General features: G+C 43.9%; 62 protein-coding genes, 3 tRNA genes and 1 pseudogene (1 of these 66 cut by a window edge). 9 read left to right on the top strand and 57 right to left on the bottom strand.

Going from position 1 to position 57671, the window contains the following annotated elements:
* Both ACG95_RS03790 and ACG95_RS03785 read left to right on the top strand, forming a co-directional pair.
* On the top strand, positions 1-491 hold the 3' portion of the coding sequence (locus ACG95_RS03790) for a LysR family transcriptional regulator (RefSeq protein ID WP_047999224.1). The gene continues 400 nt to the left of window position 1, outside the view; the window shows 491 of its 891 coding nt (coding positions 401-891); the start codon falls outside the window, past its left edge; its stop codon occupies positions 489-491.
* Between the two features lie 434 nt (positions 492-925).
* A complete protein-coding gene (locus ACG95_RS03785; protein WP_047999223.1) occupies positions 926-2467 on the top strand; it encodes a glycosyltransferase family protein in 1542 nt (513 codons plus the stop codon).
* Between the two features lie 83 nt (positions 2468-2550).
* Here the strand turns inward: ACG95_RS03785 and ACG95_RS03780 are convergent, their stop codons facing one another.
* The 6 genes from ACG95_RS03780 to citC all read right to left on the bottom strand — a co-directional run bounded on the left by ACG95_RS03780 (position 2551) and on the right by citC (position 9708).
* On the bottom strand, positions 2551-3942 hold the full coding sequence (locus tag ACG95_RS03780) for a flavocytochrome c (RefSeq protein ID WP_047999222.1): 1392 nt from the start codon (positions 3940-3942) through the stop codon (positions 2551-2553).
* Between the two features lie 56 nt (positions 3943-3998).
* Entirely contained in the window at positions 3999-5381 is a 1383-nt protein-coding gene (locus ACG95_RS03775; RefSeq protein ID WP_047999221.1) for a class II fumarate hydratase, read from the bottom strand.
* Between the two features lie 549 nt (positions 5382-5930).
* A complete protein-coding gene (gene citF / locus ACG95_RS03770; protein WP_047999220.1) occupies positions 5931-7469 on the bottom strand; it encodes a citrate lyase subunit alpha in 1539 nt (512 codons plus the stop codon).
* Complete coding sequence (gene citE / locus ACG95_RS03765) at positions 7459-8373, bottom strand: citrate (pro-3S)-lyase subunit beta (protein WP_047999219.1); 915 nt, start codon at positions 8371-8373, stop codon at positions 7459-7461. Before citE ends, citF begins: the two co-directional genes overlap by 11 nt.
* Complete coding sequence (gene citD, locus ACG95_RS03760) at positions 8373-8663, bottom strand: citrate lyase acyl carrier protein (RefSeq protein ID WP_047999218.1); 291 nt, start codon at positions 8661-8663, stop codon at positions 8373-8375. The genes citE and citD overlap by 1 nt, the downstream gene beginning before the upstream one ends.
* On the bottom strand, positions 8653-9708 hold the full coding sequence (citC, locus tag ACG95_RS03755) for a [citrate (pro-3S)-lyase] ligase (RefSeq protein WP_047999217.1): 1056 nt from the start codon (positions 9706-9708) through the stop codon (positions 8653-8655). The genes citD and citC overlap by 11 nt, the downstream gene beginning before the upstream one ends.
* 241 nt (positions 9709-9949) lie before the next feature.
* Here citC and ACG95_RS03750 point away from each other — a divergent pair, with 241 nt between their 5' ends.
* Together ACG95_RS03750 and ACG95_RS03745 are read left to right on the top strand one after the other, a co-directional pair.
* The gene (locus ACG95_RS03750; RefSeq protein ID WP_047999216.1) at positions 9950-10897 is read left to right on the top strand and encodes a sugar-binding transcriptional regulator; all 948 of its coding nucleotides are present in this window, start codon (positions 9950-9952) and stop codon (positions 10895-10897) included.
* A gap of 153 nt (positions 10898-11050) precedes the next feature.
* Positions 11051-11362 (top strand): hypothetical protein, encoded by a 312-nt coding sequence (locus ACG95_RS03745; RefSeq protein WP_047999215.1) that lies wholly within the window; start codon positions 11051-11053, stop codon positions 11360-11362.
* Positions 11363-11599: 237 nt separating this feature from the next.
* Here the strand turns inward: ACG95_RS03745 and ACG95_RS03740 are convergent, their stop codons facing one another.
* The 11 genes from ACG95_RS03740 to pplA form a co-directional block, all read right to left on the bottom strand.
* Positions 11600-12541 (bottom strand): metal ABC transporter substrate-binding protein, encoded by a 942-nt coding sequence (locus ACG95_RS03740; RefSeq protein ID WP_047999214.1) that lies wholly within the window; start codon positions 12539-12541, stop codon positions 11600-11602.
* Positions 12538-13410: a metal ABC transporter permease gene (locus ACG95_RS03735; protein WP_047999312.1), complete on the bottom strand. Its 873-nt coding sequence runs from the start codon at positions 13408-13410 to the stop codon at positions 12538-12540. Before ACG95_RS03735 ends, ACG95_RS03740 begins: the two co-directional genes overlap by 4 nt.
* Positions 13411-13413: 3 nt before the next feature.
* The gene (locus tag ACG95_RS03730; RefSeq protein WP_047999213.1) at positions 13414-14148 is read right to left on the bottom strand and encodes a metal ABC transporter ATP-binding protein; all 735 of its coding nucleotides are present in this window, start codon (positions 14146-14148) and stop codon (positions 13414-13416) included.
* Positions 14149-14739: 591 nt separating this feature from the next.
* On the bottom strand, positions 14740-15132 hold the full coding sequence (gene rpsI / locus ACG95_RS03725; protein WP_047999212.1) for a 30S ribosomal protein S9: 393 nt from the start codon (positions 15130-15132) through the stop codon (positions 14740-14742).
* A 13-nt stretch (positions 15133-15145) separates the two neighbouring features.
* Positions 15146-15589 (bottom strand): 50S ribosomal protein L13, encoded by a 444-nt coding sequence (rplM, locus tag ACG95_RS03720; protein ID WP_047999211.1) that lies wholly within the window; start codon positions 15587-15589, stop codon positions 15146-15148.
* Between the two features lie 115 nt (positions 15590-15704).
* The gene (gene truA / locus ACG95_RS03715; protein ID WP_047999210.1) at positions 15705-16493 is read right to left on the bottom strand and encodes a tRNA pseudouridine(38-40) synthase TruA; all 789 of its coding nucleotides are present in this window, start codon (positions 16491-16493) and stop codon (positions 15705-15707) included.
* A 65-nt stretch (positions 16494-16558) separates the two neighbouring features.
* Positions 16559-17359, bottom strand: coding sequence for an energy-coupling factor transporter transmembrane component T family protein (locus ACG95_RS03710; protein WP_047999209.1), 801 nt, complete (start codon positions 17357-17359; stop codon positions 16559-16561).
* Entirely contained in the window at positions 17349-18248 is a 900-nt protein-coding gene (locus ACG95_RS03705; RefSeq protein ID WP_047999208.1) for an energy-coupling factor ABC transporter ATP-binding protein, read from the bottom strand. The genes ACG95_RS03710 and ACG95_RS03705 overlap by 11 nt, the downstream gene beginning before the upstream one ends.
* Complete coding sequence (locus ACG95_RS03700; RefSeq protein ID WP_047999207.1) at positions 18224-19066, bottom strand: energy-coupling factor ABC transporter ATP-binding protein; 843 nt, start codon at positions 19064-19066, stop codon at positions 18224-18226. The genes ACG95_RS03705 and ACG95_RS03700 overlap by 25 nt, the downstream gene beginning before the upstream one ends.
* An 86-nt stretch (positions 19067-19152) precedes the next feature.
* Entirely contained in the window at positions 19153-20262 is a 1110-nt protein-coding gene (locus tag ACG95_RS03695; RefSeq protein ID WP_047999206.1) for an FAD:protein FMN transferase, read from the bottom strand.
* 551 nt (positions 20263-20813) lie between these two features.
* On the bottom strand, positions 20814-21740 hold the full coding sequence (pplA, locus tag ACG95_RS03690; protein WP_047999205.1) for an extracellular electron transfer flavoprotein PplA: 927 nt from the start codon (positions 21738-21740) through the stop codon (positions 20814-20816).
* Between the two features lie 279 nt (positions 21741-22019).
* Between pplA and ACG95_RS03685 the strand changes: the two genes are divergently transcribed.
* The 4 genes from ACG95_RS03685 (at position 22020) to ACG95_RS03670 (ending at position 26088) form a co-directional block, all read left to right on the top strand.
* The gene (locus ACG95_RS03685) at positions 22020-23930 is read left to right on the top strand and encodes an FAD-dependent oxidoreductase (RefSeq protein ID WP_047999204.1); all 1911 of its coding nucleotides are present in this window, start codon (positions 22020-22022) and stop codon (positions 23928-23930) included.
* 93 nt (positions 23931-24023) lie between these two features.
* Complete coding sequence (locus ACG95_RS03680) at positions 24024-24515, top strand: NusG domain II-containing protein (RefSeq protein ID WP_047999203.1); 492 nt, start codon at positions 24024-24026, stop codon at positions 24513-24515.
* 5 nt (positions 24516-24520) lie between these two features.
* Entirely contained in the window at positions 24521-25090 is a 570-nt protein-coding gene (locus ACG95_RS03675) for a Gx transporter family protein (RefSeq protein WP_047999202.1), read from the top strand.
* 5 nt (positions 25091-25095) lie between these two features.
* Positions 25096-26088: a polyprenyl synthetase family protein gene (locus ACG95_RS03670; protein ID WP_047999201.1), complete on the top strand. Its 993-nt coding sequence runs from the start codon at positions 25096-25098 to the stop codon at positions 26086-26088.
* A gap of 356 nt (positions 26089-26444) precedes the next feature.
* Here ACG95_RS03670 and rplQ read toward each other — a convergent pair whose 3' ends face one another.
* From rplQ to rpsL, 32 genes are all read right to left on the bottom strand, one after another.
* Positions 26445-26828: a 50S ribosomal protein L17 gene (rplQ, locus tag ACG95_RS03665; RefSeq protein ID WP_047999200.1), complete on the bottom strand. Its 384-nt coding sequence runs from the start codon at positions 26826-26828 to the stop codon at positions 26445-26447.
* Between the two features lie 21 nt (positions 26829-26849).
* On the bottom strand, positions 26850-27794 hold the full coding sequence (locus ACG95_RS03660) for a DNA-directed RNA polymerase subunit alpha (protein ID WP_047999199.1): 945 nt from the start codon (positions 27792-27794) through the stop codon (positions 26850-26852).
* Positions 27795-27880: 86 nt separating this feature from the next.
* Positions 27881-28270: a 30S ribosomal protein S11 gene (gene rpsK, locus ACG95_RS03655; protein WP_047999198.1), complete on the bottom strand. Its 390-nt coding sequence runs from the start codon at positions 28268-28270 to the stop codon at positions 27881-27883.
* Between the two features lie 24 nt (positions 28271-28294).
* Positions 28295-28660, bottom strand: coding sequence for a 30S ribosomal protein S13 (rpsM, locus tag ACG95_RS03650; protein WP_047999197.1), 366 nt, complete (start codon positions 28658-28660; stop codon positions 28295-28297).
* Positions 28661-28687: 27 nt separating this feature from the next.
* On the bottom strand, positions 28688-28807 hold the full coding sequence (rpmJ, locus tag ACG95_RS03645; RefSeq protein ID WP_003638083.1) for a 50S ribosomal protein L36: 120 nt from the start codon (positions 28805-28807) through the stop codon (positions 28688-28690).
* A 36-nt stretch (positions 28808-28843) separates the two neighbouring features.
* Positions 28844-29062: a translation initiation factor IF-1 gene (gene infA / locus ACG95_RS03640; RefSeq protein WP_047999196.1), complete on the bottom strand. Its 219-nt coding sequence runs from the start codon at positions 29060-29062 to the stop codon at positions 28844-28846.
* A gap of 174 nt (positions 29063-29236) precedes the next feature.
* Positions 29237-29887, bottom strand: coding sequence for an adenylate kinase (locus ACG95_RS03635; RefSeq protein WP_337588703.1), 651 nt, complete (start codon positions 29885-29887; stop codon positions 29237-29239).
* 63 nt (positions 29888-29950) lie between these two features.
* A complete protein-coding gene (gene secY / locus ACG95_RS03630; protein ID WP_047999194.1) occupies positions 29951-31246 on the bottom strand; it encodes a preprotein translocase subunit SecY in 1296 nt (431 codons plus the stop codon).
* A 1-nt stretch (position 31247) separates the two neighbouring features.
* Positions 31248-31679 carry a 50S ribosomal protein L15 gene (gene rplO, locus ACG95_RS03625; protein WP_047999193.1) on the bottom strand — a complete coding sequence of 144 codons (432 nt, stop codon included), beginning with the start codon at positions 31677-31679 and terminating at the stop codon, positions 31248-31250.
* A 31-nt stretch (positions 31680-31710) separates the two neighbouring features.
* The gene (gene rpmD, locus ACG95_RS03620; RefSeq protein ID WP_047999192.1) at positions 31711-31893 is read right to left on the bottom strand and encodes a 50S ribosomal protein L30; all 183 of its coding nucleotides are present in this window, start codon (positions 31891-31893) and stop codon (positions 31711-31713) included.
* Positions 31894-31907: 14 nt separating this feature from the next.
* Positions 31908-32408, bottom strand: a complete 501-nt coding sequence (gene rpsE / locus ACG95_RS03615) for a 30S ribosomal protein S5 (RefSeq protein WP_047999191.1) — start codon at positions 32406-32408, stop codon at positions 31908-31910.
* 20 nt (positions 32409-32428) lie between these two features.
* Positions 32429-32785, bottom strand: coding sequence for a 50S ribosomal protein L18 (gene rplR, locus ACG95_RS03610; protein WP_152668277.1), 357 nt, complete (start codon positions 32783-32785; stop codon positions 32429-32431).
* Positions 32786-32828: 43 nt separating this feature from the next.
* Positions 32829-33365: a 50S ribosomal protein L6 gene (gene rplF, locus ACG95_RS03605; RefSeq protein ID WP_047999189.1), complete on the bottom strand. Its 537-nt coding sequence runs from the start codon at positions 33363-33365 to the stop codon at positions 32829-32831.
* Positions 33366-33395: 30 nt separating this feature from the next.
* A complete protein-coding gene (rpsH, locus tag ACG95_RS03600; protein WP_047999188.1) occupies positions 33396-33791 on the bottom strand; it encodes a 30S ribosomal protein S8 in 396 nt (131 codons plus the stop codon).
* A 34-nt stretch (positions 33792-33825) separates the two neighbouring features.
* Complete coding sequence (locus ACG95_RS14145) at positions 33826-34011, bottom strand: type Z 30S ribosomal protein S14 (protein WP_082137291.1); 186 nt, start codon at positions 34009-34011, stop codon at positions 33826-33828.
* A 20-nt stretch (positions 34012-34031) separates the two neighbouring features.
* Positions 34032-34574 carry a 50S ribosomal protein L5 gene (gene rplE, locus ACG95_RS03595; RefSeq protein ID WP_047999187.1) on the bottom strand — a complete coding sequence of 181 codons (543 nt, stop codon included), beginning with the start codon at positions 34572-34574 and terminating at the stop codon, positions 34032-34034.
* A gap of 28 nt (positions 34575-34602) precedes the next feature.
* Complete coding sequence (rplX, locus tag ACG95_RS03590; RefSeq protein WP_047999186.1) at positions 34603-34914, bottom strand: 50S ribosomal protein L24; 312 nt, start codon at positions 34912-34914, stop codon at positions 34603-34605.
* A gap of 33 nt (positions 34915-34947) precedes the next feature.
* A complete protein-coding gene (gene rplN / locus ACG95_RS03585; RefSeq protein WP_003638070.1) occupies positions 34948-35316 on the bottom strand; it encodes a 50S ribosomal protein L14 in 369 nt (122 codons plus the stop codon).
* A 42-nt stretch (positions 35317-35358) separates the two neighbouring features.
* A complete protein-coding gene (gene rpsQ / locus ACG95_RS03580) occupies positions 35359-35628 on the bottom strand; it encodes a 30S ribosomal protein S17 (RefSeq protein ID WP_047999185.1) in 270 nt (89 codons plus the stop codon).
* Between the two features lie 22 nt (positions 35629-35650).
* Positions 35651-35845 (bottom strand): 50S ribosomal protein L29, encoded by a 195-nt coding sequence (gene rpmC, locus ACG95_RS03575; RefSeq protein ID WP_003638068.1) that lies wholly within the window; start codon positions 35843-35845, stop codon positions 35651-35653.
* Complete coding sequence (rplP, locus tag ACG95_RS03570) at positions 35835-36269, bottom strand: 50S ribosomal protein L16 (protein WP_047999184.1); 435 nt, start codon at positions 36267-36269, stop codon at positions 35835-35837. The genes rpmC and rplP overlap by 11 nt, the downstream gene beginning before the upstream one ends.
* Before the next feature lie 2 nt (positions 36270-36271).
* Positions 36272-36925: a 30S ribosomal protein S3 gene (gene rpsC, locus ACG95_RS03565; protein WP_047999183.1), complete on the bottom strand. Its 654-nt coding sequence runs from the start codon at positions 36923-36925 to the stop codon at positions 36272-36274.
* Positions 36926-36937: 12 nt separating this feature from the next.
* Positions 36938-37285 carry a 50S ribosomal protein L22 gene (gene rplV, locus ACG95_RS03560; RefSeq protein WP_047999182.1) on the bottom strand — a complete coding sequence of 116 codons (348 nt, stop codon included), beginning with the start codon at positions 37283-37285 and terminating at the stop codon, positions 36938-36940.
* A gap of 20 nt (positions 37286-37305) precedes the next feature.
* Positions 37306-37581, bottom strand: coding sequence for a 30S ribosomal protein S19 (rpsS, locus tag ACG95_RS03555; RefSeq protein ID WP_047999181.1), 276 nt, complete (start codon positions 37579-37581; stop codon positions 37306-37308).
* A 43-nt stretch (positions 37582-37624) separates the two neighbouring features.
* Positions 37625-38464 (bottom strand): 50S ribosomal protein L2, encoded by an 840-nt coding sequence (rplB, locus tag ACG95_RS03550; protein WP_047999180.1) that lies wholly within the window; start codon positions 38462-38464, stop codon positions 37625-37627.
* Positions 38465-38488: 24 nt separating this feature from the next.
* Complete coding sequence (rplW, locus tag ACG95_RS03545) at positions 38489-38782, bottom strand: 50S ribosomal protein L23 (RefSeq protein WP_047999179.1); 294 nt, start codon at positions 38780-38782, stop codon at positions 38489-38491.
* Entirely contained in the window at positions 38782-39405 is a 624-nt protein-coding gene (gene rplD / locus ACG95_RS03540; RefSeq protein WP_047999178.1) for a 50S ribosomal protein L4, read from the bottom strand. The genes rplW and rplD overlap by 1 nt, the downstream gene beginning before the upstream one ends.
* Positions 39406-39423: 18 nt before the next feature.
* Positions 39424-40053, bottom strand: a complete 630-nt coding sequence (gene rplC / locus ACG95_RS03535) for a 50S ribosomal protein L3 (RefSeq protein ID WP_047999177.1) — start codon at positions 40051-40053, stop codon at positions 39424-39426.
* 37 nt (positions 40054-40090) lie between these two features.
* Positions 40091-40399, bottom strand: coding sequence for a 30S ribosomal protein S10 (rpsJ, locus tag ACG95_RS03530; RefSeq protein WP_047999176.1), 309 nt, complete (start codon positions 40397-40399; stop codon positions 40091-40093).
* Between the two features lie 773 nt (positions 40400-41172).
* Positions 41173-43266: an elongation factor G gene (gene fusA / locus ACG95_RS03525; RefSeq protein ID WP_047999175.1), complete on the bottom strand. Its 2094-nt coding sequence runs from the start codon at positions 43264-43266 to the stop codon at positions 41173-41175.
* A gap of 145 nt (positions 43267-43411) precedes the next feature.
* Positions 43412-43882: a 30S ribosomal protein S7 gene (rpsG, locus tag ACG95_RS03520; protein WP_047999174.1), complete on the bottom strand. Its 471-nt coding sequence runs from the start codon at positions 43880-43882 to the stop codon at positions 43412-43414.
* A 16-nt stretch (positions 43883-43898) separates the two neighbouring features.
* On the bottom strand, positions 43899-44312 hold the full coding sequence (gene rpsL / locus ACG95_RS03515; protein ID WP_047999173.1) for a 30S ribosomal protein S12: 414 nt from the start codon (positions 44310-44312) through the stop codon (positions 43899-43901).
* A 263-nt stretch (positions 44313-44575) separates the two neighbouring features.
* Between rpsL and ACG95_RS03510 the strand changes: the two genes are divergently transcribed.
* Positions 44576-45256: a prepilin peptidase gene (locus ACG95_RS03510; RefSeq protein WP_047999172.1), complete on the top strand. Its 681-nt coding sequence runs from the start codon at positions 44576-44578 to the stop codon at positions 45254-45256.
* A gap of 59 nt (positions 45257-45315) precedes the next feature.
* Here ACG95_RS03510 and rpoC read toward each other — a convergent pair.
* The 8 genes and pseudogenes from rpoC to ACG95_RS03470 all read right to left on the bottom strand — a co-directional run bounded on the left by rpoC (position 45316) and on the right by ACG95_RS03470 (position 57627).
* Positions 45316-48958: pseudogene (gene rpoC / locus ACG95_RS03505) on the bottom strand (DNA-directed RNA polymerase subunit beta').
* A 17-nt stretch (positions 48959-48975) separates the two neighbouring features.
* A complete protein-coding gene (gene rpoB / locus ACG95_RS03500) occupies positions 48976-52578 on the bottom strand; it encodes a DNA-directed RNA polymerase subunit beta (protein ID WP_047999171.1) in 3603 nt (1200 codons plus the stop codon).
* 258 nt (positions 52579-52836) lie between these two features.
* The gene (locus ACG95_RS03495; RefSeq protein WP_047999170.1) at positions 52837-53439 is read right to left on the bottom strand and encodes a TetR/AcrR family transcriptional regulator; all 603 of its coding nucleotides are present in this window, start codon (positions 53437-53439) and stop codon (positions 52837-52839) included.
* Between the two features lie 212 nt (positions 53440-53651).
* Positions 53652-56168: an ATP-dependent Clp protease ATP-binding subunit gene (locus tag ACG95_RS03490; protein WP_047999169.1), complete on the bottom strand. Its 2517-nt coding sequence runs from the start codon at positions 56166-56168 to the stop codon at positions 53652-53654.
* An 18-nt stretch (positions 56169-56186) separates the two neighbouring features.
* On the bottom strand, positions 56187-56654 hold the full coding sequence (locus ACG95_RS03485; RefSeq protein WP_047999168.1) for a CtsR family transcriptional regulator: 468 nt from the start codon (positions 56652-56654) through the stop codon (positions 56187-56189).
* Positions 56655-57345: 691 nt separating this feature from the next.
* Positions 57346-57419 (bottom strand) — tRNA-Pro (locus ACG95_RS03480).
* A 53-nt stretch (positions 57420-57472) separates the two neighbouring features.
* Positions 57473-57546 (bottom strand) — tRNA-Pro (locus ACG95_RS03475).
* A 7-nt stretch (positions 57547-57553) separates the two neighbouring features.
* A tRNA-Arg gene (locus ACG95_RS03470) sits at positions 57554-57627 on the bottom strand.
* Between the last annotated feature and the right edge of the window lie 44 nt (positions 57628-57671).

The following is a 57671-nucleotide window of genomic DNA, read 5'->3' as shown; positions in this document are numbered from 1 at the left end:
CCGTCCGCGACGGTCGTGTCGACATGGCTTTGTTGGGATCAATCGAGCCCCTCGCCTACCAGACACTGGTTGCTGAAGAGTTTGATCGCCAACCATTCTGCATTTACGTCTCGAAGAACCATCCCCTAGCAGATCGCAAGCGCATCTATTTCAGCGAATTACGGAATGAGGATTTTGTCTTCTTTAATAGTAACTTTGTGCATAATACGGCCTTAAATAAACTCACCCGTCGCAACCACTTCCGTCCAAACGTCGTTTTTCGCTCCAACGACACCCACGTCTTAATGAAGCTGATCGGCGAAAATGTCGGGGTCGGCTTCTTCACTAAAGTCGTTGACCATTATCGGGGGGACGTCAAACGGCTGGAACTATTGGATAACGAGCCACCTGAATTCATTACCAGCATCGTTTACCGGACTACCCACATCTTGACACCCGTACAATCACAACTGTTGGAGATTCTGCGAACTAATTTGGAAACACCGATTTGACTCATTTACAAGAAGGCGCGTGCGACAAAATCGGTCAGTCACTAGGCATCTCCTATGTCAAATGCTTAGAACTTTCATGGTTAATCGAAGACAACTGACTTTTTACTCACGTTTCAACTATCAATATTCGAAATATAAAAGGATTATGACAGATGTCATAATCCTTTTATATTTCAGTATCACCATTTTGTTCAATTAACAAAAGCCCACTTTTTTCTGTAACATACAAAAATAATCAAATCCATAAAGTCACTGTATGTCAAAGTAAATTCACTATTTTAAATCAAAATTAATTCAGGTACTATAATAACAAGTAGGTTTGCATTTATTTTCTGCCATCACTAAGCGCAATCCAACTTATGGTACGGCATAGTATTCATCTATGATAACTAGCATTACTTATCTAATATACTTAGAATATGGGGAAAATACGCATGAAGACAGCACTCATACGCCGATTTTCATTAACACACGGCTGGATCAAAACTATTTTGAGCAGTACTTTTTTTATTTGGATTTTACTTACACTATTAGGTGCAATGAACGATTCCAATTTTTATCCATGGGGACTGACAAGCGCGGTTCTAAAACTAGGTGTCATCCTACTGATAATCCTGCTACTCATTAAAAGATTACATATCGCAAGTTGGTTCTATCAACATAAACGTATCCTACTAACTTTATTTATCTGCCTAGGAGTCTACTGGCAGATACAGATGGTCCTGTCATTATCTGCCTCTATCGGTTGGGATGTTGGAACTATCGTAGACTCATTATCTAACTCAAAACTAGCTAACGCCTACTTATCACGTAATCCTAACAATACGTTTCTATTCTTTTTCCAGCATACCATTCTGAATGTACTTCATCTCAAACCAACTTGGATCACCGTTAACTTTATCAGTTTAGTCTGCCTAGATCTCTCACTAGTTTTAAACGCAGTCACTGCTAGATTATTCAATAAACATGCTTTATTAGTAATATTAGTGTTTCAATTAATTCTAATGATATTTTTCATTCAAATTATCGTCCCTTACTCTGATGTGATGGTTTTGCCATTTGTTTCATTATTTTTATTAGGCTTCGTATTAAGTTTCCACACTAAACACATTTATCTAGGGACACTACTCTTTACATTCGGAACATTAGGAGCCTACTTAATGAAGCCTTCCGCAGTTATTCCTGCAATTATTATTTTTAGTTACACTGTCATAAAATTTATCGGTACGTTTAACGTTAGACAGCTTACTAAGCAAACCATCAAGACACCACTAATCATCATTTGTTTGTTCCTAACAATTTTTGTCGGCGGCGACCTAGTCTTCAATCATTTTGAATACCACAATACCACTGTCACAATCACAAAGGGCCAAGGTCAACCCGCCAATCACTTTATCGCCATGGGCATCACTGGGCAAGGCATGTGGAGCGCTGAACAATTCACTGCAACTAACAATATGGCGACTAAACAACAGCGCGCGAACTATTCCAACAGAATTATCCTTAGTCAGTTAAAACAATATGGCGTTTTTGGATTCGGACAATTCTTACTTAATAAAAATTATAATAATACCTCTGATGGTACATTTGGCTGGTTTCGTGGAGATGGTCCCTATATTACTAAACCCGCTGTAAACAAGCTACAACAAATTTATTACAGCACCGGTCGCCACTATCATGATTATCAATTCAGCTACCAAACATTATGGAGTTTTAGCCTACTGTTACTGCTACTCGGTACTTTCCACATCAGTGAATTCACACAACTCCTAAGACTCAGTATTTTGGGTGGGCTCGCCTTCCTACTAATATTTGAAGGTGGTCGAAGTCGCTACCTGATTCAATTTTTGCCCTTAATTTTAATTCTCAACGCGCTGACCTTCCACTCTACTGTAAATCTCATTCGAACTAGCTTACAGCTGCTACAATCGCACATCCCAGCTTTTGCTCACTTACTTAAACCACAAGCAGATTGACTCACAATACGCTATAAAAATACGCCTACACAAAGATCAATTAAATCTAACCTTGTGCGGGCGTACTTATTTTGAATAATATTTTATACTTGCAAGTACTTAAACATCTGTTGGCCCGCCTGACGACCAAAGATAATCGTCTCAGCAATCGAGTTACCACCGATACGATTATTACCATGGAGGCCACCGACCACTTCGCCGGCCGCAAATAAACCGTTGATTGGTTGTTCTTGCTGATTCAGCACTTGGGTTGCCGTATTAATGGCAACCCCACCCATCGTATAATGAACGGCTGGCGCAATGTGAATCGAGTAGAATGGACCGGTTGTGACGGCTCGATCCATCCCAGTCGTCCGTTCAAATTGATCATCCTGCTGTTGTGCAACGGCCTGATTCCAAGTTGCCACGGTCGCAGTTAAGTTAGCAGCATCTAACCCCGTTAATTCGGCCAGTTCAGCCACACTGTTCCCCGTCTTAACGAGCCCAATGTAGTCGTAGAATTCCACAGCCTTGACCCGATCACGAATCCCGCGATCAAAGATCAGGTAAGCACCTGTTCCACCTAATTGATCAATCGCTGCCGTCACATTTTTACGCGTATCCAATTCATTGACGAACCGCTGACCATTTTGATCAACCAGAATGGCCCCCTCGCCCCGGACAGCTTCACCAATCAAATAAGTGTGATCCGTATCCTGCTGGACGGTCGGATGAACCTGAACTTGATCCATATCGACAGCTTTAGCACCAATAGCTTCAGCTAACAGAATCCCGTCACCAGTAGCGCCCGGTTGATTGGTTGTTTGATAACCCGCAAGATCATCGCGATACTTGCTCAACAGCGCTGGATTGGCCCCAAAACCACCGGTGGCCAGTAAAACTGCTCCGGCCTTGATTGTCACCTTACCATTCGCCGTTGTTGCTTTAACACTCGTGATTTGGTTATCAGTCATCACTAACTCATCAACTTTAACACCCGTAAACAATGGTATTTCAGCAGCGGCCACCTGTTTCAGCAGTTCAGTTACTAAGAAGCCACCAATTGGCGCCATTGAACTAGGACGATGGGTCCTCATCACGGACATACCCCCGGTAATCGTCAGGTCGTCTAATTGAATATGATGTTCTGCTAGCCAATCAATCGCTAAGGCACTGTGTTCCGTGAAAAATTTCAGGAGTTCTTGGTTATTCAAACCGCCGCCACCCTTTAAAGTTTCATCGTAAAAGTCCCCGTAACTATCGACAATGTGATGTTTTAGCTGCACGGTGGTTTCAGCCGCGTTCATCCCGGATGAAGCCCGGTTCGTGTTACCACCAATCTTGTCCATTTTTTCAAGAATGACTGGTGATAATCCAAGTTCGTGAGCCTGCACCGCAGCTGTTAAGCCAGCGCCACCAGATCCAATAATAACAACATCATATTGACTCCGTAATTGACCGAGCTCAGTCGGTATAAACTGAAATTTTTCTGCCATCGAGTTACTCCTCTTTCCATTGTTTACTTCATTGAACCACGCTTATCTGAAATACACTAATCATCGATATTGGTCATATCAAGCGGTACCATCCATTCATCAAACTGTTCAGCCGTGACCTTGCCAGATTGAATAGCGGCTTCACGTAAAGTCGTCCCCGTTTTTTCAGCATTCTGTGCAATCATCGCGCTGTCGTGATAACCAATGTGTGGCGATAACGCCGTAACCGTCATTAATGACCGATCGACCAATTCTGACATCCGTTCTTCATTGACAGTTAAACCCGCAATCATTCGATCCGTAAAGCCCATGAGCGTTCCCGTTAATAAGTCTGTTGACTCTAAGAACGCACTGATAATAACTGGCTTGTAGACGTTCATTTCAAAATTACCTTGGCTAGCTGCAAGATCGATTACGACATCATTGCCCATAACTCGAACCGCTGCCATCGTAATTGCTTCAGCCTGGGTCGGGTTAACTTTCCCCGGCATAATTGAAGAACCCGGTTCGTTCGCTGGAATATTCAGTTCACCGTATCCGGCCCGCGGACCACTAGCTAACAGGCGGACATCGTTAGCGATTTTCATGCAGTCAGCCGCTAACGTCTTGATAGCACCGTGCACCACGTTTAACCCTGAATGGGCAGCTAAACCGTAGAACTTGTTGGAATCAGCGGTAAAATCAATCCCGTAACACGTACTCATCGACTCAGCAATACTAGCAGCAAAGTTAGGAGCGGCATTCAAACCAGTACCGACAGCCGTACCGCCCATGGCTAATTCACCTAAAGTTGGCTTCAACTGTGCTAAGTAACCGAGATCGTGTTCGATCATGCTGGCCCAGCCACTGACTTCTTGTCCAAATGTCAACGGGGTTGCATCTTGTAAATGCGTCCGACCGATTTTAACCACTCGCCAATACTTCTTCTGTTTTAATTTCAATTCATCTAATAAGTGTTGGGCGGCAGTCATTAATTGTGTCACCGCCACGGCCGCTGTGATGTTCATAGCCGTTGGGAAAATATCATTAGAACTTTGACCGTGGTTCACATCGTCGTTGGGCAAAATCTCAAGCGCTGGATTCAGCTTGCCCGCCATGTGCGCAACCACTTCATTAACGTTCATATTCGTTTGCGTTCCCGACCCTGTTTGATAAACCACCAACGGGAAATCTTTACGCAAGTCTTCATCACTCAATGTTAACAACTTATCCACAGCCGCAACAATCAACTCAGCTTTAGCCACCGAAATAGCCTTAACGTGCCCGTTAGCAACCGCGGCCGCCTTCTTAATCTGTAATAATGCACGGATCATCGCTAAAGGCATTTTTTCCCCGGTTGAAAAGTTATGCCGACTTCGTTCAGTTTGGGCGCCCCAAAGCGCATCAGCTGGAATCTTAACGTCGCCTAAAGTATCTGATTCTACTCGATATTCCGCCATGTTAAAAACCTCCAAGATTAGTGTTATCCGTCATATGATCGCTACCTAAGACTGGAACATTCAATTCATATTCCTAGTTTAAACGCCCCACCAGTCGATAGTCAACTCACGTTCTTTCATAACTAACACCATTAAGTATGACAATTTTCGGTAAGCAGTTAAAGGTCAAAATTTCTAAACTAGCTCAACTCATTGGTCACTGATCTCTTAGTATTTGGTTCCCCTCTTAAGTTAGAAACTATGCTCCATAAAACATCAGTCTAGCCGGAGGTAGTCAGTACTAGCGGTGCTGTGAAGGTGGCGTTATTCCGGTGATTTTCCGGAATTACACCACGGACGTACTTGATCATTGGCGGTTTTTGTCAAGGATCAAGACGAGGGGAAAGACCGCTTCTCAGGCTTTCCCCGGTCCCACAGCTAAGCTAGTACTGACCACCGGAGGCGAAAGTTAAGACTAGCTTTAGTTTTCAACCTTTATTAAACAATCAAAAAAGAACCGAATGCCACCATCAGCACTCGGTTCTTCCAAATTAAATTTGCACATGCTAGTTAATCTTTAACTTCTTTAATAGTATCAATAATCGTGCCGTCACGGTATTCAATCATCGCAACCGTCCGATCCGTAAATTCAAGCGGTTTAGGCGTACCCACCTTTTTCTCCGCTAATTGTTGTAATTGGTCGATCGTGTAGACTGGAACACCGGGAACATGACTCAAAGCTTCAATTAAGTCCTGACGTTGTGGATTAATGGCAATCCCGTATTCGGTAACGACCACATCGATTGAGTCACCTGGCGTCACAACCGTCGTTACAGCAGGGACAATTGTTGCCAAACGACCACGAACTAGTGGTGCAGAAATAATAGTTAATTTGGCCGTTGCGGCGTCCTGGTGTCCACCGATGGCCCCACGAATCACACCGTCAGAGCCAGACATCACGTTAACGTTATAGTCCGTATCGATCTCCAAGGCGCTAAGAATGGCAACATCCAACTGATCGACCATTGCACCCTTGTTGTCAGGATCGGCATACCACGACGCGTCAATTTCCTGCTGATTAGGATTACTCTGCATGGATTCGGCTGCACCACGGTCGAAATCTTGGACGTCCATAATCTTATCCACAAGCCCTTCAGCTAATAGGTCAGTCGTTGGTTTAGTAATTCCCCCCAGCGCAAAGGACGCTTTGATCTGATTGTCGAGCATGGCTTGACGTAAATAACGCGTAACAGCTAAAGCCGCGCCACCGGAACCAGTTTGAAATGAAAAACCATTCTTGAAATATGGCGAATTAACGATCACATCATTAACGGTCTGAGCAATCTTTAACTCCTTGGGGTCCTTTGTAAAACGTGTGGCACCGGAACCGATCTTATCCGGATCACCGACCTGATCAATCTTAACGACGTAATCGACCTGCGTCTGTTTGATTGAAGCCGGTGTATTAGGATAAGTTGCCAAGTTGTCCGTCAGTAATACGACCTGATCCGCATACTGGGCATCCATCAATGCATAGCCCAATGAACCAAAGACGGCTTTACCCGCCATCCCGTTAGCATTGCCTAATTTGTCAGCGTTAGGAACACCCAGAAAGGCGACGTCGATTTTAATATCACCGTGTTCAATGGCCCGCGCCCGGTTGCCGTGTGAACGGAAGATCACTGGATTCTTCAAACCACCGTGTGAAACGAAGTCACCTAGTGAACCACGCATCCCGGAACTCGTAATGTTGGTCACCGTCCCGGCCTTGATAGCCTCGACCACCATGTCATTCATAATGCCCGTAAGTGAGGAAGGTGCTAACGTTAAATCCTGAATTCCTTCATCAATAATTGCTCGCATAACTTGATTGAAGACGAAGTCACCATTGCGAAAATGGTGATGAAACGAGATGGTCATCCCGTCTTTGACCGTCGCCTTAACCACATCTACGATTGAGTCGACAACTTTATCTTCTCCGGTCGTAACGTGTACTTTAGGCGCCACCCGTTGAATATCTGGGTGACCAATATCAGTAGATTCAAAACCCTTATAATTAAGTGCTGCCATCAATTCAGCTGGTAGCTCGCGTTTGACATTATTTTTCAAGGTAGTTGCCCTCCTCATCGAGTAAGTTCGACACTTCCGCTAACTGCATCACCCGCTGTGCCCGTAGTACAACTGGGCGATCAACCATTTGACCATTCATCGAAATAACACCGGAACCCTTGATACGGGCTTCTTCAATCGCCGCAATCACTTTTTGCGCCTTGACGACTTCATCCTTGGTTGGCTCGTAAACTGAATTGACCATTGCAATCTGCCGAGGGTTAACCAATGATTTACCATCAAAGCCGAGTTGATGAATGTGACGCGTTTCCCGGTAAAAGCCGTCTGGATCGGCCATGTTGGTGAAGACCGTATCAAAAGCTGCTACCCCGGCTGCTCGAGCCGCGTGGAGGACCATATTACGTGCAAATTCAAGTTCCGCACCATCTGGGTAACGGTGAGTTTTCATATCCGTAGTGTAGTCTTCCGCTGAGAGCGCGACCCCAATCATCCGATCAGAAGCGGCCGCAATGGCAGGCGCGTTTAAGACACCCTTAGCACTTTCGATGGCGGCCATTACGTGCGTTGTCCCTACTGGAATCCCGAATTCAGTTTCCGCAGCGGCAACGTCTTCTTCCAACGTTTGGATCATGTCTGCCGATTCAACCTTGGGCAACCGAATCACGTCGATACCGGCTTTGACCATCGCCTTAACGTCATCGTGATAGTATTCCGTATCCAAACCGTTGACCCGAACCACTAATTCCGCCTGACCATAATCCTGCGTCTGAAGGGCCTCGTAGACTAGAATTCGGGCAGCATCTTTTTCTGCCATTGAGACCGCGTCTTCGAGGTCAAACATAATCGAGTCAGCGCCATAGATACCCGCATCCTTCACCATCGCCGGATTATTACCCGGTACAAACATCATTGTTCGCCGTAAACGTGCTTCATTTTCAGCCATTATAATACCTCCCATGCAGGGGTCGTTTGTGCGAGTGCCCGTTGTGCGGCCGCAATGGTCCGTGCCTTGATCACACAGTCCAAAGCCCCCTTATCAACAGCACGTACCTTCACGTTATCGATATTTAGTTGTTGTAGCGTGGTCGTGATGACCTGTTTGATCTGATTGCCAAATTGCTTGATCACGTCAGATTCTAGGTCAATCTGAATCCCGTCCTGACCAGCCATTAGCATAATTTGAATATCGGAAGATTCTAACGTCCCCGCAATTGCAGTTGTCTTAATTTCCATTGATCTTCATTCCTTTCTGAATCCGTGCTTGTAGTTGTGGTAATCGTTGTTTGATTAATTGTGCGGTCGGTAGTGGTACTAACTGATCAAGCGTTGTTAGATTCCCCGTCTTGATCAGTTGCCGTACGTCACGAGCCGAAATTGGTTTAGCCGCCACCTGCTTACGTTCAATGATTTTAACCGCAATAGTTGGCGCTAATTCTCGCTGTAACACGTCATTATAAATGGCCGTCGTTCGTGACGTTGGCTCACTACCCAAATAGCGCGTCGTGATATTTAGGGCTGGCGCTAAGTGATTCTTGAAGATGCGCGCATCCAGCGTCGTCTGTGCTTCAATCGCGCTGGCAGGTGAATCTAGGAAGTAGGCCGGGAACGTCGCGTAACTGACCGCGTAGTCGCCACCGCTAATTACGATAACGTTGTTCAGGTCTGCCGTCCCCGCTTTGACCAGTTGCACACGCTCCACAGTCGTGAAGAGTGACGCATCCGTCTGTACGACCAGAACGTACACCACGTCATTGGCATGTGCGGCTTGCTCAACTAAGTACCGGTGTCCATTCGTAAACGGGTTAGCGTTCATCACGATGGCCGCCACCCGTTGTTCAGCTTGCTGAGTAGTCCTCGGGATTTGCTGAATAAAATCAGTAATATCGGGAGTCCCATTCTCAAGTAGTGCTGCCTGATCGGAATGTGCCAGTTCTTTAAAACCAACGTGTTGAAAACTGGCCGAGTATTGTGCCTTCGTGAAAACCAGCATGTGAAAGATCCGTTGTTGAAACAGCCGGTCAATTAAAGCGCTTGCAATTTGATTGAATCGAACACCCGGTTCACTCGCCTGATTACACACCCCAATGTACTTGAGGATATTACCGGCAGCCGAACCCGTCCCAACTAATTCACCGTCTTCATACAACCCCAGTGTGAAGTCGATCTGATCAACTTCACGATGACTGAAATTATGAATCCCTAGTCTGGTTAGTAACTGCTGCCACTCAGCCCGTTCAGCCGGTCGCTGTAAATCAAGTTCAACAATGGTTGAAGACACGTGCCCACCTCCTAGCTTTATGCTGAAATTAAGTTTTCAGTCACTTAATAACTTCTAAATATTTGCTGATTGAACCTTTTTAACAAACCTAATTATGATCAAAAAGTCTTCTTTACTAACTACTTATAGTTTACGCTGGCTTTTTAACTTTATCAAATTCATACTGTTTTTTTAATGTTTTTTAAAATTGACTTTCTGCTATAATAAGACCTATCAGAAGTAGCACAAAGGAGTCATACTTATGAATGATATGAAGCATCGCCGGTTATTAATTGATATCGCACGCGACTACTATTTGTCTAAAATTACGATTGCACAGATTTCAGACAAATATAACGTCAGCCGGTATTTGATTTCAAAGTATTTGGATGAAGCGTTGGCAAATGGCTTGGTTAAAATTAATATCAATACGCCAGTTGAACGTAACTTAGTGTTAGAGGCTAAGTTTAAGGCCGCCTTCCATCTTGACCACATCTATATCATTAAGGACACTGATACGACTAGTGATGACGAACACCATATCATTGAATTCGCCGCCGAAACGATTCAACAGCGTATTCTCCAAAGTCGTGTCGTGGGAGTTACTTGGGGCAGCACCGTTTTAAGCGTGATCGACAGCTTTCAGGCTACGCCACACGACGACTTATTATTCACCCAGTTTATGGGTGATAACCTTAAAACAAACGCTGCTCACGGTTCCGCACCCCTAGTTCAAAAAGCGGCTGCTAAATTCGGTGCCCAGTACATGACCCTACCAGCACCACTCTACCTATTCAACGATCAAACTCATCAGCTACTTGCTCAGGAAGCTGCCATGGCGCCAGCATTTGCACAGTTTGATCAGATGGACACCCTCTTCACTGGGATTGGCACCCTCGCTTCACTCGATTCGATTCCCGTCTGGAAAATGAATCAATCCGCTATTTTAGGCACCGCAACGGCGGATCAAGTAGCAGGACTTCTATATGGACGTCCCTATGATCTCAACGGCCGGATGCTGAACACTGAGCATGACAAACTATTCGGTGCCAGACTAGCAACGATCATGCAGGTCCCAGTACGGTTCGCCGTCGTTAAGAATAAGTTCAAAAGTCAGGCCTTACTCGGTGCCTTGCGTGGCCAATTACTGACCGATGTGATTACCGATGAAGCTGTCGCTAACCGAGTCTTGCAGGAAAATCAGGCGTGATTACTGGTGCCCGTCATAAATATGTTAGTAGCTGTTCATAGCAAAAATTATGCCACTCATTTTTTTACTGTCTGGCTTAAACTCCAGTCCCCGCCCCGCACTCTGAACTGTGTTATAGTTTAATTAACCACTTCTATCAAGGAGGATTTTAACTTGGATAACGAAACTTTAGAAGCCTATTTAGCAGATAATTCACAAGTGATTGCAATCTTCATGGACAAAGCTGTCACCTTCTTAAATCAACAGAATGAACAGCGTCCACCCGCTCGTCAATTCAACGAGGCTGAGGTCAACCGTCAAGCTGAAAAAATGCTGGCTGACGTCATTGAAAATATTCACTCAAAAATCGTCCCCCACACCCGGGAACAAACCGTCGCTGCGTGGGAACAGTTCCTAAGTGAAAATGACGTTCTCGATGACTTGGAGTTGTCGATGACTGAATTGTCGTTTGAACAAGAAGACTAGAGTGAGGCATAAGGCGGTTAGCTTGCGAGCATTACCGTGAGATCAGTGTTTATTCCGTTTTTTGGAATAAGCACTGATCTCGGGGTAAGCGGAACAAGTTGCCTTATGACGCACGTTTCAACTATCAAAATAACCCATGCTCACAAAAAAAGAACCGCCACAGAATTCCAAAAATTCTGTGGCGGTTCTTTTGAGTTAATTTATTAATTATAATACGTTAATTCAAACCAGCGTGCCTTACGATTCATCTAAGCCTTGGTAGATCTTATCTAGATTCCACTTCATCATCGAATAGTAAGTGTCCCCAGGTTGCCCTTTCACCGCCAGCGAGTCGGTAAAGATCGTACTAGCAATCGGGATACCCGTTTCCTGCGACAATTTATTCATCGACTTTGGTGATACCGATGATTCAACGAAGAGATGGCGAACCTTGGTTGCTTCGATCGCTTTAATCGTCTGGCGCATCTGCTCAGGCGTTCCTTGAGATTCCGTGTTAACTTCCCAGATATACGCCGTTGGCAGGTGATAAGCGGCTGCAAAGTACTTAAACGCCCCTTCCGAAGTGACCAACAGTCGCCGGTCTGCTGGAATCTGCTGAAACTTGGTCTGGGCTGTTTGATGCAGCTTCGTTAACTTAGCGATATAGCGATCCGTATTTTGCTGATAATCCTTAGCATGCTTAGGATCTTTAGCCTGCAAGGTTTGATTAATATTCTTGACGTACTGAATCCCGTTAGCCAGATCTAGCCACGCGTGGGGATCAGGTTCATTCTTATTAGTGGTTAGATACCGAACCTTGATTCCCTTACTCACGGCAAACGCATCCTGATTAAAATCCTTTTTGGATGCCGTAATCAGCTTCTTGAACCAGCCATTACCCCCAGTCTCGAGGTTCAAGCCGTTGTAAAAGATGACATCCGCTTCAGCAGTGGCCGAAATATCAGTTGGCCGTGGTTCGTATTCGTGAGGATCGGTGCCACGTTTGACAATACTGTAATGCTGCACGTACTTGCCACCGACATTTTTGACCATATCATCTACGATTGAATTCGTACTAACCACTCGTAAACGATCACTAGTCGTTACCACGCGCTCTTTCCGCTGCCGCTGGTGCAGGAAGAGGCTCATCCCACTGATCATCAACACAACGCCAATAACGGCGATTAGCTTCCGTTTCATGCGGACACCCGTCGTGTACGACCAATGCCCTTCCACAAACCAGGTAATAACGCTTGTTTAGGTGAGATGACGAATGAGATTCCAAATAATCCCGCTGCTACTAAAACGATCGCTGGACCCGACGCCCAGTTGAGCGTATAACTCAGGTACAGGCCAATAACGGACACCACTGCACCAATCACCGCAGCTAGTATCAACATCACACCTAAGCGGTTAGTCCAAAGAAAGGCTGTGGCTGCCGGCGTAATCAGCATGGCGACTACCAAGATGATTCCAACTGTTTGTAACGCCGATACAGTCACTAGTGTTAGCACCAGCATCAATGCGTAATGCAGTAACTGCACCTTTAGCCCATACGTTTTAGCAAAGGTCGGATCAAACGAAGTAATCAAGAGTTCCTTGTAGAAGAAGACGACGAACAGAATGACGATTCCTAAGACAATCGTGGTCGTCAGCATATCCGTATCACTGACGGCTAAGATGTTACCAAACAGAATGTGGTGTAAGTTAGTCGCACTTTCGGCTAATGAAATCAGGATAAAACCCAGCGCATAGAATGCGCTAAAGACGATTCCGATTGACGTATCCGTTTTAAGTTTACTGCGACTCGCAACCAAGCCAATCAGTCCTGCCGCTAAAATCCCAAAGATTGACGCACCAATCAAGACATTGATGCCTAACATATAGGCGATAGCAACTCCGGGCAAGACGGCGTGCGAGATCGCATCCCCCATCATCGACATTCCCCGTAAAATAATGAAACTACCAATAATACCAGACATGACACCGACCATAATGGCAGTAATCAGGGCACTCTGCAGGAAATCATACTTCCCTAATGCGCTGATAAACGTTGTAATTGACTGCAACATTTAGTTCCCCTCCTTCGCAAATAACACCTGTGAAAGATCGGCACTAAACGTCCGTTCAATATTTGCTGGCGTATAAACTTCTGCAACGGGACCAGCTGCAACGATTCCATGATTCAATATAACTAGTTCATCGAAGTAATGGGTCACTTTATTCAGGTCATGATGAACCACAATGACGGTCTTACCTTCATCACGCCACTGGTGCAAGATACGCATAATAACGGTCTCGCTCTGTAAATCAATCCCCACAAAGGGTTCATCCATAATAATAATGCTGGCGTTTTGTACAATGGCACGTGCCACGAAGACGCGCTGCAATTGCCCACCCGAGAGTTGGCTGATCTGTCGTTGTGCAAATTCTGCTAGACCAAGCTGGTCAAGGGCATCTTGGCATCGCTGCCGGTCAGCCTTGCTAGGCTCTCTAAATAGTCCCAGGCGGCCGTAAGTTCCCGTTAAAACAACGTCAAAAACATTGATTGGAAACGTTAAATCAATATCTTTGCGTTGCTCCACGTAAGCAATCTGCTTGCGGACCTGTTTCAGCGTTTGACCGTCAAAGTCGACGTTCCCCGTCCGTGCCTTAATTAGACCAAGGATTGCTTTGATCATAGTTGATTTTCCTGCACCATTGGGCCCAATGATTCCAGTAATTTTGCCGGCGTTAAAGTTAACGGCAACATCAGTAAAGACTGGTGTGTCACTGTATGCCACGGTGAGGTTGTGTACTTTTAACATCAAGTATTCCTCCGTTCATCGCGGTAGTCGGTTAGTTAGTTCTTAATCATCATAACTGATAATTAAGCTAAATACAAATAATTGTTAGGCACAGTTAACTTTTTAGTTTTAAACTGTTAACGTTATGACAATTTACACTTATAATCTGCTCGTACTTGATACTAAAGATTGAACGCTTTAAATCGGATTCTCTCTTATCAGACTAAGGTTAACCATAATCATCACGCCATAATCCAATCTAGCCGTGAGGGTGCCTCTGACTGCGCCCAGTGGTGAAATTATGCTTAGTGAGCGTTGTGTGCTCGCTTAGCATAAGGCTCGTATTTGAGATTACGCGGGTTGGGCGTGAGCTCAAATCGATGCCCACCACGTTCCGGCAGCGGTCAGAGGCACCCGGAAGGCGGGTAAGACCACAGATGTAGCAGTACTACGATAGCACCATCTAATTTAGTAACAATGCGTTAGCTTAATTATCACGAACAATTTATGTGTTTTTTTATGGTTTTTATCCAATAAAAAAAGCGTTCATCCGAAGATGAGCGCTTTTTCTCTGACCAGAAAATGTTGTTATTACAACGTTTTTGGAAAATATTAACGTTTTGAGAATTGTGAAGCTTTCCGGGCTTTCTTCAAACCTGGCTTCTTACGTTCCTTCATACGAGCATCACGAGTCAATAGACCCGCGCGCTTCAATGGAGTACGGAAATCTGGGTCAACTTCGAGCAATGCCCGAGCGATCCCATGACGAGTTGCGCCGGCTTGACCATGGAAGCCACCACCATTAACGTTTACTAAAACATCGTATTGATCTGATGTTTCAGTAACTTCGAATGGTTGTAACAATTCCTTGCGAATATCTGCAAATGGAATGTAATCTTCAACAGATTTATCATTCATAACAATTTTACCAGTACCTGGTACTAAACGTACGCGGGCAACTGAATCTTTACGACGGCCTGTGCCGCGATATTGTACTTGAGCCAATGTAGTTTCCTCCCTAGATTAAATTAGTGATGTCCAAAACTTCAGGTTTTTGTGCTTGTTGCGTATGTTCTGCACCAGCATAAACATGCAACTTCAAGCCCATTTTGTGACCCAAAGAATTGTGAGGAAGCATACCCTTAACTGAAGTTTCAATCAATTTAGTAGGTTCCTTTGCCAAGAAGTCACCGGCAGTTCGTTCCTTTAAACCACCAGCATAAGCAGTATGATGATAGTAAATCTTCGTTTCTGCTTTGTTCCCAGTTAAAGCGACCTTGCTTGCATTAATAACGATCACGTTATCACCAGTATCCACGTTAGGGGTAAAGGTAGGTTTGTTCTTACCACGCAAGATTGATGCTACGACAGTTGAAAGGCGACCCATTGGGATACCTGTTGCATCAACTACATACCATTTACGATCAATTTCACCTGGTTTAGCCATATATGTTGTACGCACGTTGTGTTCCTCCATTTTCTGTGTTTGCTTGACACTCAATAAGATTTCCGGGGCTTATCGTGGGGCAAACAATACCAACGATTATTTTACCTAACTTAGCCATAGAAGTCAATGGTCAATGCTTATTTAAATCAGCTTGTAACTCATGTTCATTATAATACACTTTTTTCATATATAGTCCAGCGGCAGGAGCAGTTCCCCGCGCCTGTTCGCGATCTTTGGTTGCTAGCAATGCTGGAATACAGTCGACGGAACGCCGCCCCTGACCGATTTCCATCAAGACCGCAACCATGATCCGTACCTGATTATATAAGAATCCACTACCGCAGAATTCAAACTGGATCTCTCGCTCATCCGGCAGTGACCATGCTTTGGCCGAATAGATTTCACGAACATGATCATGGGCCTGTGACCCGGATGCGACAAACGTTGAAAAATCATGCTTGCCTTCAAGATCCCCAATCGCTTGTTGAATACGGTCAATGTCGGCCGTAAATTTAAAGTGGCCAGTCCTATTACGTTTGAATGGATCAACAAATTCATCCTGGTAAGCACGATACCAGTACCTTTTACCGACCGTGTCATAACGGGCGTGAAAATCATCAGAAACGATTTCGACACTCTGAACTAACGTATCAGTTGGCAATAAACTATTCAATCCCCGCCGAACACCACGTTCATTGATCTCATAAGGGAGATCAAAGTGAATCGTCTGACCAAAAGCGTGGACACCGGCATCCGTTCTGCCCGCACCATAGATCACAATTGGTTCAACTGGATCCTTGGCCATTTTATTAACGGCTTTCGTGAAGACTTGTTCGACGGTCCGTTGATTCGGCTGGCGCTGAAAGCCCGCAAAATTGGTCCCATCGTATGCTAAAACTACTTTATACCGAGTGGTCACGTTATTCCTCCATAATTGAAAAACGTGGGTTCACCAGTCTGGTGGTCCCCACGCTCATTATTAAACTAAGCTCGTAACAGGATCAGAGCAACGGTTAGGACGGCAAAGCTAATGGTTGCCCATGTATCGCGCATTTGCCACTTCAGGATACGGAACTTACTACGTCCCTCTCCGCCTTGATAACCCCGGGCTTCCATCGCTGTGGCCAAATCTTCAGCCCGATTAAATGAACTAACGAACAATGGAATCAGCAATGGTACCACGGCGCGCATTTGCTGGAAGATATTACCTTCCCCAAAGTCGACACCACGAGCACGTTGCGCATTCATAATCTTTTCCGTTTCATCCATCAACGTTGGCACAAAGCGCAACGCAATTGATAACATTAATGCGACTTCGTAAACGGGAAAGTGAACCACTTTTAATGGCATCAGAATATATTCAATCGCATCAGACAGTTCCAGTGGTGGCGTCGTCAACGTGAGTAACGTTGACATAAAGATAATCAGCACGAAGCGACAGAAGATATACACCCCGTTGATCAGCCCACTCTGGCTAATCGTGATAATCCCCCACTGGAAGTAAACGTGCCCACCACCGGCACTGAACAACACTTGTAGGACCACGGTGAACAGAATCAACCAAATCAGTGGTTTAACCCCATTGATGAAGAACGACCACTTCACACCTGAGAGATAGATAGCAGCTAATGTGAAGGCAAATAACACTAAATAAGTTAGCCAACTATTCGCAATAAAAATAATGCCGATAAAGTAAAAACTTAGAAGTAGCTTAGCACGCGGATCCATCCGGTGAACGACCGAATTTCCCGGAACATAGCGACCAAAAATCAATTTATTCATCATGGGCAGTACCCTCCCCAAAATGACTAGGTGCTAGACTGGGTGCTAATTGAGACTTAAGCATTTGCGCTAGTTCGTCTTCCGTCAGTGGTAACTGGTCAAATTGCCAGCCTTGCTCCCGTAACGTCTGTGCAAAAGCGGTAGTCTTAGGAAGCCCCAATTGATGTTCAGTCAACCACTGAGGGTCCGCAAAGATTTCTCGTGGCGTTCCCGTCTTCACAACGCGTCCCTGATCCATCACAATGACATTGTCCGCATAATCTGCGACATCATCCATCTGATGGGTAACGAGGACAACAGTCAGCTCCTGCTCATGACGCAAGCGAGCAAACATTTGCATCATTTCCAAACGCCCCTGGGGATCAAGCCCCGCCGTTGGTTCATCCAGTACTAATACTTTGGGTTGCATTGCCAGTACTCCAGCAATGGCGACCCGTCGCATCTGACCACCGGATAAATCAAATGGTGACCGTTCTAATAGTGATTGATCTAAACCAACTAGCGCCAACATTTTGGCAGCCGTTTGGTGCGCATCTTCCTCACTGACACCGAAGTTTTGTGGACCAAAAGCAATATCCTTTACGACCGTTTCTTCAAACAACTGGCTTTCAGGAAATTGAAAGACGATGCCGACTTGTTGGCGCAAACTCTTCAGGTCCTTATTACTCGTTGTCGGTGTGATGACGCGTTCACCAATCGTGACAGTCCCACTGGTTGGTTTTAATAGCGCATTGAGGTGTTGCAGTAAGGTCGACTTACCACTACCGGTATGGCCAATCAACGCGGTATAAGAACCGGTTGGAATCGTGACATTAATATCGGTTAACGCATTCGTTGCGAACGGGGTGCCCGGTTGGTAAGTAAAATCTACTTGTTTGAACGTAATTGCCATAACCAGTCCGCCATCCCTTTCTCAGTTAAATACGTTGCTGGAACTTGCATCCCTTGCCGTTTCAACGCTGCTTTCAAACGTTCAGCGTACGGCATGTCTAAGCCCATCTTAATCAGTTCTTCGCCGTGTTGGAAAATTTCAGCCGGCGTTCCCTCTTCTTTGAGTTCACCGTCATTGATCACGAGGACCCGGTTAGCACTAGCAGCCTCATCAATATCATGCGTAATCGACAGGACGGTTAAAGCTGACGCCGCCTTCATTTGTCGAATCGTTGCCAAAACTTCTTGGCGCCCACGCGGATCTAACATTGAGGTGGCTTCGTCAAGAATCAGGATTTGGGGCTGAGCCGCAATCATTCCGGCTAGAGCCACTCGCTGCTTTTGCCCACCTGATAGCCGTGCTGGTTCACGAGTAGCAAAGTCCTGCATATCCACTTGTTTTAATGCAGCTGCGACCCGTTTAAGCATCTCGTCACGAGGAATCCCTTGGTTTTCCAAGCTGAACGCCACGTCATCCGCTACGGTCGCACCGACAAACTGGTTGTCAGGATTTTGAAATACCATGCCAATTTTGGTCCGAATATCCCAGACGGTCTCTTCTGATAAGACTTGACCGTCAACAGTAATCGTCCCGGCCGCCGGCGCTAGTAAGCCATTGAGGTTTTTGGCTAAGGTCGACTTACCAGAACCGTTGTGGCCAACGATCGCCACCCATTCACCTGGAGCCACCGTAAACGAAATGTCCCGTAACGTTAGTTCGTCAGCCGCCTGTTGCGGATAACGGTAATTTAAATGTTCAACGTCAATAATCGAACTCACGATGGTCCCTCATTTCCTTAAAATTCATGCTTATTATCATAACATATCTCAAGCAACTTGTATCATCCCAGTTCTGCGCGTCAAGCCTACTTCAGATCACTGACTGGTCCTAATTTGTAACCCTCGTCACCAAACAACGTAAACTTCTTCTTCAAGTTGTCTGAAACGTAGACCTTTTTATCCTTAGTAATGAAGATGGCACCGATACCTTGATCTGATTTACCATTAATATACTTCATCCCTGCTTTTAAGCCCTTATCAAAGGTCGCTGTCGATAAGCCATCGCCATCAACGGACTTCTTAGAAATGATTGAAACACCCATCAAGTTGTTTTGATAAGGCGAACCCGTCTTAGGATCCATCAAATGACTATAAACTTTACCGTTCTTCTTCAAGTAGCGTTCATAGATACCAGACGTTACGATCGACATGTTCTTAGCTGGCAGTGAACCGATCGCAGTCCCACGAGAAGCTTTCGGATCTTGAATCCCAACGGTCCAGTTCCCAGACTTAGTGCCTTTAGGACTGTCACCCATGACATAGATGTTCCCACCAAGGTCAATGATCGCCGTTGAAACACCGTGATTTAAGAAGTAAGTTTTAACTTGATCAGTCATGTAACCCTTAGCGATCCCACCAAGGTCCAGCTGCATGCCTTTTTCTTCAAGATAAACGGAATGCTTCTTATCATTTAACTTGACCTTCGTATAATCAACTAACTTAACGTTTTGATCAATTTCTTGTTGCGTTGGCACTTTAGCATCTGAGAAACCGATATGCCACAGTGAGGTAATCGGTCCGATTGCGAGATCAAACGATTCATCCGAGTTCTTACTGTAGTAGTAAGCTGCTTTGATCATTGGATAGATATCCTTGCTGACAACCACTGGCTTTTTACCAGCGGCAGCGTTGATCTTATCGATTTCTGAACCCTTTTGGTTGACCGTTACCTTCTTAGCCTCTTTTTTAAGCAACTTAAAGGCACCGGCTACCACGTTGTCCTTACCCTTGTTGTAGACGCGCAACGTTACAACCGTTCCCATCATAAACTGGGTATCTTCGGTAGGCGTCTTCACAACTTTAGTGGGCTTAGGCCGATTACTGGCCGCTTTTTTACTACTGCTAGTGCCACATGCCGTAAGAGGCACGAGTAACATCGCAACTAACCCAATCTGGAGCCATCTTTTTAGTTTCATTCCCAATACTTCCCCTATTATAATTTCACTCATTATTATACCAAAATTTCAGTTTAGCCTGTGTTAATGATTTAAAATTGCATGTACTGGATGACAGTCTATAACTGATGATAACTGAACAACTATCAGCTAGTTCTATTTTTATAGCGATCAATCAAATTAAATCTTGATACATCTAATCAATATTTTGAAGCTCAACCTAGCCGTGAGGGGTAGTCTGACAATGCTCAGGCATGAAATTACACTTAGCTGAGTGGTTTGCTCAGGTTAGTGTAAGGCCGAGTTTTGAGATTGCCAGCGGGTTCGGCTGGTGAGCTCAAAACCGTGCCCATGGCGTTCCAGCGTTGTCCGACTGCCCCGGTAGGCGAACAAATTCCGCATGTACAGCATCGTAATAAATCTAGCTAAGAATCTTTAACTACCTGCCATATTCCGGCAGCATCAGAAACATTTCACAGACAGCAACTACCCCAGAGCTTCAGGTATCCGTAAAAAACAAAAGGCCCTCAGCATGCGCCTCAGGCCTCGAAAATAATCAATGTTAAATTGCGTTATTCAGAGAAAATCATGTTGTCGACAGTGATGGTCTTCCTATCGCCATTTTGTGCAGCATTTTGTAATTGTTCTGCGTACATAATGAAGGTATTTGAAGATTCAGTAGCACCAGTCACAACGTCAACCTTAGTAGGGTCACTGTTCTTAACCAATGACTTGTTTAAAGCTGGTTGGTAAGTCTTAGGGTTAGTCTTGGCGATCTTCTTCATTTGTTTGTTGTATGAAGCGTCGTCAACTTTAGATTTACCATTCTTGTTAACTTGGTTGTATTCAGACTTAGTAATCTTGTTATCCTTAACCGTAATTGAGAATGTTACTTTGTAACCGTGTGAGTAGTTCTTTTCGTTCAACGTGTAAGTACCATCTTTCATCTTGGCACCGTTGTTGATCTTGATAGTAGAAGTATTGCCAGCTTGGGCAGCTTGAACTAATTGTTGTGTATAGTTTTGGAAGGTCTTTGATGATTCAGTTGCACCAGTCACAACGTCGATTGAGCCAACGTTACCAGTAGAAGCTGAGGCCGTCAAAGTCTTGTTCAACTTAGGCATGTAAGTCTTAGGATTAGTTCCGGCAACTTTCTTCATCTGCTTGTTGTATGAAGCATCGTCAGATTTTGACTTGCCACTCTTGTTCACTTGATCATAAGTAGACTTCGTGATTTTACCGCTATCGTTAACGGTAAGACTGATCTTCGTCCGGTAACCATGTGAATAATTTTCTTCTTCGAGGTTATAAGTACCCGCTTTCATTTTACTTCCAGTGGTTAACTTAGCAACCTTAGTGGTTTGTGATGACGAACTCGAAGATGAACTCTTCTTTGAAGATGATGATGAAGAACTTGATGAACTGCTCCCACAACCTGCTAGTGCTAGTGCTGAAACTGCAATAACTGATGCACCCGTAACAACTGACTTAAATTTCATAATATCCCACTCCCTAATCTTTTTGTATGAAAATTCACATTAATCTTAACGTTTACAGAATCAATAGTCAATAATAATTGATAAAAAATATAATATTTAAGTCAATACCACCAGCAATGGCAGCGTTTTTCAAGTTTGTAATTTAGCCATAGCTTTCGTGGCGCATATAATGTGATTGATTATGCATTCTTATCAAGAATCAATAGACAACCGCTTACATTATCGTTATAATTGTAAGTGAAATTATATTTTTATATTATTCAAGGGAGTTGTTACGCAATGGCAAAGAAGAATATTGTCGTTGTCGGTGCGGGGTTTGCCGGAGTTTACGCAACCAAAAAACTGTCTAAGCATTTCAAAAAAAATGCGGACGTTGAGATTACGTTAATCGATCGACATTCATACTTTACGTACATGACCGAATTACACGAAGTCGCCACTGAACGGGTGGAACCTGAGCATATCCAATATGATCTGCAACGGTTATTTGCACGACGGAAGAATGTTCGGCTAGTTACGGATACCGTAACGGACATCGATAAAGACAAACAAACGGTTACTACGACAAACGGCAGTTATCAATATGATCAGTTACTCATTAGCTTGGGTGGCGAATCAAATGACTTTGGGACTCCCGGAGTTAAGGAACACGGCTTCGAATTATGGTCCTTCGAACAAGCCATGGCATTACGTTCTCATTTATCAGCAATCATTCGTCGTGGGGCCGCTGAACTCGACCCTACTAAACGTAAGGCTATGTTAACGTTCACGGTCTGTGGTCCTGGCTTCACCGGTTCTGAATTAATTGGTGAACTGATCGAATACCGTGACGTTTTGGCACGTGACAACAAACTAGATCCTAGTGAGATCACGTTACAATTAGTTGAAGCGGCACCAACGATCATCAACATGCTCAACCGGACGCAAGCCGGTAAAGCTGCGAAGTACATGACCAAACACGGTGTCGATATCATGACTAACTCCATGATTACCGAAGTCTGTGAAGATCATGTTAACCTCAAGGACCAAGATCCAATCAACACCTACACGTTGATCTGGACTGCTGGTGTTCGTGCTAACAGTATCGTTAAAAAGTTCGGTATCGAAACCAACCCTCGTGGTGGCCGTTTGATGGCTAACGAGTTCATGCAAGCTAAGGATTGTAACAACATTTTCTTAGCCGGTGACTCAACCAGTTACCAAGAACCCGACCAACCACGTCCAGTCCCACAAATTGTTCAAGGTGCTGAAGAAACAGCTGCCAAAGCTGTTGAAAGTATTATCAAGAACGTTGACCATACCGACACCACTATCAAACCATATAAGGGTGCTTACCAAGCCTCTGTTGATTCGATTGGTTCAAAATATGCCGTTGCTCAAGTGCTGGACAATTGGAATGTTTCTGGTTTTATCGCCGTCTTATTGAAGCACGCGATTAACTGGATGTACTACGTTCAGATTTTCTCTGGCTACTACCTATTCCAATACTTCATGCACGAATTCTTCCGGACGCGCAATAATCGGAATGTCTTCCGTGGTTGGGTATCACGAGCTGGTAACGTCTTATGGAGTGTGCCACTACGATTCTTCTACGGGTCAATGTGGCTCTGGGATTGTTGGACGAAGGTTCAGGGATCTGAATCTTGGTTCACTGACAAACTACGCTTACCATTCGATTGGATTACCGTAGCCGCAACTAGTGGCGCCTCACAGGCAACTAAAGCCGCAGCAACTAGTGGTGCTTCTGAAGCCGCTACGACAACTGCAAAAGCTGCTAAGGGTGTCTTCAGTTTATCTTACATGTATGGAAAAGATCCTTTGATGGTCTTCGACAAGATGCCACACTGGTTCGAATCAATTACTAAGTTCTTCGTTCCTAACATGCAGATGGCACTCTTCTTCCAGAAGTTCATGACTTGTGTTGAAATCATTATTGCCTTATGTATCTTCTTTGGCCTATTCACTTGGTTTGCCAACGCCGTTACAATTGGTTTAGTCGTCGTCTTCTGTTTATCAGGGATGTTCTACTGGGTCAATATCTGGATGGTCTTCGTGGCCTTAGCATTAATGAACGGTTCCGGCCGGACATTTGGTTTAGACTACTGGGTCGTTCCGTGGATGCAAAAGCACCTCGGACATTGGTGGTACGGTAATGTTAGCTCACATTACGATGCTGTCAAAACCCGCTAGATGCGTTATAATTAATTGAATAGTTTCCCGATGGTTCAAGGGTGGCTTTTTTCCCTTGAACCATTTTTATATCATTGAATTGGAGGGCCAACGATGCGTAAATTACGAGCAATGAACCACGTCCTCAAACGTTATGGGGCTATGATCAAACCGTTTGATATTATTATTATTGTTGCGTTAATTCTGCTATCGTTCACTCCACTAGCAATTTTTTCATATCAACAAAAACAGCAAGCTGAACAGGCAGCTGCAATTGCTAAAAAAACGGCCCAAACTAATCGAACCGCTTATACCGCGGTCGTCTCGCATAATGGTACCGTTTTAAAACGGGTCAACCTCACGACGCTCACTAAGACGAAACACTACACTTACCGTGAAAAAGATGGTCACTACAATACCATCACGTTCAAACCAAAACAGGTCGCTATCACGAAAGCCAACTGTTCCGATCAAGTCTGCGTCCGCCGCGGCTGGATTCACAAGCCCGGCCAGACAATCGTCTGTTTGCCACACAAATTATTAGTAGAGATTAAATCCAGCAATGGCCACGTTAAATCTGGCGGCAACGGTTTAGTTACGGAGTAAACTCATTGAATAATTCATTTGAACAATCAAATAAAACGCATCGCAATATCTACATTGCTTTGCTAGTTGCTCAAGGTGTCATCATCGGTATCCTGGAACGAATGATTCCCTTCCCGTTTGCCTTTGCTCCTGGTGCCAAATTGGGACTGGCTAACTTGATTACAATCGTCGCCATCTTCACCCTGTCCTTTCGCGATGTCTTTACGTTAACCTGGATGCGATTGATTCTAAGCGCCCTCCTCGGTGGGACCCTATCCACTTTTCTCTATAGTTTCGGAGGCGCCTTTCTGAGCCTGTTTGCGATGATCCTAGTCAAGCAACTGGGACCTAAACGCGTGAGTATCATTGGTATCTCCGCTACTGGGGGTGTCATGCACAACGTTGGTCAGCTCTTAGTTGCCAGTCTCATCGCTCAGACCTGGACCGTTATGCTCTACCTGCCGATCTTATCGATCATTGGTTTAGCAGCCGGGGGTGCACTGGGGATTGCTGCTAACTACTTGTTCACCCACGTCACGATTCTACAATATCTCAAATTCAATCATGAAAACCAGCCTGATCAAACAAAGGAGTAACACTTATGCAATCGGCAACGCAATTACATCCAATCTGGCGTGATTACCCGGCCCTGCAACCGGAACTACAGCAAGTGATGCAACTGATGACTAGCAACATTAATATTCCAGATTCAGCTATTAATGATGCCATCATTACCATGATCCATGGTGGTGGTAAGTTACTACGCCCTGCTTACTGCCTACTCTTCTCACAGTTCAAAGAGACCGACCGGCAACGCATGATAGCCCTATCTGCCTCACTTGAAACATTGCACACTGCAACCCTGATTCATGATGACATTATCGATGATGCTGAACTACGACGACACCATGCCAGTATTCAGGAACAATTTGGTAAGGATATCGCAGTCTATGCAGGAGATTATCTATTCGTAGTCGTGTTCAAGATTCTGGCTAAATATTCGAGTAGCTTTAAGAGTATCCAGATGAATTCAGAGAACATGGAAAAGATTCTGGTAGGAGAGGTTCAGCAGAAGGACCGGCACTACCGGATCAATATCACAATGGCTGAATACTTGGAACAGATTCAGGGTAAAACAGCCGAACTATTCGGTTTAAGCTGTTTTCTAGGTGCCTATGAATCTGGGCAATCCACCCGCATCGCCCAGCGTGCTCGCAAGACAGGGATTGCAATTGGCATGGCCTTTCAGATCTTGGATGATATCTTGGATTACCAAGAAGGCAGTCAAGAGACTGGTAAGCCGGTCCTAGAAGACATCGCAGAGGGTGTCTACACCTCACCATTAATCTTTGCACTTCAGACGGACGCTAAACAAGAACTACTACCACTGATGCGGCTTCAGGGTGCGATCTCAGCTGACCAACGCCAACGGGTCCAAGAACTCGTGATTGCAGCTGGCGGCGTTCAGCGCGCTCAAGAACTAGCAACCAAGTACACGAATGAAGCTCTTGCCAGCTTATCCAAACTACCTGACCAACCTGCTAAAATGGATCTCATTAACCTGACTCAGCAATTATTGAACCGCCATAATTAAAGATTTGCACGTCGAATAACCCGCACACCTATCAAACATAGTGTGCGGGTTATTTCGTTATGCTAACTAATAAGGACCAGTCGATCACGCTAGAATGACAATTCAGACACCTAACACTGTGTTAGCCACAGATAGCCCTTACCGATAGCGATAGCTAGACAAAGAAAAGGACCGTTAGCAGGGTTACCCCCACTAACGGTCCTCTCATTGACTGGCACTAAAAAAATCACTTAGAACTGCGATATGCCATCTATGTTTACCATAAACAACTTCCGAACTAGACTTAGTTACCACGTAAGTAACCATCATCATAGCGTCCGTAAATCATCAGTCCCAGTGATCCGTAAAAAATTTAACTAGTCAACGAGTTCCAAGACAACCATTGGTGCACCGTCTCCACGACGAGGCATAGTCTTGTAAATTCGTGTGTAACCACCATTGCGGTCAGCATATTTAGGAGCAATGTCACTAAATAACATTTGCAAAGCAGTTTGTACAGCTACATTGCCGTCGTCTTCTTTAACATCAGCAACGACGTCACGCATAAATGTAGCGGCCTTACGACGGGCAGTTAAATCACCCTTCTTAGCCAACGAAATCATTTGGTCAGCAGTTGAACGAACTTCCTTAGCACGGGCTTCGGTAGTTACAATCTTGCCGTTAACGAGTAATGACGTGGTTAAATCACGTAATAAGGCACGACGTTGTGAACTTGTACGTTGTAATTTACGGTAACTCATGAACGATATCCTCCTTTGTAATTAGTCTTCTTTGCGTAATGATAACCCAAGATCAGCTAATTTTGCTTTAACTTCCTCGAGTGACTTGCGTCCAAGGTTACGAACCTTCATCATATCAGCTTCAGTCTTGTTAGTTAATTCTTGAACCGTGTTGATACCAGCACGTTTCAAACAATTATATGAACGGACGGAGAGATCTAACTCTTCAATCGTCATTTCTAACATCTTTTCCTTATGCGTTTCTTCCTTCTCGACCATTACATCAGTGTTCTTAGCTTCATCAGTAAGGTTTACGAAGATTGAAAGGTGATCAGTCAGGATTTTGGCTGATAAACTAATGGCTTCACTCGGAGTGATCGAACCATTTGTCCAAACGTCTAAGGTTAACTTATCAAAATCATCACGTTGACCAACCCGCGTGTTTTCAACTTGGTAGTTGACACGTTCGATTGGAGAATATAATGAATCGACAGCTAAAACACCAATTGGCATGTCATCTTCACGATGTTTGTTATCCTCAGCGGAAACATAACCACGACCAGTATTTGCGGTCATACGCATATGGAAGTGTGCCCCGTCTGCTACGGTACAAATTGCTAAGTCTGGATTCAAGACTTCTACGTCCGCATCACCAATGATATCACCGGCAGTAACGTTTGCAGGACCCTTAACGTCAATTTCTAACGTCTTGGTTTCGTCTGAACTTAACTTGAGCGCAACCTTCTTAACGTTCAAGATAATAGCTGTAACGTCTTCCGTTACACCTTCAACCGTTGAAAATTCATGAAGAACGCCATCAATTTGAATACTAGTAACAGCAGCGCCAGGTAAAGAAGAAAGAAGAATCCGACGAAGTGAATTCCCTAAGGTTGTCCCATAACCACGTTCAAGTGGTTCTACAACAAACTTACCGTAGTTGTCGTTTTCATCAATTTTATGAATGTTAGGTTTTTCAAATTCAATCATTCTTATCTTTTACCCCTTTCAAAGCGCGCAGTGTTTAGTGATTGTGCGTACAAAATGAAGTTATCCCTCAAAATGAACGTCACAGATTAAACACGACGACGCTTTGGAGGACGAGAACCATTATGAGGCACTGGTGTTACATCGCGAATTGCGCTAACTTCCAAACCGGTAGCTTGTAAAGCACGGATTGCGGCTTCACGACCTGAACCAGGACCCTTAACAGCGACTTCAACGACCTTCATACCATGTTCCATTGATGCCTTAGCAGCAGCTTCTGCAGCCATTTGAGCAGCAAAAGGAGTTGACTTACGACTACCCTTGAAACCTAATGAACCAGCTGATGACCATGCAATAGCGTTACCTTGCATGTCAGTGATCATTACAAGCGTATTATTGAACGTTGAATGAATATGAGCCACACCGGCTTCAATATTCTTCTTTACCCGACGACGACGGGTTGTCTTTTTAGTTGCCATAAAATTCGAAAACCTCCTTTATTATTATTTTTTACGTCCAGCAATGCTAACTTTTTTACCCTTACGAGTACGAGCATTGTTCTTCGTGTGTTGTCCACGAACTGGTAAACCACGACGGTGACGCATACCACGATATGAGCCAATTTCTTGTAATAACTTGATGTTTAAGCTAACTTCACGACGTAAGTCACCTTCAGTTTTGTAACCATCAACGACGGCACGGATCTTATCTTCTTGATCAGGAGTTAAGTCGCGTACACGGACGTCTTCGGAAACACCAGCGTCAACAAGAATCTTTTGTGCAGTAGTGTTACCGATACCGTAGATATAAGTCAAACCAATGACAATACGCTTGTCACGTGGTAAGTCAATCCCTTCAATACGAGCCATTAATATTTCACCTCCAACTTAGTTAAATTATTTACCTTGACGTTGCTTATGCTTTGGATTAGCAGAGCAGATAATCATCACGCGGCCTTTACGACGAATCACTTTACAGTGTTCGCACATTGGCTTAACAGATGGTCTTACTTTCATGAATTTTACCTCCTATTAAGGTACGTAGAATCGAAGTTACTTGAAACGGTAAGTAATCCGACCCTTAGTTAAATCATAAGGTGACATTTCAACTGTTACCTTGTCACCAGGTAAGATCCGAATGTAATGCATTCGAATTTTACCAGATACGTGTGCCAAGATTTCAGCGCCGTTTTCAAGTTCAACCTTAAACATTGCGTTAGGCATCGTTTCTTTGATGATACCTTGAATTTCGATGACGTCTTCCTTTGCCAAATACAGTCCCTCCTTATTCTAAGATTCCGTGCTACCACGTATTGGTCCGCTTTTCGAACCAGTCATTGTCTAAAATAACATTAAAATAATATCAAATCAGTCAACGGCTAAACCTGAATAAGTTTATCACAACGGCCTTTGAAAAGCAAACACCGCGTACTGGGAGCCTTGGTTTTAAAGGGTATCAAGAATCTTTTTGATATCTTGATAAACATCATCAATGTCGCGATCACCGTCGACATTGTAAAGCACTTTTTCTTGTTCGTAATAATCGATCAATGGCGTGTTCAACTTAACGTTGACATCCAAACGATTCTTTACGGTTGCAGGTTTGTCATCATCTCGTTGATAGAAATCATGACCGCCACAAACATCACAAGTGCCATCTACCTTAGGCATGTTGTATAACTTATGATAAGTTGCACCACATGTCCGGCAGATGAATCGACCGGAAAGTCGTTCAACTAATACTGATGGTTCAACATGAATGTTGATTACACCATCAAGTGGTTTGTTAAGTTCTTCGCCAATCGTTTTCAAAGCATGAGCTTGGTCAATGTTACGTGGAAACCCATCTAACAAGAAGCCGTTTTTCGTATCTGCTTCAGCTAACCGGTCACGGACGATGCCATTAGTGACTTCGTCTGGAACCAAGTTACCCTTATCAATATACTTTTTAGCTTCCAAGCCCATTGCTGTTTCGTTCTTAATAGCTGCTCGGAAGATATCCCCGGTTGAGATATGTGGAATATCAAAATCTTCAAGAATCTTCTGAGCTTGAGTACCCTTACCGGCACCCGGTAGACCCATTAAAATCAGGTTCATTGTTCCCATGTTTTTTCCTCCTGAATGCACAAATGTGCTGAGTTTCCTCAACACATTCGTTGATTAACGAATGAAACCGACGTAATCACGCTTCATCATTAATCCTTTTATTTGACGAATTGTTTCAAGGGCAACCCCAACAACAATCAATAAGCTTGTACCACCTAAACCAATGGATTCATCTAAGCCCCAAATATCAGAAGCTAACAATGGAATCAAAGAAATCAACCCAAGGTAGAGGGCACCAACTGTACTTAATCGCATCAACAATTTTGAAACCCAGCTTTGCGTATCCTTACCTGGCCAAACGCCAGGAATATAGCTGCCTTGCTTCTGCAAGTTCTTGGAGAGTTTCTCAGGATTAACCTGAACAAACGCATAGAAGAACGTGAAGAGCACAATCAATACGGTGTATAGGATCGCACCGATCGTAGACTGCATATTGAAGATACTAGTCAAAACTGTGTACCAAGTATCCTCACCATGACTGGATTGAAAACCTAGCAAAATTGTTTGGGGTGTCGCAATGAAAGAACTCGCGAAAATAACAGGAATAACCCCGGCAACATTCACCTTCAGTGGTAGGTAACTACTGTCAGGCGCACCAGCTGCACGACGTGTGTATTGAATCGGAATACGGTCGTTAGCTTGTTCGACCCACGTTACAAACATAACGATGATCAGAACTAGCAAAGCCAACCCTACAACGAACAATCCACTCTTCCACCAGTCGCTCTGTGAAACATTAACGAACTGTTCTTGATAAATTTGCGAAATCGATGTTGGGATACGGGCAATGATCCCGGCGAAGATGATAATGGAAACCCCATTACCAATCCCACGATCCGTAATCATATCACCCAACCAAGTAGTCAACATAGCTCCACCAGTGAGGATAACCCCAATGGTAAGGTATGTTGAGACACCTGGGTTATTAACTAATTTAAGTTGACTTAAAGAGTTAAAACCCGCGGTAATCCCGATCGATTGAACAAAGGCCAAGACGATGGTTAACCATCTGGTTGCTTGGTTAAGCTTCCGACGACCAACTTCACCCTGTTTGCCCCATTCAACAAACTTAGGAACAATGTCCATTTGTAACAACTGAACGATGATTTGTGCAGTAATGTAAGGGGATACCCCCATAGCAAGGATAGAATAATTTGTTAATCCACCACCACTGAATGTATTCAACATACTTATCAGCCCTGAAGACGCAACCGACTGTAAAGCCTGCGCGTTAACTCCAGGAACTGTGATATAAGAGCCAAGACGAAATACAATCAAAACGCCCAAGGTGAACAGAAGTTTATTCCGAATATCCTTTACTTTGAGAGCGTTCTTCATGGTAGTCAGCAAATTAGATCACCTCAGTTTTACCGCCAGCAGCTTCGATGGCTGCAACAGCTGTTGCAGAGAACTTGCTTGCCTTAACTGTTAACTTTTTGTCAAGCTTACCGTTACCAAGAATCTTAACGGCTGCACTCTTCTTAACTAAACCGGCTTCCTTCAATGATGCTGGTGTTACTTCGGCACCATCTTCGAAACGGTTTAAACCGTCAAGATTGACAACCGCATATTCTTTACGGTTGATGTTAGTAAATCCACGTTTAGGAATACGACGGTACAATGGCATTTGGCCACCTTCGAATCCAACACGAACTTTACCACGAGCCTTTTGACCTTTTTGACCACGACCAGAAGTTTTACCTTGGCCACTAGAGTCACCACGACCAATACGACGACGTGAAAAACGTGAACCTTCACTAGGTGTTAATTCATGTAACTTCATTTAGTAGGCACCTCCTCTTTGAAAATTTAAATTACTTAACGATTTCAACATCGATCAAGTGAGCGATGAGGAAAATTTGACCGCGAGTAGCTGCGTCATCAGGTTTAACAACTGAACTGTTAATCCGGCCTAAACCTAATTCCTTAACGATTTTACGTTGCTTAGGAAGACGGTGAGCAGCACTGCGTACTAAAGTGATCTTTAATTGAGCCATGTTGTTTGTCCTCCCTATTCAGCTAAGTGATCAGCTGAAACGCCACGTAATGCAGCGACTTGTTCAGCAGTCTTTAAGCTCTTCAAGCCTTCAAACGTTGCGCGAACAACGTTAACAGGAGTGTTTGAGCCTAATCGTTTACTAGTAACATCATCCACACCGGCTAATTCCATGACGGCACGAACGGCGCCACCAGCGGCAACCCCAGCACCTTCAACAGCAGGCTTAAGCAAAATACGGCCACCGCCGAATACGCCAAGTGCTTCATGAGGAATGGTGGTACCAACCATTGGTACAGAGATCAAGTTCTTTTTAGCAGCTTCGGAAGCTTTCCGAATTGCTTCTGGAACTTCTTGAGCTTTACCAGTACCGAAACCAACGTGTCCTTTGTGGTCCCCAACGATTACTAATGCAGCAAAACGTAAGCGACGACCACCCTTAACAACTTTGGTAATCCGGTTAATGGCAACAACGTTATCGTCAAGATCTAATTTTGATGGATCAATGAAAGTCATATGGTATTATTCCTCCTTTGTTAGAATTTAAGTCCGTTTTCACGAGCGGCTTCAGCCAAAGCTTGAACCCGACCGTGGTATAAGTAACCGCCACGATCAAAGACTACTTCAGTAATCTTCTTTTCGGCAGCACGTTTAGCAACAACTTCACCAACAGATGTAGCCTTTTCGGTATTGTTGTTACCCTTAACTTCGCTATCTAATGTTGAGGCACTTGCGAGCGTTACACCCTCTACATCATCAATAACTTGAGCGTAGATGTTTTTGTTTGAACGATAAACATTTAAGCGTGGGCGCTCAGCAGTCCCAGAAATCTTACCGCGAACACGTGCATGACGATGTTGACGTGTTTTGTTTTTATCTGGTTTGGAAATCACAATAGTCACCTCTATATATTAGTCTGAACAGCATTAAGCTGCATTATTTACCAGTTTTACCTTCTTTACGACGAACAACTTCGTCGATGTAACGAATACCTTTACCCTTGTAAGGTTCAGGTGAACGAATGGCCCGGACTTCAGCAGCAAAGTCACCGACAGCTTGCTTACCAATACCAGAGATATTGATGTGCGTGTTATCAGGAACTTCAACAGTTAAGTTTTCAGGCGTAGTGAATTCAACTGGATGTGAGTAACCAACGCTTAATACTAATTTCTTACCTTGTAATTGGGCACGGTAACCAACACCGACCAATTGAAGATTCTTAGTAAAGCCTTTGACAACTCCTTCAACCATGTTGTTGACATTTGCACGGGTAGTACCGTGAAGTGCCTTCATCTTGAAATCGTCTGATGGGCGGGTGAATTTAACTTCGTTGCCTTCAACCGTCATCGTAATGTCAGTAGAAATCTTACGAGTTAACGTTCCTTTAGGTCCCTTAACCGTAACAACTTCACCAGCTTGTGATACTTCTACCCCAGTAGGTAGTTCAATTAATTTATTACCAATACGACTCACTTAATTTGCACCTCCCGTCTTATTTAGATATTACCAAACGTAAGCTAAAACTTCGCCGCCAAGCTTCTTAGCGCGAGCTTCTTTGTCAGTAATGACACCTTCTGAAGTTGAGATGATAGCTACACCAAGACCATTTAAGACCTTAGGAACAGCATCAGATTTAACGTATGAACGTAAACCTGGCTTTGAAATACGCTTCAAGCCACTGATTACACGTTCGTTGTCCTTACCATACTTCAGGAAGACGCGGATGATGCCCTGTTTGTCATCATCGATATATTCAACGTCGCGAACAAAACCTTCATTTTTTAAAATTTCAGCAATGTTGCGTTTAATTTTTGATGCAGGAACTTCTAATGAATCGTGACGTACCATGTTAGCGTTACGAATACGAGTCAAGAAATCTGCGATTGGATCAGTCATCATGAAAGTTTAACCTCCTTTAACTTGGGTTCGTTTTTTACCAGCTGGCCTTTTTCATGCCAGGAATTTGACCTTTGTGGGCCAGGTCGCGTAGGCAGATACGGCACAAGTGGAATTTACGGTAAACTGAATGTGGACGACCACACTGTTCGCAACGAGTATAGTTTTGTACGTTATACTTTGCGCCGCGCTTTTGTTTAGCAATTTGTGATTTTTTAGCCAACTTCGATTAACCCCCTTGGATTATTTGGCAAATGGCATGCCAAATTGAGTTAACAACTCACGTGATTCTTCATCACTATCAGCTGTTGTGACAATTACAATGTCCAAACCGCGAACACGGTTAACATTATCATAGTTGATTTCTGGGAAGATCAATTGTTCACGGACACCCAATGTGTAGTTACCGCGACCATCGAATGAACGTGTACTAACACCATGGAAGTCACGAACACGAGGTAATGAAACGTTGATCAACTTGTCCAAGAAGTCATACATACGTTCGCCACGTAAGTCAACTTTGGCACCAATTGGCATACCTTCACGAAGACGGAAACCAGCGATAGATTTCTTTGCTTTAGTAACCAAAGGTTTTTGGCCAGAGATCAAAGTTAATTCTTCAACTGCTTCGTCTAAGTTCTTAGCGTTAGTAACTGCATCACCAACACCCATGTTTAAGACAATTTTTGATAGCTTAGGTACTTGCATTACTGAAGTATAGCTAAACTTGTCAACCAATGCTGGAACGATTTCTTTTTCGTATTGAGCTTTTAAACGGTTTTCCATGAATCTTGCTTCCTCCTTTCAGTCAGTCTTAGTTTTCTAAGTCTTTACCAGACTTTTTAGCGTAACGGACACGCTTGCCATCTTCACGACGAACACCTAAACGAGTAGGTTCGTTAGTAGATGGGTCAAGGATCATAACGTTAGAAGCATCAAGTGGAGCTTCGATGTCAACGATACCGCCTTGTGGGTTAACGTTCGTTGGTTTTTGGTGTTTCTTGATCTTGTTAACACCTTCAACAACGACACGGTTCTTGGCAGAGATAACTTTTTTAACAGTACCTTCTTGACCACGATCCTTACCGCTGATTACTCGAACTTTATCACCAGTTTTAATCAACATTAGGTTGCGCACCTCCTTATTTACGGTGTGTGACTAGAGAACTTCTGGGGCTAATGAAACGATACGCATGAAGTCTTTATCACGTAATTCACGAGCGACAGGTCCAAAGATACGAGTACCTTGTGGAGTCTTGTCATCACGAATAATAACTGCAGCATTTTCATCAAACTTGATGTATGAACCATCAGCACGGTGAACACCAGACTTAGTCCGGACGATCACAGCCTTGACAACATCATGAGCTTTGACAACACCACCGGGTGTTGCTTGTTTAACCGTAGCAACAATGATATCACCAATGTTAGCAGTTTTACGACCAGAGCCACCTAGTACCTTAATAGTAAGGATTTCGCGGGCACCGGAATTGTCAGCAACTTTTAAACGACTTTCTTGTTGGATCACAGTAAGTGTCCTCCCTTCGTGTAATTTAATTCAGCCAATAATCTAGATAATAACAGCTTTTTGAATAACTTCAAGTAAGCGGAAACGCTTAGTAGCTGATAAAGGACGAGTTTCCATGATTTTAACAATGTCGCCAATTTTAGCTTCATTCTTTTCATCATGCGCCTTGTATTTCTTTGAATAACGAACACGTTTGCCGTATACGGGATGATTCTTGTAAGTTTCTGTTACAACAACGATAGTTTTATCCATCTTGTCAGAAACAACGCGTCCTTGGATAACCTTACGGCTGTTACGAGTATCTTCACTCATTCGTGATTGCCTCCTTTATACTCTACTTGTTTAATTCTTGTTCACGCAACGCAGTTTTAATACGCGCAATGTTCTTACGAACTTGTTTTAAACGAGCGGTGTTTTCCAGCTGACCAGTGGCCAATTGAAAACGCAAGTTGAAAAGTTCGTCTTTGTAAGACTTTTCTTTTTCAAGCATTTCAGTAGTTGACAATGCTTTAATTTCCTTAGCCTTCATCTGATTCGCCACCTACTTCCTCACGCTTAACAATCTTAGTTTTAACAGGTAACTTAGTGCTTGCCAAACGTAATGCTTCGCGAGCAACTTCTTCAGGAACACCAGCAACTTCAAACATAACCTTGTTACGTTTAACTGGTGCTACCCAACCTGCAGGAGTACCTTTCCCATTACCCATACGTACACCAACACCCTTTTCGGTGAATGACTTATGAGGGAAAATTTTAATCCAGACCTTACCGCCACGCTTCATGTAACGGTTCATAGCAACACGTGCAGCTTCAATCTGCCGGTTACTGATCCAGTGTGATTCGAGTGTTTGTAACCCGTATTCACCAAAAGCAACTGTTTTACCGCCCTTTGATTCACCGCGCATTTTACCACGATGAACACGACGAAACTTAACCCGTTTAGGTACCAGCATGTCTAGTTTCCTCCTTTAGCAGATTTCTTTTCTGGCAAGATTTCGCCACGGTAGATCCAGGTTTTAACACCTAATTTACCGTAAGTAGTCATGGCTTCAACCCATGAATAATCGATATCAGCACGTAACGTATGCAATGGAACCGTACCGTCTGAGTATGATTCGACACGAGACATGTCGGCACCGTTCAAACGACCAGCAACTTGTGCTTTGATACCTTTGGCACCAGAACGCATAGTACGTTGCATAGCACCACGCATAGCACGACGGAAAGCAACACGGCCTTCTAATTGACGTGCAATACTTTCACCAACTAATTTAGCATCTAAATCAGGTTTCTTGATTTCGATGATGTTGATGTGTACTCGCTTACCAGTTAAATTGTTTAATTCTTTACGAAGAGCTTCAACTTCAGAACCACCCTTACCGATAACCATCCCTGGTTTTGCGGTATGGATTGAAATGTTAACACGATTTGCAGCGCGTTCGATTTCAATGGTGGAGACGGAAGCGTCGGCAAGTCGTTGTTCGATATACTTACGGATGCGTAAATCTTCGTTCAGGTAAGTAGCAAAATCTTTTTCAGCGTACCATTTTGCTTCCCAGTCGCGAATGATCCCTACACGTAATCCGGTTGGATTTACTTTTTGACCCACGCGTTATCCCTCCTATTTTTCAGTAACTGTAATTGTGATGTGGCTTGTCCGCTTGTTGATTGGAGAAGCAGAACCCTTGGCACGTGGACGGAACCGTTTTAAGGTTGGTCCTTCGTTTACAAAGGTTTCACTTACTACCAAGTCTTCACGATCTAAGTCAAAGTTGTTTTCAGCGTTAGCAACAGCAGAAAGTAAAACCTTTTCTACTACTGGAGAAGCACCCCGTGGAGTGAACTTCAAAATTGCTAAAGCTTCGGCAACACTTTTACCTCTGATAAGATCGACAACTAGGCGGACCTTACGAGCGGCAATACGAACAGTCTTTGCAGTTGCACGTGCAGATGTTACTTGTTCAGCCATTCTTTATATCCTCCTAACTATTACTTTGTTTTCTTATCGTCTGTTCCATGACCATGGAAAGTCCGTGTAGGTACAAATTCGCCTAACTTATGACCGACCATGTCGTCTTGAACATAAACGGGGACATGCTTACGACCATCATAAACAGCGATTGTATACCCGATGAAACTTGGGAAAATTGTTGAACGACGTGACCACGTCTTAATGACAGTTTTCTTGTCAGAATCAGATTGAGCATCGATTTTCTTTAATAAATGCGCATCTGCGAAAGGACCCTTCTTTAAACTACGACCCATTCGTGTGACCTCCTCTCGATAACTACAGTAATTTCAAATATGATTAGTGCTTGCCTGGACGACGACCACGAACGATAAGCTTGTTTGAACGAGCCTTCTTGTTACGAGTCTTCTTACCAAGAGTCTTCTTACCCCATGGAGACATTGGAGATGGATGACCAATTGGAGCTTTACCTTCACCACCACCATGAGGGTGATCGTTAGGGTTCATTACAGACCCACGAACTGTTGGGCGTTTACCTTGCCAACGAGTACGACCGGCCTTACCTGAGTTGATCAATTCATGTTGTTCATTACCAACAGTACCGATAGTAGCACGGCCAGTTAATAGAACTAAACGAACTTCACCAGAAGTCAAACGAATAATAGCGTATTTGCCTTCCTTACCAAGTAATTGTGCTGAAGTACCAGCTGAACGAGCTAATTGCCCACCCTTACCAGGCTTCAATTCAATATTATGGATAACAGTACCAACAGGAATGTTGTTTAATGGTAATGCGTTACCAACCTTGATATCGGCATCGACACCTGATTGAACTTGCATACCAACTTCCAAACCTTTTGGTGCTAAAATATAAGATTTGATACCATCAGCGTATACTAACAATGCAATGTTAGCAGTACGGTTAGGATCGTATTCGATTGCTTTAACGGTTGCAGTAACATCATCTTTAATCCGCTTAAAGTCAACCAAACGGTATTGTTGCTTATGACCGCCACCACGATGACGAACAGTAATGTGACCATAACTGTTACGACCGGCTGTGTGGCTTTGTGATTCTAATAATGACTTTTCTGGCTTCGTCTTTGTGATTTCTGAGAAATCTGAAGCAGTCATATTACGACGGCCGTTAGTGGTTGGTTTATACTTCTTAATACCCACTAGAGTTACCTCCTAAAATTAGATTTATTGTTGATCGTCGTTGAACAACTTGATTTCGTTAGAATCAGCACTTAAGGTAACAATGGCCTTACGACGTTTCTTAGTGTAACCGGCGTAACGACCTTGACGCTTAAGCTTTCCTTTAACGTTCATGATGTTAACTTTAACGACTTTAACACCGAAAATTTCTTCGATTGCTTTTTTAACTTGGGTTTTGGTTGCCTGTACGTTGACATCAAAGGTATAGCGCTTGTCGTCCAAGTTAGCCATTGATGATTCAGTAACTACAGGGCGTAAAATTACATCGCGTGCTTCCATTATGCGAGCGCCTCCCCTAATTGTTCGAGGGCTTTTTGGGTAACGACTAATTTGTCACTATTAGCGACATCTAAGACGTTAACACCTTTGGCTTTAAGGATCTTAACATTTGGTAAGTTACGACCTGCCAAAGCAGCCTTTTCATTGTCATCTTCAACCAAAACAAGTGCTTTGGTATCGACGTTGAGGTTATTCATTACTTTAACAAATTCCTTAGTCTTTGGTGCGTCGAAAGCAATGCTATCAACTGCAACTAAGCTGTTGTCTAAGACCTTTTGTGAAAGGACAGACTTCAAAGCTAAGCGCATAACCTTCTTAGGTAATCTGTAGCTGTATGAACGAGGGGTTGGTCCGAAGACAATCCCACCTTTACGCCATTGTGGTGAACGGATAGAACCTTGACGAGCACGACCGGTACCCTTTTGACGCCATGGTTTACGACCACCACCGCGACGAGCACTACGGTTCTTAACTGCGTGAGTTCCTTGACGCATTGATGCACGTTGCATCAAAATTGCATCAAAAACAACGTTTTCGTTTGGTTCAATACCAAACACAGCGTCGTTCAAAGTAACGTCACCATTTTGCGTACCGTCTTGTTTGTATAATGCTACGCTAGTCATGTATTATGTCCTCCTTCCTTATTTACTCTTTACGGATGTTTTAACCGTAATAAATGATTTGTTAGCGCCAGGGACATTCCCTTTGATTAACAATACGTTGTTTTCAACGTCGGCACGAACAATTTGTAAGTTTTGCATCGTACGTTGGTGATTACCCATACGACCTGGTAACTTCTTACCTTTGAATACCCGGTTGATAATGGCACCCATTGAACCAGGACGACGATGGTAACGAGAACCGTGAGACATAGGTCCACGTTTCTGACCATCTTTATGGACATTACCTTGGTAACCATGACCCTTAGTGATACCCGTAACGTCAACGGCGTCGCCAGCTGCGAATAAATCAGCTTTGAGTTCGTCACCTACTGTGTATTCTCCAAGCTCAACATTACGAATTTCACGAATGAAGCGCTTAGGAGTCGTTTTTGCTTTTGCTGCATGACCTTGAGCAGGTTTGTTCGTCAAGATTTCACGCTTGTCGTCAACACCTAATTGAATTGCTTCGTAACCGTCATTTTCAACAGTCTTAACTTGCAACACAACGTTGGGTTGAACTTCGACAACAGTAACGGGGATTAATTCGCCGTTATCAGTGAAAACTTGCGTCATTCCTACCTTTTTCCCTAAGATTCCTTTAGTGGTCATGAGTACACCTCCAATAAATTGATTTTAGTTTAAGAAATTAAAGCTTGATTTCGATATCAACACCACTAGGCAAGTCTAACTTCATTAATGAGTCGACTGTCTTTGGCGTTGGGTTAACGATATCAATTAAACGCTTGTGAGTCCGCATTTCGAATTGTTCGCGTGACTTTTTGAACTTATGTGGTGAACGTAAAACAGTATATACTGTCCGTTCAGTTGGTAAAGGAATTGGACCTGAGATAGTAGCACCAGTTCTCTTTGCCGTTTCCACAATCTTGTCAGCTGACTGATCTAGAATACGGTGCTCGTATGCCTTTAAGCGAATACGAATTTTTTGCGTTGCCATTGTTGTGACCTCCTTCGTCTATTTTGAAAATAAGACTAGCTCCGTGAAAATTACCGCCACACCATGACAACGTGGTCGGGTGTGTCGCAACCTTTCACATCAAAGCTAACTACGATTACTTGATGTTGAGGATATAACTATCCCCTTCTAAATACCAAGCACATTCTATAATATATGAAAAGCTCTGTAATAGCAAGTGTTTTCACACTTTTTTTATAACCATCGCTGTAGACCGAGTTATCTTTTTTGAACCAGCTCAATTAATGTAACATAAAATCCATTTGATTAATAGCGTTTGTGCTTAATTAATTTCAAGCTTAAGTTTCTAGGCTTGATCGGGCTGGTTCATTACGTCTATCAAATACTAAACCTGCTACCAATGTCTTAATGACACTGTCAGCCATATAATGCATTTGATAACCGCACTTAACTTCTGATCTAACGAGCCACCACAATGACTTAGAGACGCTGTAACAGCCTAATTAATTAGCAATTCCTACTATAGTAATACGTTGACTCTCTATTGACCAGTAATACCACCTACAACTTTTAATATGGCTATTAGGTCTCATGTGAGCACGGATACACGTCATTGATACCTACTTACATTCCAGCAAGCGGTAAAGTATCCTAGCAAGCGCGACAGATCATTATATGATAACTATCCAGGCCTCTTCACATCGTTTACTACATTACAATGCCCCTTTTTATTCGAGACCAACAAAAAAAAGACGCCAGCATCACTGCTAGCGTCTTTCGATCAATCATCGAACTTAGGCAGGGTTGCCACCGTTCTTCTTGATGATTTCTTCTTGAACTGACTTTGGAACCTTTTCGTAATGGTCAAAGGTCATCGTGAAAGTACCACGACCCTGAGTAGCTGAACGTAATGTGGTTGCATAACCAAACATTTCAGCCAATGGAACGTAAGCGTGAACTTCTTGTGCGTTCCCACGTTCTTCCATACCTTCGATATTACCACGACGAGCGGTAACGTGACCCATAACATCACCTAAGTAATCTTCTGGGGCAACGATATCAACCTTCATGATTGGTTCGAGGATTACGGGACCAGCTGACTTAGCAGCATTCCGTAATGCTAATGAAGCGGCAATCTTAAAGGCTGCTTCACTAGAATCGACATCATGGTAAGAACCATCGTATAACTTGGCCTTAACGTCAACCAATGGGTAACCAGCTAACACACCGTTAGCCATTGATTCGCGTAAACCTTGTTCTACTGAAGGGATGTATTCACGAGGAACAACCCCACCAACGATAGCATCTTCGAATTCGAATCCTTTACCTTCTTCGTTAGGTGTGAATTCAACCCAAACATCACCATATTGACCTTTACCACCAGATTGGTGAACGAACTTACCTTGGACCTTAGTTTCCTTGGTAAATGCTTCACGATAAGAAACTTGAGGCGCACCAACAGTGGCTTCAACGTTAAATTCGCGACGCATACGGTCAACGATGATATCCAAATGCAATTCACCCATCCCGGCGATCAAAGTTTCACCAGTTTCAGGGTTAGTTTCAGCCTTGAAAGTAGGATCTTCTTCAGAAAGCTTTTGTAAGGCAACGTTCATCTTATCTTGGTCAGCCTTAGTCTTAGGTTCAACGGCAACCTGGATAACGGGATCAGGGAATTCCATTGATTCCAAGTGATATGGATGGTCAATAGAAGTTAATGAGTCCCCAGTAGTCGTGTTCTTCAAACCAATAGCAGCGGCGATATCACCAGAGAATACTTCTGGGATTTCTTTCCGTTGGTTAGAGTGCATTTGAAGTAAACGACCAACACGTTCACGCTTGTCCTTAGTTGCGTTCAAGACGTATGAACCGGATTCCAAGGTACCTTGGTATACACGGATAAACGTCAAACGACCAACGAATGGGTCGGTAGCAACTTTAAAGGCTAAAGCAGCGAAAGGCTTGTCATCACCGGCAATTAAGTCGATGTTTTCATCAGTATCAGGATCAATGGCCTTGTATGGCTTAACATCAAGTGGTGATGGTAAGTAATCAACCGTAGCATCCATCAACATTTGAACACCCTTGTTCTTGAAGGCAGAACCAGCAAGAACTGGGAAGAATTCAAGTGCTAAAGTACCCTTACGAATGGCAGCTTTGATTTCAGCTTTTGAAATTTCTTCACCACTAAGGTATTTTTCCATGATACCGTCATCAATGTCAGCTAAGGCTTCGATTAAGTCATCACGAGCAGCTTGTGCGTCTTCTTTGTATTCATCAGGAACGTCGATTGTATCCCATTCAGTACCAAGCTTATCTTCATCATAAAGGTCAGCCTTCATTTCGATTAAGTCAATGACCCCTTCGAAATTGTCTTCGGCACCAATTGGTAATTGGATAGCGTGGGCGTTAGCTTGTAAACGATCATTGATCGTACTTACAGAGTACTTGAAGTCCGCACCGATCTTGTCCATCTTGTTAACGAAAACGATACGAGGAACGTTATACGTTGATGCTTGACGCCAAACCGTTTCAGTTTGAGGTTCAACACCAGATTGGGCATCCAAAACAGCGATGGCACCATCTAAGACCCGGAGTGAACGTTCAACTTCAACAGTGAAGTCAACGTGTCCTGGGGTATCGATGATATTGATTCGGTGGTCTTTCCATTCAGCAGTAGTAGCTGCTGAAGTGATAGTAATCCCACGTTCTTGTTCTTGGGCCATCCAGTCCATTTGTGAAGCACCATCATGGGTTTCACCAATTTTGTGAATTTTACCAGTATAGTACAAGATACGTTCAGTCGTAGTTGTTTTACCAGCATCGATATGAGCCATGATACCAATGTTACGGGTCATATCAAGCGAGAATTCTCGTGTATTAGCCATTAGAAAATGTGTTACTCCTCTCAATTTTAAATGGAATTAACAATAATTAAAGCATGTTTCAAAAAATGACTACTATATGCTCGCATATAATAGTCACCTTCTTTGTGATCAGTTAAAGGCTTGCTTTAACCATATCACGGAAATATTACCAACGATAATGTGCGAAGGCACGGTTGGCTTCAGCCATTTTATGCGTATCTTCACGCTTCTTAACAGAAGCACCAGTATTGTTAGCAGCATCCATGATTTCACGAGCTAACCGGTCGGCCATAGTATGTTCGCCACGTGAGCGAGCATATTGAACGATCCAACGAAGAGCCAGCGTAGATTTACGGTCTGGACGAACTTCGATAGGAACTTGGTAGTTAGAACCACCAACACGGCGGGCCTTAACTTCAAGTACTGGCATAACGTTCTTCATAGCTTCTTCGAAGACATCTAAAGGTTCGTTACCAGTTTGTTCTTTAATTTGATCAAAAGCATTGTAAAGGATCGTTGAAGCAGTACCACGTTTACCATCTAACATTAAGTGGTTAATTAAACGCGTTACTAACTTTGAATCATACATTGGATCTGGCAAAACTTCGCGTTTTGCAGGTGCACCTTTTCTTGGCATTTAACTTACCTCCTTATTATTCCTTTGGCTTCTTGGTACCGTACTTAGAACGACTTTGACGACGGTCTTCAACACCGGCAGTATCCAAAGTCCCACGGATAACATGGTAACGAACACCAGGTAAATCCTTAACACGGCCACCACGAATCAAAACAACACTATGTTCTTGGAGGTTATGACCAATACCAGGAATGTAAGCAGTAACTTCAATTAAGTTAGATAAACGTACACGTGCGTATTTCCGTAAAGCCGAGTTAGGCTTCTTAGGAGTCATGGTACCGACACGAGTAGCCACCCCACGTTTTTGTGGTGCTGGGTTCTTGGTAGCAACCTTCTTGTAACTGTTATACCCGAAGTTTAAAGCTGGGGCATTTGATTTTGATACTTTAGTTTTACGACCCTTACGAATCAATTGATTAATTGTAGGCATATTCTAAAGTGTCCTCCTTCCAAAATTGTCTGATTTTAAGTCCACACATCCAGGTGGTTCTTTTTAAGATAAAAAGAAATGCCTGAAGCATGGTAATTATGCGCTTAGCCGACCAGTCAGCATGTCTGCATTCCTATACAGGAATCTGTCTGCAAAAAGCACCTTTACTAGATTAACACGAGCTACGATTACTGTCAACAACCAGCATGAAAAAATAAACGAGCTTTTCATTGCGTACTTACTATCTGAAAGGTGGTCTGACAATGTTACTTGGTTACTACTTTATTATCGGCGCTTGTCTTGGTTCCTTTATCACCTGTCTGGCAGAACGGATCAGTAGTTGTCAGCCTATTCTAGGCAATCAGCGATCCCAGTGTCCCAACTGTCATCATCAGTTACGCGTTTGGCAACTAATTCCAATCATCGGTATCGTTGCCCAACGTGGTCACTGCTACGACTGCCACGCATCAATCAATTTACGATCAACGCTGATTGAATTATTATTCGGGCTGTTATTAGCCACTAATCTTGGCCCCACCCCTTGGCAACAACTTCCTTTAATTATGGGCTACGTTGTTTTACTTTTCAATAGCCTGACGGACTACCTCACCTTTAATATTTATCCAGCAACTCTGATTATACCAGGCATCCTCGGTTACTGGCAATCCCCACCCCGTTTTGACAGCAACACCCTAATTTTAGTCACCCTATTACTGGGACTCTACTCTCTAGCACGCTTTACACACCAATTCGGATTAGGTGACGTGGACGTCCTCCTTATGATCAGTCTAATGGCCCCAGCACCCACGATTATCAGTAGTCTAATGCTTGCGAGCTTTGCTGCCCTACTTGTCAGCATTATCACTACTGTTCGCCGCCTCCCCTTCGTGCCCTTCATCAGCTGGGGATTCATCATGATAACTCAGCTGTCCTTGGCCTACTAACGCTTTCAAACACAAAAAGGACGACCAAAATGGCCGCCCTTCTCAGATTCGCTTAGCAATTACTTGCTAGCATCTTGTTCTTGCATTTGTTTTTCAAGGTCACTGATTGAGTAAACGCCGTCAGCAACGTTACCAACTTCCTTAGGCTTGATATGACGATAGATCGGCATACCAGTACCAGCAGGAATAATCTTACCAATGATAACATTTTCTTTCAGACCGATCAGAGGATCGTTCTTACCACGAATAGCTGCATCAGTTAAGACACGCGTTGTTTCTTGGAATGAAGCGGCTGATAAGAAACTGTTCGTTTCCAAAGCAGCTTTGGTAATCCCAAGAATAACTGGCCGTGACGTTGCAGGAATCCCACCGGCGATCAAGGTCTTGTAGTTCTCATCCTTGAAGTCAGCAATATCCAATAACGTCCCAGGTAAGACATCGGTATCGCCCGGATCCATGACCCGAACTTTCCGAAGCATTTGACGAATCATGATCTCAACGTGCTTATCGCCAATTTCAACCCCTTGCATACGGTAAACCTTTTGGATTTCACGTAGCAAGTAGTTTTCAGTTGATAAGACGTCACGAACTTGAATCAATTGCTTAGGATCGATTGAACCAACGTTTAACGCAGCACCACGGTGAATGAAGTCTCCTTCACTAACCGCCATACGAGCAGTTAACGGTAAGGTATACGTACGAGTATCAGTTTCACCCTTAATCGTAATTTCCTTAGTCCGTTCCGCTGGATTTTCTTCAATCAATTCAACGACACCAGTAACTTCGGTGATTTCAGCACGCCCTTTAGGGTTCCGTGATTCAACAATTTCTTGAACACGAGGTAACCCTTGGGTGATATCATCCCCGGCAACCCCACCAGTATGGAAGTTCCGCATGGTTAATTGGGTACCAGGTTCACCGATTGACTGAGCCGCAACGGTCCCAACAGCTTCACCAACTTCAACTTCATCACCAGTAGCCATATTACGGCCGTAGCAATGTTCACAGACCCCATGCTTCGTGTTACAAGTGAAAGCAGAACGAATGGTTACTTCTGCAACACCAGCATCAACGATCTTGTGAGCAAAGTCTTCATCGATTAAGACGTTTTGACCAATAATTTCTTCATGCGTTTCAGGGTCGAAGACCGTCTTCATTGAGTAACGACCTAAGATACGGTCATACAATGGTTCGATGACTTCGTTACCTTCCATGATGGCTTCAATACGCAAGCCACGGTCAGTTCCACAGTCTTTTTCACGAACAATAACGTCTTGGGCCACATCAACTAGCCGTCGAGTCAAGTAACCTGAGTTGGCAGTCTTCAAGGCCGTATCGGTCATCCCTTTACGGGCACCATGGGTCGAGATAAACATTTCCAAGACAGATAAACCTTCACGGAAGTTTGACAAGATAGGCAATTCCATGATCTTACCGTTAGGCGCAGCCATCAAACCACGCATCCCGGCTAACTGAGTAAAGTTTGAGATGTTACCACGAGCACCAGAATCACTCATCATGAAGATAGGATTATCTGGACTGAAACTTTCAATCAGTTTTTGTTGAATTTGATCCTTAGCATCGTTCCAGATACCAATGATCCGTTCATAACGTTCGTCATCAGTAATTAAACCACGACGGAACTGTTTTGAAATCGTGTTAACTTGTTTGTGGGCTTCTGCAATGATTTCTGGCTTTTCTTTCAAACCAGTAATATCGGCAACCCCAACCGTCAAACCAGACTTAGTTGAAATGTTATAACCTAAGTCCTTCATACGGTCAAGCAAGAGTGACGTTGCCGTCACGTGATACTGCTTGTAGACTTCGGCGATAATATCAGCCAGGAAGCCCTTCTTAAATGGTGGAATAATTTCCTGTGCATCTAAGAATTGGTGAATATCTTCACCAGGCTTCAAGAAGTACTTGTCAGGCGTTTCACCGACCAAGTTATCATTAGTTGGTTCGTTCAAGTAAGGGAACTTCTTCGGTAAAATATCGTTGAAGATGGCCTTACCAACGGTTGTAACTAAGACACTTGAGCGTTGTTCTTCAGTAAATGGCTTACTAGGCAATGATGAGACTTGCAATCCAATTCGGCTGTGCATGTGCACGTAACCAGATTGGTAAGCCTTTTGAGCTTCATCCAAGTCCTTGAAAATCATACCTTCGCCTTCACGACCAACTTCTTCAGTCGTCAAGTAGTAGTTACCGATAACCATATCTTGAGATGGCGTAACAACGGGTTTCCCGTCCTTAGGCGCCAAGATATGATGAGCAGCAAGCATCAATAACCGAGCTTCAGCTTGAGCTTCGTCTGATAAAGGTAAATGGATGGCCATTTGATCCCCATCAAAATCGGCATTGTAAGCTTCACAAGCCAATGGATGGAGCCGCATTGCTTTACCACTAACCAAGACGGGTTCGAACGCTTGAATCCCTAAACGGTGAAGCGTAGGGGCCCGGTTCAACAGTACTGGATGTTCTTTGATGACGTCTTCTAAGACACCCCACACATCATCGTCAGCATGTTCAATCTTACGCTTAGCATTCTTGATGTTAGAAGCTAATTCACGTTTAACCAATTCTTTCATAATGAACGGTTTGAAGAGTTCCAACGCCATTTGACGTGGTAAGCCCATTTGGTTCATCTTCAAGAAAGGTCCAACGTCGATAACCGAACGACCAGAATAATCGACACGCTTACCAAGTAAGTTTTGACGGAAACGACCTTGCTTCCCTTTCAACATGTGTGAAAGAGACTTCAAAGGACGGTTACCAGGGCCTGCAACGGGACGTCCACGACGGCCGTTATCGATCAAGGCATCAACGGCTTCTTGTAACATCCGCTTTTCGTTCTGTACGATAATCCCAGGTGCGTTTAAGTCTAACAAACGCTTCAACCGGTTGTTACGGTTGATAACCCGACGGTACAAATCATTCAAGTCAGAAGTGGCGAAACGCCCACCTTCCAATTGAACCATTGGTCGTAAATCAGGTGGGATAACCGGAATCGCATCCATTACCATCCAAGCCGGTTCGTTACCAGAAGTAACGAAGGCTTCGATGATATCAAGACGACGAACGGCACGTGTCCGCTTCTGACCAGAAGCTTCTTTCAAGGTTTCCTTTAAATCGCGGGCTTCTTTTTCAAGTTCCACGCCATTTAATAGTTGCTTGATGGCTTCGGCACCCATTGCGGCTGAGAATTCATTGCCGTATTGAGCTTTCTTTTCACGGTATTCACGTTCAGAAAGCAACTGTTTCTTTTCAAGTGGTGTGTTACCAGATTCGATAACAACGTATGAAGCGAAGTAGATGATTTCTTCAAGTGCACGAGGGCTCATGTCTAGGACTAAGCCCATCCGACTAGGAATACCCTTAAAGTACCAGATGTGTGTAACTGGTGCGGCAAGTTCGATGTGACCCATCCGTTCACGACGGACTTTACTACGAGTTACTTCGACCCCAACAACGGTCACAGACGATACCCTTATAACGAATCCGTTTGTATTTACCACAAGCACATTCCCAATCCTTAGTAGGACCAAAAATCCGTTCATCAAACAGACCGTCTTTTTCAGGTTTCAATGTCCGGTAGTTAATGGTTTCTGGCTTTTTGACTTCGCCATATGACCAGCTGCGGATCTTGTCTGGTGATGCCAGACCGATCTGCATGCTCTCAAACTTGTTGACATCGATCAAAGGACCGACCTCCCTTTTTATTGATTATCTTGCTGTACGTTGGTTGTTTCAGAAGGCTTTGCTGCATCAAGTTTTGCCTTGTCAGCGGCCTTTTCATCCTGCTGTTGTTTGAACTTGCTGAGTGCATCAACGTTAACGACATCATCGTCTTCATCGTCCATGTCCCGCAATTCAATTTCTTCTTCACCAGCATCTAAGACTTTCATATCAAGTCCTAAAGCTTGTAATTCCTTAACCAACACACGGAAGGATTCAGGAACACCAGGCTTAGGAATTGGTTCGCCCTTAACGATCGCTTCGTAGGTCTTAACACGACCAACCACGTCATCAGACTTGTAAGTCAAGATTTCTTGTAAGGTATAAGCAGCACCATAAGCTTCTAAGGCCCAAACTTCCATTTCACCGAAACGTTGGCCCCCAAATTGCGCTTTCCCACCAAGTGGTTGTTGCGTAACTAGAGAGTAAGGTCCGATTGAACGAGCATGGATCTTATCGTCAACCATGTGACTAAGCTTCATATAGTGCATGACACCAACGGCAACACGTTTATCAAACGGTTCACCAGTCCGACCATCATAAACGATCGACTTAGCATCAGAGTCAACACCGGCTTCACGGATTGCATCCCAGATATCTTTATCTTGGGCACCATCAAAGACAGGCGTAGCCATGTGAATACCTAACTTACGAGCAGCCATTCCCAAATGCAATTCGAGCACTTGCCCGATATTCATACGAGAAGGCACACCCATGGGACTCAGCATGATGTCGATTGGGGTACCATCTGGCATGTACGGCATGTCTTCTTCAGGAACAACGATTGAAACCGTCCCCTTGTTACCATGTCGTCCGGCCATCTTGTCACCAACTTGGATCTTACGCTTTTGAGCAATGTAGACCCGAACCATCATGTTGACGCCAGGAGATAATTCATCACCGTTTTCACGAGTGAAGATCTTAACATCCTGGACGATCCCGCCACCACCATGAGGAACCCGAAGTGAAGTATCACGTACTTCGCGGGCCTTTTCACCAAAGATAGCGTGTAACAAACGTTCTTCAGCTGATAATTCTGTAACACCCTTAGGAGTTACCTTACCAACTAAGATATCGCCATCCTTAACTTCAGCACCGGTCCGAATAATACCGTCTTCGTCAAGGTTCTTCAAAGCGTCTTCCCCAACGTTAGGGATTTCGCGAGTCATTTCTTCAGGTCCAAGTTTCGTGTCACGTGCTTCTGATTCATATTCTTCAATATGAATTGAAGTGTAGACGTCTTCTCGAACTAAACGTTCATTAATAATGATGGCATCTTCGAAGTTATAACCGTTCCAAGTCATGAAGGCAACTAATGGGTTTTGCCCAAGGGCTAATTCCCCACCTTCCATTGCTGGTCCATCGGCTAAGACTTCGTCGTTATCAACGAAATCGCCAACTTTGACAATTGGACGTTGGTTGTAGTTCTTACCACCATTAGAACGACGGAATTTCATTAACTTGTAAGTGTCAAGTGAACCATCATCACGACGTACTCGAACTTCACGAGCATCAACGTATTCAACGGTCCCTTCATGACGACAGATCAAAGCGATCCCTGAGTCATGAGCTGCCTTGTATTCAATCCCAGTCCCAATTAATGGCGCATGTGGGTTAAGCAAAGGAACAGCCTGACGTTGCATGTTGGCACCCATTAAGGCACGGTTAGAGTCATCGTTTTCCAAGAAAGGAATACATGCCGTGGCAACGGCAACTACTTGTTTAGGTGAAACGTCCATGTAGTCAACACTAGTGACTGGCGTTTCCAAGTTTTCTTCCTTGTTACGAGCTAAAACAGTGTCTTCAACGAATGCACCATCGTCAGTTAAAGGTGAGTTGGCTTGTGCGATCACAAATTGATCTTCTTCATCGGCTGCTAAGTAGTCGATCTTGTCAGTAACCTTATGCGTTGTCCAATCGACACGTCGGTATGGCGTTTCGATGAACCCGTAATGGTTAACTTTGGCATATGAAGACAAACTATTGATCAAACCGATATTAGGGCCTTCAGGAGTTTCGATTGGGCACATCCGACCGTAGTGGGTATAGTGCACATCTCGAACTTCATAACCGGCACGATCACGAGTCAAACCACCAGGTCCTAAGGCTGATAAACGACGCTTATGCGTCAATTCACCTAACGGATTGGTTTGATCCATGAATTGTGACAATTGTGATGAACCGAAGAATTCCTTGATTGAAGCAACTACTGGACGAATGTTAATCAATTGTTGTGGCGTTACCGTCGCAGCATCTTGAATTGACATCCGTTCACGCACAACCCGTTCCATCCGAGATAACCCGATACGGAATTGGTTTTGCAATAATTCACCTACGGAACGAATCCGACGGTTACCCAAGTGATCAATATCATCAGTTGCGCCAATACCTTCTTGTAAGTTAAAGAAGTAGTTGATTGAAGAAATGATATCAGCAGGCAAAATGTGCTTGAACTTCAAGTCAACATTGCCATTACCAATCACGTTAACAACCCGTTCAGGATCATTTTGTGAGTAGACCTTTACCACTTGCACGATCATTGGATTAGTAACAACGGCTTCATCTGAAGGCGTGTACGTAATCGTCTTGAAATCATCACGATCCAAGTATGGTGCTAACTTAGCCATGACGTTCTTGTCGATAACAGTATCCTTTTGTGCAATAACTTCACCAGTATCAGGATCAGCTAGCGTTTCAGCTAACGTTTGATCCATCAAACGGGTCTTCATGCTAAGCTTTTTGTTGACCTTGTAACGACCAACTGGAGCGAAGTCATAACGTTTAGGATCAAAGAAACGAGCCGTTAATAAGCTACGTGAGCTATCAGCCGTCTTAGGTTCACCTGGACGTAGTCGCTCGTAAACATCCTTTAAAGATTCTTCAACACGTGAATCATCGGTATTCTTGTGAACGTCTTTTTCCAACGTTAACATCATACTGTCGGTTTCACCCAACATGTCGATGATTTCGTCATCAGAACCGTAACCTAACGCACGAACTAATTCGGTTAACGGAATTTTCCGAGTTCGGTCAATTCGTACGTAGGAAATATTCTTAGCATCGGTCTCTAATTCCAACCAAGCACCTCGGTTAGGAATAACCGTGGTACCAAAGCTTGGACGACCATTTTTATCTAATGATTCATTGAAGTAAACTCCGGGTGAACGAACCAATTGTGAGACAATGACCCGTTCGGCACCGTTGATAATAAACGTCCCTTGTTCAGTCATTAATGGGAAATCACCGAAGAATACATCTTGCGACTTAATTTCACCAGTTTCATGGTTAGTCAAACGTAGGGTAACGTGTAATGGTGCTGAGTAGTTAGCATCATGTTCACGAGCTTCTTCGACGGTGTACTTTGCTTCTAATAGTTGATAGTCGACAAATTCAAGTGAAAGTTTCCCTGCAAAATCGTCGATTGGCATAATATCTTCAAACATTTCTCGGAGACCTTCATCCAAGAACCATTGATAAGAATCGCTCTGGATTTCGATCAGGTTAGGCAGATCAAGAACTTCCTTGATACGCGCATAACTTCTACGAGTACGGTGTTTACCGTATTTTACTAAATGTCCGGCCAAGTTGTTCACCCCTTCTTATTATTCCGGAACCCGACCGCCACCCAGTCTAATATTACATTTGTGTTACAAATGCGTTTTTGACTGAATTTTAGGCATAAAAAAACCAAAAATAGCCCTTTAAGTTGACTATTTTTGGATTTATATTGACGACCTGCGCAGACAATAGATTGCGCAGTCGTTCGAGTTCACGGTTACAGACAAGTTATAATATACAACGATTAACCCTAGTTGTCAACAGCTAGACTCGCTGATAACCGGCTAGGCTTCTGGTTTAGTGGCAACTCCGAACAGGATCATCTTCAAGAGAATTTGAACCCGCGTCCGCTCATCCACATTGGGATCACCGATCCGGTGAAAATTATTAAATAATGGACTCAAACTGGTGATATAGAAGCTTGCTGCCATCTGGGCGGTCACCCCTGCTTGTAAGTGCATGTTAGGTTGTTCAAAGACCGCCTGAATCGGTTGAACATAGTCAGTTGCAAAGACCCCCGCTAATTGTCCAATGTGCTCTGGCGACAAGGCTTTAAAGCTCGAGTGAATTAACGAGAACACGTCCGCGGGATGTTTATGGGTTAATAGCAGTGACACATCCGTTAATTGATCGAGTGCCGACTGTTCCGTATTCTCCCGAATCTCATCAATTCCGGTTTTGATTTCAGCGCCAACCGTTGTAATCACCGCTAAGAAAATAACTTCCTTATCTTTAAAATGATGATACAGTGCCGGTTGGGTAATACCAATCGCATTAGCAATGTCACGAGTACTCGTAGCTGCATACCCATTCTTCAAAAAAAGTTCCCTGGCCGTATCTAATATTGCTTGGTGGGTTTTCGCCATTTGTTCCGCGCGCGTCACCATGCCATCATCTTCTTTCTACACTTTATTTTCTATTATAATCTACACTAATAAGAAACGCACCACCAGCTCGGATTATTTAACCGACTATTAACACTAATCCTGTCAAATACTCTAATTAACAAAAAGAGCCGTAACCATAGCCCCAACACCATTAGACACTTCATCTAACAACTATAGGTACCCTCTGGCACGACTCTCTGTTATTTACTTAATTATTTAGACGTCACGGCTGGCCGATCGTCTGTTTTGGGTTGGTCCTTGATATTGATCGTAATTGCACCTTTGCTGGCGCCAATCGTGACCTGATCATTAACCTTAATGGCGCCGGTTAACAATTCTTCACTCAAGCGATCTTCAATTTCCGTCTGTAATGCGCGTCGGATTGGCCGTGCACCATATTCGGGATCAAATCCGGCTTTCGCAACCACGTCGATTGCTGCTGGCGTAATCTTGATCTTGATACCCTGTTGCGCTACCCGGTTCACAATCTCTTGTGACATCAACTTAACGATTTCATGTAACTCTTCCTTATTTAAGGAATGGAAGACGATCGTTTCATCGATTCGGTTCAAGAATTCTGGTCGGAACGCTTGTTTCAAGGTTGCACGAATCGTTGCAGCAACTGCCTTGTCATCGTTAGCCTTATCCGCAGCGCCAAAGCCGACCGACTTCTCATCTCGAAGCGTAGTTGCACCTAGGTTAGATGTCATAATCAAAATCGTGTTACGGAAATCAACTTTGCGACCCTTTGAATCAGTCAAGTAGCCATCATCCAACACTTGCAACAAAATGTTGAAGACATCGGGATGAGCCTTTTCAACTTCATCAAATAGGACAACGGAGTATGGCTTTTGACGAACCTTTTCCGTTAACTGGCCACCTTCGTCGTAACCCACATAGCCCGGTGCTGAACCAATCAAACGACTGGTCGAGTAACGTTCCATGTATTCCGACATGTCAATTCGGATCATGTTGTCTTCAGAACCAAACATCGCAGCGGCTAAAGCCTTAGCTAATTCAGTCTTACCGACACCCGTTGGTCCCAAGAACATGAAGGAACCGATTGGCCGACTTGGATCTTTCAATCCGCTACGTGCTCGCCGAATTGCTCGAGCTACTGCAGAGACAGCCTCTGGTTGACCAACAACCCGTTCATGCAAGATTTTTTCAAGATTGACTAGTCGATCACTTTCGGATTTTTGCAGCTGAGTTAATGGTACCCCAGTCCACTCCGCAACGACTTGGGCAATATCTTCACCCGTCACTTGTAGATCATAATGTGGTGTCGCTGTTTCATCTGCTGGATCCTGTGATTCTTTGCTAGCCGCAATTCGATCGAGACGTTGTTTCAACTGCATTTCCTGCTTACGGATATCAGCAGCCTGTTCAAAGTCTTGCGTTTCGATAGCCTTTTCCTTGTCATCACGTAACTGAGCTAGCTTATCCTGGTTCTTAGATTGCTTCGTTGGCTGATCCATCTGATCGATTCGGACCTTAGCGGAAGCTTCATCCATCAAATCAATCGCCTTATCTGGTAAGAAACGATCACTAATGTAACGACTTGATAAGGTCACAGCCTGTTCGACTGCTTCATCCGTAATCGTCACGTGGTGATGTTCTTCGTAACGTGGCCGTAAGCCAGTTAAGATTTCAACTGCTTCGCTTTCAGTAGGTTCATTGACCATGACAGTCGCAAACCGTCGTTCTAACGCAGCGTCAGATTCAATGTACTTTTGGTATTCGTTAAGTGTAGTTGCCCCAATCGTTTGAAGCTCGCCACGTGCTAATGCAGGCTTCAAAATATTCGAAGCATCAATGGCACCTTCAGCACCACCAGCACCGATCAATGTGTGTAATTCATCGATGAAGAGGATGACATGACCATCGTTATAGATTTCGTCGATCACTTTCTTCAAGCGGTCTTCAAATTCACCACGATACTTGGTCCCAGCGACTAATGAGCCCATATCGAGCATCATCAAACGTTTGCCAACCATATCACTAGGAACATCACCAGCAACGATCTTTTGGGCTAAGCCCTCAGCAATCGCCGTTTTACCGACACCTGGTTCACCAATCAATACGGGGTTGTTCTTCGTCCGTCGTGACAAGATCTGAATGACCCGCTTAACTTCCTTAGAACGACCAACAACTGGATCCATTTCCTTCTCACTAGCCAACTGTGTTAAATCACGTGCTAAGGAATCAAGGGTTGGAGTTCCTTCGGCTTTCTTGCCGCCACGAGCAGCCGCCGCGTTGTTACCCTTACGTTTGCCAGTCGCGTCACTGACACCAAGCTTCCGTAAAACAACTTTCCGCGTCTGGCCTAAATCTAAGTTTAAGTTCATTAAAATACGCGAGGATAGGATACTTTCATCAGATAACATGGCTAATAAGAGATGTTCCGTACCAATCTTAGTGGCACCTAGACGCTTAGCTTCATCACCAGCAACAGATAAGATTTCCTTTGCTTTTGGTGAGTAAGGTAGATAGGTATCCTTGCCAACGTTACTCAACGTCCCATAGCCAGTAAAACGTTCGATTTCTTCGCGAATATCGTCTTCGCTGATCGTATACTGCTGCAAGACCTTATTAGCAATCCCATTCTTCTCAATTGCCAATGCCAATAATAGATGTTCCGTACCAACTGCCTGATGTTTAAAATACTTGGCCTGTTCTTGCGCTAAAATTAAAACGCTCTTGGCACTAGGGGTAAATAAGTTATCCATTGCGATTCCCCGCTTTCTTTAGCTTTCATAACGTAAATGATTCAAAATACCGATAATTATGCGGGCCCGGAGACTACTCTCGACATCCCGATCCGTAACACCCAGCGTATTGTGATCAGTAGCGACCAAAATCAGCTGTGCTTCACGATGGCTTAACACTTCGTCTTCATATAGACTCTGAACAACCGCGTAAGCATCCCGCTGTGTAATGGAATCACCAATGACTTGAATAAGGGTGTCCAAAACATCGGCGTCATCAACCAGATTAACCTTTTCGATGCGAATATAACCGCCACCACCACGCTTACTTTCTACTAAGTAACCGTTCTGAATGGTGAATCGTGTCTTAATCACATAATTAATCTGTGAGGGTACCACGTTGAACAGCTCAGCAATTTCTGAGCGTCGAATTTCAACATGCTCCGAGTCTGCTAAAATGCTTTTTAAATACTTCTCAATAATATCTGAGATATTCTGACTCTGCATGTGCCTCACCCTTTTCATTATCTTTGACTAATATTGACTTTTATTATACGAGGATAATGAAAAAAAGCAAAGAATTTCGCTTCAAGTGCGTCCCATTGCGGGTACCTGATGGTTGTTAAATCATAGTACGCCCCCTACTTGCTTTCAATTGATTAGGTCGCGCAACCCCGCATAAAATCAATTTGTTGTACCAACCACTATTCATAAAACTTCCTATTTAAATATCAACCTCAAAAATAATGAGTAACGTCGTGGCTGCTAACCCCATCATTACCCACTCAATCTGTGACTAGTATCCTTTTCAATAATGATCAATCAAATTAAAGTTTAGATACATCTAATCAATACTTTGTATCCTAACTAGCCGTACGGGGGAGTTTGACAGTGCTCAGGCATGAAATTACACTTAGCTGAGTGGTTTGCTCAGGTTAGTGTAAGGCCGAGTTTTGAGATTGCAAGCGTCCTAGGCTTGTGAGCTCCAAAATCGTGCCCATGGCGTTCCAGCGCTGTCAGACTGCCCCGGTAGGCGGATAAATCTGCACTGTACACAGGGCAGGCTAAAAGTTCAACGAGTACAACGCGTATTCATATTTATAGAAGCTAACGTATTTACAACTGAGCCATTTCTATAGGCAAATTTTGAGTACAAAAAAATCCAGTCAAATGACTGGATTTAGTGGTTTAGTCGTAATCGGGAAAACAGGATTTGAACCTGCGACCCCTACGCCCCGAACGTAGTGCTCTACCAAGCTGAGCTACTTCCCGGTAAAACTTCAAACAAAAAGCCCTAGTTAAATAACTAAGACTGTTACAATTGATCGGGAAAACAGGATTCGAACCTGCGACCCCCTGGTCCCAAACCAGGTGCTCTACCAAGCTGAGCTATTTCCCGATATCGATGCACCCAGTAGGAGTCGAACCTACAACCTTCTGATTCGTAGTCAGACACTCTATCCAATTGCGCTATGGGTGCTTTATTAAAATGCCGAGGACCGGGGTCGAACCGGTACGGTTATT

It is taken from the genome of Lactiplantibacillus herbarum, assembly GCF_001039045.1.
In the GTDB taxonomy this organism is placed as follows: Bacteria; Bacillota; Bacilli; order Lactobacillales; family Lactobacillaceae; genus Lactiplantibacillus; species Lactiplantibacillus herbarum.
This window is presented reverse-complemented; position numbering and strand designations above follow the sequence as displayed.

Bases quoted from the DNA above. Each gene is read 5' to 3' on its own strand.
- ACG95_RS03785 (WP_047999223.1), top strand. From the start codon at position 926: ATGAAGACAGCACTCATACGCCGATTTTCATTAACACACGGCTGGATC.
- ACG95_RS03780 (WP_047999222.1), bottom strand. From the start codon at position 3,942: ATGGCAGAAAAATTTCAGTTTATACCGACTGAGCTCGGTCAATTACGG.
- ACG95_RS03775 (WP_047999221.1), bottom strand. From the start codon at position 5,381: ATGGCGGAATATCGAGTAGAATCAGATACTTTAGGCGACGTTAAGATT.
- citE (WP_047999219.1), bottom strand. From the start codon at position 8,373: ATGGCTGAAAATGAAGCACGTTTACGGCGAACAATGATGTTTGTACCG.
- citD (WP_047999218.1), bottom strand. From the start codon at position 8,663: ATGGAAATTAAGACAACTGCAATTGCGGGGACGTTAGAATCTTCCGAT.
- ACG95_RS03750 (WP_047999216.1), top strand. From the start codon at position 9,950: ATGAATGATATGAAGCATCGCCGGTTATTAATTGATATCGCACGCGAC.
- ACG95_RS03740 (WP_047999214.1), bottom strand. From the start codon at position 12,541: ATGAAACGGAAGCTAATCGCCGTTATTGGCGTTGTGTTGATGATCAGT.
- ACG95_RS03730 (WP_047999213.1), bottom strand. From the start codon at position 14,148: ATGTTAAAAGTACACAACCTCACCGTGGCATACAGTGACACACCAGTC.
- ACG95_RS03710 (WP_047999209.1), bottom strand. From the start codon at position 17,359: ATGATGAATAAATTGATTTTTGGTCGCTATGTTCCGGGAAATTCGGTC.
- ACG95_RS03705 (WP_047999208.1), bottom strand. From the start codon at position 18,248: ATGGCAATTACGTTCAAACAAGTAGATTTTACTTACCAACCGGGCACC.
- ACG95_RS03695 (WP_047999206.1), bottom strand. From the start codon at position 20,262: ATGAAACTAAAAAGATGGCTCCAGATTGGGTTAGTTGCGATGTTACTC.
- pplA (WP_047999205.1), bottom strand. From the start codon at position 21,740: ATGAAATTTAAGTCAGTTGTTACGGGTGCATCAGTTATTGCAGTTTCA.
- ACG95_RS03685 (WP_047999204.1), top strand. From the start codon at position 22,020: ATGGCAAAGAAGAATATTGTCGTTGTCGGTGCGGGGTTTGCCGGAGTT.
- ACG95_RS03680 (WP_047999203.1), top strand. From the start codon at position 24,024: ATGCGTAAATTACGAGCAATGAACCACGTCCTCAAACGTTATGGGGCT.
- ACG95_RS03670 (WP_047999201.1), top strand. From the start codon at position 25,096: ATGCAATCGGCAACGCAATTACATCCAATCTGGCGTGATTACCCGGCC.
- rplQ (WP_047999200.1), bottom strand. From the start codon at position 26,828: ATGAGTTACCGTAAATTACAACGTACAAGTTCACAACGTCGTGCCTTA.
- ACG95_RS03660 (WP_047999199.1), bottom strand. From the start codon at position 27,794: ATGATTGAATTTGAAAAACCTAACATTCATAAAATTGATGAAAACGAC.
- rpsK (WP_047999198.1), bottom strand. From the start codon at position 28,270: ATGGCAACTAAAAAGACAACCCGTCGTCGTCGGGTAAAGAAGAATATT.
- rpsM (WP_047999197.1), bottom strand. From the start codon at position 28,660: ATGGCTCGTATTGAAGGGATTGACTTACCACGTGACAAGCGTATTGTC.
- rpmJ (WP_003638083.1), bottom strand. From the start codon at position 28,807: ATGAAAGTAAGACCATCTGTTAAGCCAATGTGCGAACACTGTAAAGTG.
- ACG95_RS03635 (WP_337588703.1), bottom strand. From the start codon at position 29,887: ATGAACCTGATTTTAATGGGTCTACCGGGTGCCGGTAAGGGTACTCAA.
- rplO (WP_047999193.1), bottom strand. From the start codon at position 31,679: ATGAAGTTACATGAATTAACACCTAGTGAAGGTTCACGTTTTTCACGT.
- rpmD (WP_047999192.1), bottom strand. From the start codon at position 31,893: ATGGCTCAATTAAAGATCACTTTAGTACGCAGTGCTGCTCACCGTCTT.
- rpsE (WP_047999191.1), bottom strand. From the start codon at position 32,408: ATGACTTTCATTGATCCATCAAAATTAGATCTTGACGATAACGTTGTT.
- rpsH (WP_047999188.1), bottom strand. From the start codon at position 33,791: ATGATGACTGATCCAATCGCAGATTTCTTGACTCGTATTCGTAACGCT.
- rplE (WP_047999187.1), bottom strand. From the start codon at position 34,574: ATGGAAAACCGTTTAAAAGCTCAATACGAAAAAGAAATCGTTCCAGCA.
- rplX (WP_047999186.1), bottom strand. From the start codon at position 34,914: ATGTTGATTAAAACTGGTGATAAAGTTCGAGTAATCAGCGGTAAGGAT.
- rpsQ (WP_047999185.1), bottom strand. From the start codon at position 35,628: ATGAGTGAAGATACTCGTAACAGCCGTAAGGTTATCCAAGGACGCGTT.
- rpmC (WP_003638068.1), bottom strand. From the start codon at position 35,845: ATGAAGGCTAAGGAAATTAAAGCATTGTCAACTACTGAAATGCTTGAA.
- rplP (WP_047999184.1), bottom strand. From the start codon at position 36,269: ATGCTGGTACCTAAACGGGTTAAGTTTCGTCGTGTTCATCGTGGTAAA.
- rplV (WP_047999182.1), bottom strand. From the start codon at position 37,285: ATGGCTGAACAAGTAACATCTGCACGTGCAACTGCAAAGACTGTTCGT.
- rpsS (WP_047999181.1), bottom strand. From the start codon at position 37,581: ATGGGTCGTAGTTTAAAGAAGGGTCCTTTCGCAGATGCGCATTTATTA.
- rplW (WP_047999179.1), bottom strand. From the start codon at position 38,782: ATGGAAGCACGCGATGTAATTTTACGCCCTGTAGTTACTGAATCATCA.
- rplD (WP_047999178.1), bottom strand. From the start codon at position 39,405: ATGACTAGCGTAGCATTATACAAACAAGACGGTACGCAAAATGGTGAC.
- rplC (WP_047999177.1), bottom strand. From the start codon at position 40,053: ATGACCACTAAAGGAATCTTAGGGAAAAAGGTAGGAATGACGCAAGTT.
- rpsJ (WP_047999176.1), bottom strand. From the start codon at position 40,399: ATGGCAACGCAAAAAATTCGTATTCGCTTAAAGGCATACGAGCACCGT.
- fusA (WP_047999175.1), bottom strand. From the start codon at position 43,266: ATGGCTAATACACGAGAATTCTCGCTTGATATGACCCGTAACATTGGT.
- rpsG (WP_047999174.1), bottom strand. From the start codon at position 43,882: ATGCCAAGAAAAGGTGCACCTGCAAAACGCGAAGTTTTGCCAGATCCA.
- rpsL (WP_047999173.1), bottom strand. From the start codon at position 44,312: ATGCCTACAATTAATCAATTGATTCGTAAGGGTCGTAAAACTAAAGTA.
- ACG95_RS03510 (WP_047999172.1), top strand. From the start codon at position 44,576: ATGTTACTTGGTTACTACTTTATTATCGGCGCTTGTCTTGGTTCCTTT.
- ACG95_RS03495 (WP_047999170.1), bottom strand. From the start codon at position 53,439: ATGGTGACGCGCGCGGAACAAATGGCGAAAACCCACCAAGCAATATTA.
- ACG95_RS03490 (WP_047999169.1), bottom strand. From the start codon at position 56,168: ATGGATAACTTATTTACCCCTAGTGCCAAGAGCGTTTTAATTTTAGCG.
- ACG95_RS03485 (WP_047999168.1), bottom strand. From the start codon at position 56,654: ATGCAGAGTCAGAATATCTCAGATATTATTGAGAAGTATTTAAAAAGC.